Origin of the sequence: Marinobacter sp. DUT-3, assembly GCF_050379435.1 — a bacterium.
Lineage (GTDB): Bacteria > Pseudomonadota > Gammaproteobacteria > Pseudomonadales > Oleiphilaceae > Marinobacter.
In genome coordinates this window covers 287,964-345,634 of record NZ_JBNRMG010000001.1, presented here as the reverse complement: position 1 = coordinate 345,634, position 57,671 = coordinate 287,964, and the positions used below count along the sequence as shown (strand labels likewise).

Annotated in this window: 47 protein-coding genes and 4 tRNA genes (2 of these 51 cut by a window edge); 17 read left to right on the top strand and 34 right to left on the bottom strand. The window is 57.0% G+C overall.

Annotated features, from left to right (window positions below; translation table 11 throughout):
* The 7 genes from ACQUWM_RS01585 to ACQUWM_RS01555 form a co-directional block, all read right to left on the bottom strand.
* On the bottom strand, positions 1-234 hold the 5' end (the start) of the coding sequence (locus tag ACQUWM_RS01585) for an HAD family hydrolase (RefSeq protein ID WP_428920954.1). 405 nt of this gene lie to the left of the window's left edge; only the first 234 of its 639 coding nucleotides appear in the window; the start codon lies at positions 232-234; the stop codon falls past the left edge of the window.
* 29 nt (positions 235-263) lie between these two features.
* On the bottom strand, positions 264-689 hold the full coding sequence (locus tag ACQUWM_RS01580; protein ID WP_428920953.1) for a hypothetical protein: 426 nt from the start codon (positions 687-689) through the stop codon (positions 264-266).
* A gap of 108 nt (positions 690-797) precedes the next feature.
* Positions 798-1,265, bottom strand: coding sequence for a hypothetical protein (locus ACQUWM_RS01575; protein WP_428920952.1), 468 nt, complete (start codon positions 1,263-1,265; stop codon positions 798-800).
* Between the two features lie 483 nt (positions 1,266-1,748).
* Positions 1,749-2,492 carry a hypothetical protein gene (locus ACQUWM_RS01570; RefSeq protein ID WP_428920951.1) on the bottom strand — a complete coding sequence of 248 codons (744 nt, stop codon included), beginning with the start codon at positions 2,490-2,492 and terminating at the stop codon, positions 1,749-1,751.
* Between the two features lie 121 nt (positions 2,493-2,613).
* The gene (locus tag ACQUWM_RS01565) at positions 2,614-3,198 is read right to left on the bottom strand and encodes a hypothetical protein (protein WP_428920950.1); all 585 of its coding nucleotides are present in this window, start codon (positions 3,196-3,198) and stop codon (positions 2,614-2,616) included.
* 133 nt (positions 3,199-3,331) lie between these two features.
* Positions 3,332-3,667: a hypothetical protein gene (locus ACQUWM_RS01560; protein ID WP_428920949.1), complete on the bottom strand. Its 336-nt coding sequence runs from the start codon at positions 3,665-3,667 to the stop codon at positions 3,332-3,334.
* A gap of 500 nt (positions 3,668-4,167) precedes the next feature.
* Entirely contained in the window at positions 4,168-4,626 is a 459-nt protein-coding gene (locus ACQUWM_RS01555) for a hypothetical protein (protein WP_428920948.1), read from the bottom strand.
* A 483-nt stretch (positions 4,627-5,109) separates the two neighbouring features.
* On the opposite strand from ACQUWM_RS01555, the gene ACQUWM_RS01550 reads away from it, so the two are divergent.
* Positions 5,110-6,234 (top strand): ferredoxin reductase, encoded by a 1,125-nt coding sequence (locus tag ACQUWM_RS01550; protein WP_428920947.1) that lies wholly within the window; start codon positions 5,110-5,112, stop codon positions 6,232-6,234.
* Positions 6,235-6,243: 9 nt separating this feature from the next.
* Positions 6,244-7,431: a fatty acid desaturase family protein gene (locus ACQUWM_RS01545; RefSeq protein ID WP_428920946.1), complete on the top strand. Its 1,188-nt coding sequence runs from the start codon at positions 6,244-6,246 to the stop codon at positions 7,429-7,431.
* 41 nt (positions 7,432-7,472) lie between these two features.
* Here ACQUWM_RS01545 and ACQUWM_RS01540 read toward each other — a convergent pair whose 3' ends face one another.
* Genes ACQUWM_RS01540 through zwf form a run of 3 tightly spaced genes read right to left on the bottom strand, consistent with a single transcriptional unit; the run spans position 7,473 to position 10,335 of the window.
* Complete coding sequence (locus ACQUWM_RS01540) at positions 7,473-8,120, bottom strand: bifunctional 4-hydroxy-2-oxoglutarate aldolase/2-dehydro-3-deoxy-phosphogluconate aldolase (protein ID WP_407001185.1); 648 nt, start codon at positions 8,118-8,120, stop codon at positions 7,473-7,475.
* Positions 8,121-8,153: 33 nt separating this feature from the next.
* Positions 8,154-8,873 carry a 6-phosphogluconolactonase gene (gene pgl, locus ACQUWM_RS01535; RefSeq protein WP_428920945.1) on the bottom strand — a complete coding sequence of 240 codons (720 nt, stop codon included), beginning with the start codon at positions 8,871-8,873 and terminating at the stop codon, positions 8,154-8,156.
* Entirely contained in the window at positions 8,860-10,335 is a 1,476-nt protein-coding gene (zwf, locus tag ACQUWM_RS01530; protein ID WP_407001183.1) for a glucose-6-phosphate dehydrogenase, read from the bottom strand. The genes pgl and zwf overlap by 14 nt, the downstream gene beginning before the upstream one ends.
* A 184-nt stretch (positions 10,336-10,519) precedes the next feature.
* On the opposite strand from zwf, the gene ACQUWM_RS01525 reads away from it, so the two are divergent.
* The 3 genes from ACQUWM_RS01525 (at position 10,520) to pulA (ending at position 16,358) form a co-directional block, all read left to right on the top strand.
* Positions 10,520-11,392, top strand: coding sequence for a MurR/RpiR family transcriptional regulator (locus tag ACQUWM_RS01525; RefSeq protein ID WP_407001181.1), 873 nt, complete (start codon positions 10,520-10,522; stop codon positions 11,390-11,392).
* A gap of 275 nt (positions 11,393-11,667) precedes the next feature.
* Complete coding sequence (lamB, locus tag ACQUWM_RS01520) at positions 11,668-12,954, top strand: maltoporin LamB (protein ID WP_407001180.1); 1,287 nt, start codon at positions 11,668-11,670, stop codon at positions 12,952-12,954.
* Positions 12,955-13,202: 248 nt separating this feature from the next.
* The gene (gene pulA / locus ACQUWM_RS01515; protein ID WP_428920944.1) at positions 13,203-16,358 is read left to right on the top strand and encodes a pullulanase-type alpha-1,6-glucosidase; all 3,156 of its coding nucleotides are present in this window, start codon (positions 13,203-13,205) and stop codon (positions 16,356-16,358) included.
* A 41-nt stretch (positions 16,359-16,399) separates the two neighbouring features.
* Here the strand turns inward: pulA and ACQUWM_RS01510 are convergent, their stop codons facing one another.
* The 10 genes from ACQUWM_RS01510 to ACQUWM_RS01465 form a co-directional block, all read right to left on the bottom strand.
* On the bottom strand, positions 16,400-18,253 hold the full coding sequence (locus ACQUWM_RS01510; RefSeq protein ID WP_428920943.1) for a SurA N-terminal domain-containing protein: 1,854 nt from the start codon (positions 18,251-18,253) through the stop codon (positions 16,400-16,402).
* Positions 18,254-18,450: 197 nt separating this feature from the next.
* The gene (locus ACQUWM_RS01505) at positions 18,451-18,723 is read right to left on the bottom strand and encodes an HU family DNA-binding protein (protein ID WP_012135993.1); all 273 of its coding nucleotides are present in this window, start codon (positions 18,721-18,723) and stop codon (positions 18,451-18,453) included.
* Between the two features lie 238 nt (positions 18,724-18,961).
* Positions 18,962-21,379 carry an endopeptidase La gene (gene lon / locus ACQUWM_RS01500; RefSeq protein WP_407001176.1) on the bottom strand — a complete coding sequence of 806 codons (2,418 nt, stop codon included), beginning with the start codon at positions 21,377-21,379 and terminating at the stop codon, positions 18,962-18,964.
* Between the two features lie 169 nt (positions 21,380-21,548).
* Positions 21,549-22,832 (bottom strand): ATP-dependent Clp protease ATP-binding subunit ClpX, encoded by a 1,284-nt coding sequence (clpX, locus tag ACQUWM_RS01495; RefSeq protein WP_407001175.1) that lies wholly within the window; start codon positions 22,830-22,832, stop codon positions 21,549-21,551.
* Positions 22,833-22,908: 76 nt separating this feature from the next.
* Complete coding sequence (gene clpP, locus ACQUWM_RS01490) at positions 22,909-23,544, bottom strand: ATP-dependent Clp endopeptidase proteolytic subunit ClpP (RefSeq protein ID WP_406984890.1); 636 nt, start codon at positions 23,542-23,544, stop codon at positions 22,909-22,911.
* A 169-nt stretch (positions 23,545-23,713) separates the two neighbouring features.
* Positions 23,714-25,021 carry a trigger factor gene (gene tig / locus ACQUWM_RS01485; RefSeq protein ID WP_407001174.1) on the bottom strand — a complete coding sequence of 436 codons (1,308 nt, stop codon included), beginning with the start codon at positions 25,019-25,021 and terminating at the stop codon, positions 23,714-23,716.
* A gap of 223 nt (positions 25,022-25,244) precedes the next feature.
* A tRNA-Leu gene (locus ACQUWM_RS01480) sits at positions 25,245-25,329 on the bottom strand.
* A gap of 78 nt (positions 25,330-25,407) precedes the next feature.
* A tRNA-His gene (locus ACQUWM_RS01475) sits at positions 25,408-25,483 on the bottom strand.
* Between the two features lie 88 nt (positions 25,484-25,571).
* A tRNA-Arg gene (locus ACQUWM_RS01470) sits at positions 25,572-25,648 on the bottom strand.
* 33 nt (positions 25,649-25,681) lie between these two features.
* Positions 25,682-25,758 (bottom strand) — tRNA-Pro (locus ACQUWM_RS01465).
* A gap of 230 nt (positions 25,759-25,988) precedes the next feature.
* On the opposite strand from ACQUWM_RS01465, the gene folD reads away from it, so the two are divergent.
* Entirely contained in the window at positions 25,989-26,846 is an 858-nt protein-coding gene (gene folD, locus ACQUWM_RS01460) for a bifunctional methylenetetrahydrofolate dehydrogenase/methenyltetrahydrofolate cyclohydrolase FolD (RefSeq protein ID WP_428920942.1), read from the top strand.
* A 106-nt stretch (positions 26,847-26,952) separates the two neighbouring features.
* Here the strand turns inward: folD and ACQUWM_RS01455 are convergent, their stop codons facing one another.
* The 3 genes from ACQUWM_RS01455 to ACQUWM_RS01445 form a co-directional block, all read right to left on the bottom strand.
* Positions 26,953-29,133 (bottom strand): malate synthase G, encoded by a 2,181-nt coding sequence (locus tag ACQUWM_RS01455; protein ID WP_428920941.1) that lies wholly within the window; start codon positions 29,131-29,133, stop codon positions 26,953-26,955.
* Between the two features lie 95 nt (positions 29,134-29,228).
* Complete coding sequence (gene cysS, locus ACQUWM_RS01450) at positions 29,229-30,611, bottom strand: cysteine--tRNA ligase (protein WP_407001171.1); 1,383 nt, start codon at positions 30,609-30,611, stop codon at positions 29,229-29,231.
* Positions 30,608-32,287 (bottom strand): glutamine--tRNA ligase/YqeY domain fusion protein, encoded by a 1,680-nt coding sequence (locus tag ACQUWM_RS01445; protein ID WP_428920940.1) that lies wholly within the window; start codon positions 32,285-32,287, stop codon positions 30,608-30,610. Before ACQUWM_RS01445 ends, cysS begins: the two co-directional genes overlap by 4 nt.
* 138 nt (positions 32,288-32,425) lie before the next feature.
* Between ACQUWM_RS01445 and ACQUWM_RS01440 the strand changes: the two genes are divergently transcribed.
* Both ACQUWM_RS01440 and ACQUWM_RS01435 read left to right on the top strand, forming a co-directional pair.
* A complete protein-coding gene (locus ACQUWM_RS01440) occupies positions 32,426-32,935 on the top strand; it encodes a peptidylprolyl isomerase (RefSeq protein ID WP_407001169.1) in 510 nt (169 codons plus the stop codon).
* Positions 32,932-33,657 (top strand): UDP-2,3-diacylglucosamine diphosphatase, encoded by a 726-nt coding sequence (locus ACQUWM_RS01435; protein ID WP_407001168.1) that lies wholly within the window; start codon positions 32,932-32,934, stop codon positions 33,655-33,657. The genes ACQUWM_RS01440 and ACQUWM_RS01435 overlap by 4 nt, the downstream gene beginning before the upstream one ends.
* Positions 33,658-33,666: 9 nt before the next feature.
* Here ACQUWM_RS01435 and ACQUWM_RS01430 read toward each other — a convergent pair whose 3' ends face one another.
* Positions 33,667-34,473 carry a hypothetical protein gene (locus tag ACQUWM_RS01430; protein WP_428921417.1) on the bottom strand — a complete coding sequence of 269 codons (807 nt, stop codon included), beginning with the start codon at positions 34,471-34,473 and terminating at the stop codon, positions 33,667-33,669.
* Between the two features lie 185 nt (positions 34,474-34,658).
* Here ACQUWM_RS01430 and ACQUWM_RS01425 point away from each other — a divergent pair, with 185 nt between their 5' ends.
* The 4 genes from ACQUWM_RS01425 (at position 34,659) to ACQUWM_RS01410 (ending at position 43,532) form a co-directional block, all read left to right on the top strand.
* Positions 34,659-36,518: an LTA synthase family protein gene (locus ACQUWM_RS01425; RefSeq protein ID WP_428920939.1), complete on the top strand. Its 1,860-nt coding sequence runs from the start codon at positions 34,659-34,661 to the stop codon at positions 36,516-36,518.
* Between the two features lie 45 nt (positions 36,519-36,563).
* Entirely contained in the window at positions 36,564-38,372 is a 1,809-nt protein-coding gene (locus ACQUWM_RS01420; protein ID WP_428920938.1) for a glycerophosphodiester phosphodiesterase family protein, read from the top strand.
* 99 nt (positions 38,373-38,471) lie between these two features.
* Complete coding sequence (locus ACQUWM_RS01415) at positions 38,472-40,805, top strand: glucose/quinate/shikimate family membrane-bound PQQ-dependent dehydrogenase (RefSeq protein ID WP_428920937.1); 2,334 nt, start codon at positions 38,472-38,474, stop codon at positions 40,803-40,805.
* A gap of 54 nt (positions 40,806-40,859) precedes the next feature.
* A complete protein-coding gene (locus tag ACQUWM_RS01410; protein ID WP_407001163.1) occupies positions 40,860-43,532 on the top strand; it encodes a mechanosensitive ion channel domain-containing protein in 2,673 nt (890 codons plus the stop codon).
* Positions 43,533-43,556: 24 nt separating this feature from the next.
* Here ACQUWM_RS01410 and ACQUWM_RS01405 read toward each other — a convergent pair whose 3' ends face one another.
* The 3 genes from ACQUWM_RS01405 to ACQUWM_RS01395 form a co-directional block, all read right to left on the bottom strand.
* Positions 43,557-44,174, bottom strand: a complete 618-nt coding sequence (locus tag ACQUWM_RS01405; protein ID WP_407001162.1) for a TPM domain-containing protein — start codon at positions 44,172-44,174, stop codon at positions 43,557-43,559.
* 64 nt (positions 44,175-44,238) lie between these two features.
* Positions 44,239-44,988 (bottom strand): TPM domain-containing protein, encoded by a 750-nt coding sequence (locus ACQUWM_RS01400; RefSeq protein WP_428920936.1) that lies wholly within the window; start codon positions 44,986-44,988, stop codon positions 44,239-44,241.
* Positions 44,988-45,605 (bottom strand): LemA family protein, encoded by a 618-nt coding sequence (locus tag ACQUWM_RS01395; protein WP_428920935.1) that lies wholly within the window; start codon positions 45,603-45,605, stop codon positions 44,988-44,990. The genes ACQUWM_RS01400 and ACQUWM_RS01395 overlap by 1 nt, the downstream gene beginning before the upstream one ends.
* Positions 45,606-45,752: 147 nt before the next feature.
* On the opposite strand from ACQUWM_RS01395, the gene ACQUWM_RS01390 reads away from it, so the two are divergent.
* Together ACQUWM_RS01390 and ACQUWM_RS01385 are read left to right on the top strand one after the other, a co-directional pair.
* Entirely contained in the window at positions 45,753-46,814 is a 1,062-nt protein-coding gene (locus tag ACQUWM_RS01390) for a PA0069 family radical SAM protein (RefSeq protein ID WP_428920934.1), read from the top strand.
* A gap of 74 nt (positions 46,815-46,888) precedes the next feature.
* Positions 46,889-47,329 carry a hypothetical protein gene (locus tag ACQUWM_RS01385; RefSeq protein WP_428920933.1) on the top strand — a complete coding sequence of 147 codons (441 nt, stop codon included), beginning with the start codon at positions 46,889-46,891 and terminating at the stop codon, positions 47,327-47,329.
* Between the two features lie 11 nt (positions 47,330-47,340).
* On the opposite strand, the gene ACQUWM_RS01380 is transcribed toward ACQUWM_RS01385, so the two are convergent.
* Genes ACQUWM_RS01380 through ACQUWM_RS01370 form a run of 3 tightly spaced genes read right to left on the bottom strand, consistent with a single transcriptional unit; the run spans position 47,341 to position 50,413 of the window.
* Complete coding sequence (locus ACQUWM_RS01380) at positions 47,341-48,132, bottom strand: TSUP family transporter (RefSeq protein ID WP_428920932.1); 792 nt, start codon at positions 48,130-48,132, stop codon at positions 47,341-47,343.
* 47 nt (positions 48,133-48,179) lie between these two features.
* Complete coding sequence (locus ACQUWM_RS01375) at positions 48,180-49,754, bottom strand: PQQ-dependent sugar dehydrogenase (RefSeq protein WP_428920931.1); 1,575 nt, start codon at positions 49,752-49,754, stop codon at positions 48,180-48,182.
* A 38-nt stretch (positions 49,755-49,792) separates the two neighbouring features.
* Entirely contained in the window at positions 49,793-50,413 is a 621-nt protein-coding gene (locus ACQUWM_RS01370) for a TetR/AcrR family transcriptional regulator (RefSeq protein ID WP_428920930.1), read from the bottom strand.
* 223 nt (positions 50,414-50,636) lie between these two features.
* On the opposite strand from ACQUWM_RS01370, the gene ACQUWM_RS01365 reads away from it, so the two are divergent.
* Positions 50,637-51,743 carry a class I SAM-dependent methyltransferase gene (locus tag ACQUWM_RS01365; protein WP_428920929.1) on the top strand — a complete coding sequence of 369 codons (1,107 nt, stop codon included), beginning with the start codon at positions 50,637-50,639 and terminating at the stop codon, positions 51,741-51,743.
* A gap of 34 nt (positions 51,744-51,777) precedes the next feature.
* Here the strand turns inward: ACQUWM_RS01365 and ACQUWM_RS01360 are convergent, their stop codons facing one another.
* The 3 genes from ACQUWM_RS01360 to ACQUWM_RS01350 all read right to left on the bottom strand — a co-directional run bounded on the left by ACQUWM_RS01360 (position 51,778) and on the right by ACQUWM_RS01350 (position 55,054).
* Positions 51,778-52,884 carry a hypothetical protein gene (locus tag ACQUWM_RS01360; protein ID WP_428920928.1) on the bottom strand — a complete coding sequence of 369 codons (1,107 nt, stop codon included), beginning with the start codon at positions 52,882-52,884 and terminating at the stop codon, positions 51,778-51,780.
* A gap of 58 nt (positions 52,885-52,942) precedes the next feature.
* Complete coding sequence (locus ACQUWM_RS01355) at positions 52,943-54,172, bottom strand: nucleoside recognition domain-containing protein (RefSeq protein WP_428920927.1); 1,230 nt, start codon at positions 54,170-54,172, stop codon at positions 52,943-52,945.
* 111 nt (positions 54,173-54,283) lie between these two features.
* Complete coding sequence (locus ACQUWM_RS01350; RefSeq protein WP_407001152.1) at positions 54,284-55,054, bottom strand: ferredoxin--NADP reductase; 771 nt, start codon at positions 55,052-55,054, stop codon at positions 54,284-54,286.
* 143 nt (positions 55,055-55,197) lie between these two features.
* Between ACQUWM_RS01350 and ACQUWM_RS01345 the strand changes: the two genes are divergently transcribed.
* A complete protein-coding gene (locus ACQUWM_RS01345; RefSeq protein ID WP_407001151.1) occupies positions 55,198-56,079 on the top strand; it encodes a LysR family transcriptional regulator in 882 nt (293 codons plus the stop codon).
* A 7-nt stretch (positions 56,080-56,086) separates the two neighbouring features.
* On the opposite strand, the gene ACQUWM_RS01340 is transcribed toward ACQUWM_RS01345, so the two are convergent.
* Positions 56,087-56,695: a tRNA-(ms[2]io[6]A)-hydroxylase gene (locus tag ACQUWM_RS01340; protein WP_428920926.1), complete on the bottom strand. Its 609-nt coding sequence runs from the start codon at positions 56,693-56,695 to the stop codon at positions 56,087-56,089.
* Between the two features lie 258 nt (positions 56,696-56,953).
* Between ACQUWM_RS01340 and ACQUWM_RS01335 the strand changes: the two genes are divergently transcribed.
* Positions 56,954-57,671, top strand: the 5' end (the start) of a protein-coding gene (locus ACQUWM_RS01335) for a bifunctional aconitate hydratase 2/2-methylisocitrate dehydratase (protein ID WP_428921416.1). It continues 1,877 nt past the right edge of the window; only the first 718 of its 2,595 coding nucleotides appear in the window; it begins with the start codon at positions 56,954-56,956; the stop codon falls past the right edge of the window.

Below are 57,671 nucleotides of genomic sequence, written 5' to 3'. Positions count from 1 at the left end.
TCTGCTCACAAACTGCTCTTTAACTTCTGCGGTGATCCTCTCGCTGTCACTTTGAAGGCCCAGTCCATCAATCACCTCGGCGAGAATCCCAGAATCAGTCACATGGTTATAGCAGCCCCAGTCAGGCCCTATCGTAACTCCCAGCACATCCTCGATAGCTGCTTGAAAGCACTCAGTATCGAAGCCGTAGGACTCAACCAATGTTCCGTCTATGTCAAACAAGACCAGATGCACAAACTCTTCCTTGGTTTATAACGCCGCGTTCACCGACTTGTCCGGTGCAACGCATGGTTATATTTGTCGCTGAGTTTGAAGATTGCAGCCCCAACTAAAAACGAGAACAACGCCCACCCGGCGACGAGCAGCGAAATTCCTATGGCTTCCGCAAGACGTATAGCGCTGCCGCTAGCAATGCTTAAGGCTGCACAACAAGCCATAACCAGAATAATCTCCTGGTGTGTCAATCTGGCTTTGGGATGCCCTACAAAAACGTAGCGCGCAACAGAAAGAGAAAATGAAGTAATCATTGCGCAGATAGCCGTTACTAGAGTCAAAAGCTCAAAGACACCTAGACATCCGAATTTTGGGTCGCACGACTGAGCGAAATGCAGATGGCCCGCGTTCCATAGAGTAATAGGGATAAAAACAGAAAGAAACGTGATAGCTGAAACTTTAAGAATCTCTCGCATGTATCCCCCAAAATATAACGCCAGCGCACAACGGCGCACTTGTAATGGAGGCGCAGCCGCAATGAAAAGGGCGTCCGGCGGCCACCGGCCGCGTATTGATGCGCCTTGTTAAGAATTTGATGCTCTGGCCGAGCGGACTTTGTTGTAGGGAGTTTTTCTCTCCCGCAACAGAAATGCTTCTAATCCGTAAGCTAAATATGCGTAGTCTTGGTGAAAACCCAGGGTAACCACCTGAGACACTCCGCGGTCAGCCCATTTTTTCTTGGGAACGTACTGCCTATCTTTTACTGGAACGCCCCTTTGACCTTCTGCCATCCGAAAATATTGACTAGTCCTCGAACCAAGGCCATAGCCAGTATATTTGCCACCGCCTAGAGATGCGCCAACCCCAATGTAAAGGACCTCGTCGTGCTCTCCCAGCAACAGGTATACACCTTGCCTATTGTGTCCGGGCAATGTTCCGACCAAATCCCACGGGCTATTCCATCTTGGCACTTCCACTTCCGAGGAAGGCCAATGGCGACGGAAGAATTCGTCAGAAACAGCTTTGATGTCATCGAGGGTAACTGTTGGCACGGTTCTACCTATTCTTAACGCCTGAATTAAGCCGCGCCGCGAAGCGGCGTCGGTTTGAATGAATTGTTAGGTTGCACGTGCGATGGGCCCGCACCGGTCGCACGTGAGTACGTCCGCAGCAAGGTTGCCACGACGGATGTAGAACCAAAAGTCTGGGAGTATGTTCTGATCATCAGGTTGCACACTTGCATGATCTACCGTGAGATGCCCGCATGAACTGCATGGTTTGATAGTGTAGTCAGCGGCACCGAGGTGCATGGACTGATAGTCGCCGAATGAAATTCCATGCTTTTCAGCTAAGACCTTTAGGTCACCAACAAAGGTATCGAACCGGCGATCGTCGCTGCTCTCAGACTGAAAGTGTAGCTCTATTTGTATGGCGTACGTGTTCATTCGACTGTGCAACCTAACGCCGCTCATAACGCGCGGCTTTGGAATGGAGCCGAGGGCGCAATGAAAAGGGCGCCGCCGTGCCTGCATTGGTTATACGTTTTGCATACTGGATTGAGATGCCGCGTCTTTCACCAAATATGCGTATGAAATAAGGTAACTCACCAGTATTCTATACTGGTCGTGAAAAGTCTTAAGGATCGGGTGGTTATTCGCAGGTACTTCCAGTATGAAAACTTTGTTTTCAACAATGAACTGCGACACAAACTCTTCATGGAGTTTCCTATCGTTCCCAATTCCAGACTGCTTAATTACCCTGCCTGTGAACTCCGTAGCGTCAGGCACCAGGCCCTGATCATGGGCTATTGCGTGCCGCATCTTCTCAACTAAATGCACGGCAACACGCAAATTAATACCGAACTTGTTTTTAGCCTCCCTAGTTTTAACGTCAGGAAAGCTATCTGAGAAGTAACTAAGCATTGGACTCAAAGTTCGGGAACACTTCCCTGTCGCTTCAAAGTACGACGACGTCAAAAATTTCTCGAACTTTTCGTAGGCACTCATAAGTAGCCAGCAGTACTGACTATTTTTATGCCAATAGGTTAAGAGCTTCAATTCCTCGATGGTTGCTGTCCGAAACGCATATTTTTCAAGCTTCCCAGTGAAAGGATTGTCGAATCCAAAAGCCTCTCTACTGACGATCTCCTCAGGTTCCTGTGAATCACTGTATAGTTCAAGAACTTCAAACTCCCTTTTAAAGGCATGATTAACAACCTGTTTTAATTGATTTAGGTCAGCCAAGTCTTCCAAAAGTTTTTGGTATTGGTTGTCAATCACACTACTCTGCATGCATTCTCCGTAACGTATAAAACGCCAATGTTCAGCGGCCGGTTTGGAGGCGCAACCGCGCCGTAAAACCGGTCCGGTGGAGGCCCGTCAGGGCCGGAACGAACTGCAACTACTGGTTATATTTCTTGAGTCGTTGCACGAACTTTCGCCCTATACCACAACGACTCACACTACCATCAGTGACAGGAAGGCTAGACTCACCGTTTTCTTCGGCAAGTTTCAACCGTATGCCAAACAACAGCGACCTCGACGTTCTGAGCAATTCCAATAGGGTTTGGCTTTCAATTTGGTGTTTAGGCACCGGATTTTGACCAGTAATGGTGGCCTTATCAATATGCGCAATTACTAGATTTCGGTAATCCTGAACGTTGATTTTACTCTTTAACATCAGGATGTTATCTCGGAATTCCTGTAATTCTCGATCAACGTAATTTTCGTAGGTAGAAACCAGGTTATACAAGCTAAGATATTCGTAGGTGTTCCCGGAAACCTTAAAGTCCTTACCATCGAATAGCAGTCGTGCAGTCGAAATGACGATGTCATTGTGTACGGAGAGCTGAATTATTTTAGCAGCGTCCAACGATAAACTGCTGATCGCCTTCACTCCCTCATCATTACAGTAGACCTCATCGTAAAAGTGGACCGTAGTAATTAAACGGTCCAGTTCGACGATGAATCTATCTATATCGAGCATCACACGCTCCGATTGGGCGAAATATAACGCGAAGCTTAGCGGCGCCCTTGTAATGGAGGCGAAGCCGCAATGAAAAGGGCGTCCGGCGGCCGTAGGCCGCGTACTACAGCGACTTGTTATGTGAATCCCGAGGCTACTTTTGACCCGTAATCGCGTAGTAGGCCAAGCCCACGAAGACCACTAACAAAACCATTGCAAAAAAACCGATCAAAAGTGAGAAGCAGACCCTGTGAAGTTTCAACCACAAAATGAGCTGCTGATCATCAATTTTTGACCACTTGGCTGACCGCAACGCGAACGACTGGAACTTGAGCGACTTTTTAACATTATGTTCAAGAAGGCTAGGTGCAAAAAGCTCAGCGTGCATCTCAGGGTATCTCTCTTTTAGCCGTTTCTTGATCAAGAATGCTAAAACCACACCTGTCGCCCAAACAAATATAAAAAAAGAAACGCCGATCGTACCTACCACGCATACTCCCGATTACGCCACATAACGCGGAGGTAACCGGCACCGGAGCGAAGCGCAGGGAACCAGAACCCGCCAGGGTTATGGTGTCCGGTTGACCGTATGGTTAAGGGCCGGTTACCCGTTTGTCTGTTTTGGCACCCAATGATGAATGCCTGCTCCCTGATACCTTGCACCAACCTGACCGATGGCGCCAGGAACCAGGGCACCGAGTGAGCGGTTGTGGGCAAATGGATGCGCTGAATTGCCCCGCGACCAGAACACCAGAGTTTTTACCAACGCTACCGCCAGACTGTGCAACCAAACCGGACAGCATAATTTGACAGCCTTGGCTGACACCGACTTTTTCAGCATGGGTACCGGCTGTAGGCCAAGGCCATGCAACCAATGCCCCGGCCAAACACCCAATCGATGAACACCACAGCCAAGGCCTTTAACGCCCGGCTCACGCGCCGGTTTGGAGCCACAAAGTGGCGGAAAATCGGTCGCTGTGAAGCCGTTGGTTATGAAGCTCTCAACCGATGCAATAGGGTCTCGAGCAGAATACACAGCCAGGCCAAACTGAACTCCAGCTCTCGATGCTCCGCAACCATATGGCTCAGCTTTGAAAACTTGTTCACTTCAGTACTAAGTTTGTTAACTCGAGACTCAATATTCACAGGCTCAACAGTGTGTGCCATCTTGTTCCTTATTTGGTTTAGTTCTTTTAGCCAATGCCACACACAGTCATCGAGGCCATCCGAATTCAGAGCCCAAGCAAAGCGGAGCTTCTCAGCGAACATCATTCGCTCCCCTACCTTGATACCAAGCGGGTTGTTTTCCCTCAAGGACTCGGCCAAGACGTCACTCAACACTTCCTCAATGAGCAAGTGTCCCTTTAGGATCACTAACTCATGCCCACCGTCGATAGGCAGTAGCCTGAGGAAGCGCGTCAGCCTTTTCGCCTTTTCAGTCTCACTCATTCATAGTGCTCGATGATGAATTCATAACATTTGTATATGAGTCTGAATGATCACTTTTCCACTGACTCATATCTCAATTCAACAATCTTCCAAAACTAGGCAAAAAATCCTGTCAGGTCAATAAGTTCTGGCTGTTTTCCTGACCGCCGTCCCAAACAAAAATGATCACAAAGACCACTATCCACTTTTTCAACCACCCTTCCATACTCCTGATTTAGAAAGGAAACTTACAGGTATCTACAAACGCACCCAGATCATGGTCGCAATGATCATTTTCCAGTTGTCAGCCCCCTCCCCGCCAACCAACCGCTGAAAACTTTCAGCGCCAGAATGCCACCGGTAGCTTCGGCTGATAGCTAATCAGGCCATATGGCATTGGTGGACTCTATAGAGGTGGAGGGCTCTTAACCCGTGTACTAGCTTGAAGTAGGTCATGCAGTACACAACTTCGGCTTCAATGCATTTTTTCAGAGTATCGTAGTTATGGTAAGTCCAGCTCAACAGACTCCCGACCCGGAAACCACGTGGCGACAAAAACTGTCAGACGTTCTGGATATGTTCGCCTTTCCTTTGCGCACCTCCCATTACGTCGAACTGGTCAACCCGCTCTGGAGCACCCACCAGATGCAGGCGCAGGTCGTCGATGTATGGGACGAGACCAAGGATGCTCGCACCATTACCCTGCGCCCTGGCGTGAACTGGCGATTGAACCGGCCCGGACAGCATGTTCGCATCGGTATTCCTGTTGAGGGCCGACACTATACCCGCACCTACACGATATCCTCTCCGCCGGAGCGTAATGACGACTGCTTTACGATCACCGTGAAGATTATCGAGGGAGGGCGCGTATCCAGACATATCGTCCGCAATATCAAAGTCGGTGACTACCTGCCCATAGGTCTGCCCCAGGGCGACTTCTATCTGCCAGATGCCTCTCCGATCCAGCCCCTGTTTATTACAGCCGGTAGCGGGATCACGCCAGCCATGAGCATGATACGAAGTCTGGTTGCGCAGGAGCGGTTGCCGGACACGGTGCACATACATTACGCACCTCACGAGTTCGATGTGATCTTCAGTAAAGAGCTGCGACAACTCGCGGCGGATAAGGCGCAGTACCACCTCCACGAGGTGCACACCCAGGAACTTGGTGAACAGAAACAGACCAGGGGCTATTTCAGTGAGGAGCAGTTGGAATCGCTCTGCCCTGACTGGAAAGAGCGGGATTGCTACGCCTGTGGCCCCCCGGGGCTACTCGCCGCTCTGGAAGACCTGTATGAGCAGGCTGGACTCAGGCGCCGACTGCATATTGAGCGCTTCCTGGCGGATTTTGCCGAGGTACCGAAAGACGCCGTTGGCGGCAAGGTCCGCTTTGCCCTGAGTAACCTTGATGTAGACGCCGACAGCGAAACCAATCTGTTACGGATTGCCGAAGACGCTGGTATGAATCCGCCCCATGGCTGCCGCATGGGTATCTGCCATACCTGCAACACCAGGCTGGTCTCGGGTTGTGTGCGTGATTTACGTACCGGCGAGGTGTTGAACGAAGCCGGCGCCATTGTGCAGACCTGTGTGTGCGCCGCTGCTGGCGACTGTGAATTGGATCTTTAGGAGTACACGATGGCTACCAAGAAACCCCTGCCGGTGGATCTTACCGACGAGCAGATTGACGAATTCGGCCGTGAAATGGAGGCGATTTATGACGACATCATGAAGAGTCGAGGTGAGAGTGATCGCCAATACCTCCTGGGGCTGATCCGGACGCAGAGAAGCATGGCCCTGATTGGCCGTTTGTTTATGTATGCGGGTCTGTTCTTCCTGCCTGCCTGGTCCCATGCGCTGGCCGGCTGGACCGCGACATTACTGATCATGGGACTGGGTACGTTCATGCTTGGCATTGCCAAGATTCTGGAAAACATGGAAATTGCCCATAACGTCCTGCATGCGCAGTGGGACTGGATGAAGGATCCCGATATCCAGTCCAATACCTGGGAATGGGACACCATGAGCCCGTCGGATCGCTGGATGCATTCCCACAACGTGGTACACCACACCTGGACCAATGTCCTGGAGAAGGATCTCGATGTCGGATACGGCATTATGCGGGTGACGCCTTTGCAGGAGTGGCATCCCAAATACCTGCCCCAGCCTGTTTATTTCATCCTGCTGATGCTGTTCTTTGAGGAAGGCGTAGCACTGCATGAACAGGCCCTGGTGGATGTGATTGAAGGTCGCAAGAAGGCATCAGAGCTCAAGCCACTGGCGAGCCGTATCGGTCGGAAGATCTGGGGTCAGGTTCGTAAGGACTACATTATGTGGCCGGGACTGGCGGCATTGATCGCCGTGCCGATTTCCCTGTATGTGCCGGCCTCCCCTTTCCTGGTGTTCGGGCTGGTGGCCGGAGCGAACTTCATTGCCAACATCATGCGCAATATCTGGGCGTTCATGATCATTTTCTGCGGCCATTTTCCCGAAGGCGTGTATAACTTCACCCCCGATCAGGTGGAGGGGGAATCCCGTGGCCAATGGTATCTTCGTCAACTCCTCGGCTCCGCCAATATTACCGGAGGCAGTCTGTTCCATGTGCTCTCCGGTAACCTGAGCCACCAGATTGAACACCATCTGTTCCCTGACATGTGCAGCAATCGATATCCGGAAGCCTCCCAGCGGGTGCGGGCGGTGGCTGCCCGCTATGGCTTGCCATACAACCGGGCATCCCTGTGGCGGCAGTTTGGCACTACCTGGCTGAAAAACTTACGGCTGGCATTTCCAGGGGGCAGACCACAACCGGAAGTCGCCCGCGCCTGACGCGAGCCCCCGGTGAGCTGTGAACCCTGCCGCCGGAAAACTCAGAGGTCCTCCAGACTCCCACGGGCAACCTCTGTGATTGTTGCCCAATCCTTGGAAGCAATCGCGTCACCCGGGGTCAGCCAGCTTCCACCGACTGCCTGGACGTTGCCCAGGGCCAGGTAATCCCTGGCGGTGTCGCGACGGATACCGCCTGTCGGGCAGAAGGTGACGTCCGGGAATGGGCCGCTGAAGGCTTTCAGGGCTGGAATGCCACCGGCGACTTCGGCCGGGAAGAATTTGAATTCCCGATAGCCAAGGTTATACCCCACCATCAGTTCGGAGATGGTGGAGATTCCCGGCAACAGCGGGGCTTCGGAGGTCAGGCCGAACTCCAGGATGGCTTCGGTAACGCCCGGGGTGATCACAAACTGGGCACCGGCCGCCTCTACCTGACGGTATTGGGCGATGCTGGTAACGGTTCCGGCGCCAACCCAGGCGTCAGGAATGGCTTTGCGGACCCGCTCTATGGCTTTGACGCCGTGCTCGGTGCGCAGGGTAATTTCCAGCACGTTGATGCCGCCGTCCACCAATGCCTGGCACAGCGGCACTGCGTCATCAAGATCATGAATGGCGATCACCGGGACCAGCGGTGAAGACTCCAGCACGGCCCTGACTCGCTCACGGTGGAAATCGGATAGTTGATTCATGGGTCTACTCCATATTGAAATTCGAGGGCGGGCTCAGGGGCTCCAGAACACTTGCAAACCGGGCTTCAGGAAGCCGCGAATGGGCATGGCCATGACGTCATCCGGGGTGTCCAGCGCCTTCTCCAGGGTATCCAGCTTATCCGTGCCTTTAAGATGTAAGGCGATAAACCGGGCATCGCGCAAGGCCGGCCAGGTCAAGGTGATTCGTTTTTGCGGTTGTGACGGTGGCGTCATGGCGGCAACGATATCCCGGCATTCCGGGTCCATTGCGTGGGGCAGTTCTGCTGCATCCGGGAACAGGGAGGCGGTATGACCATCGTTACCCATGCCCAGAATCACCACATCCAGCGGCAGTGACAACCCGGCGAGTTCGGCTTTGACGGCGTCCAGCCCCTCTGCCGGCGTTGCACCGGACTGCTTCAGGGACAGGAAACGGGCCTCGGCAGCATTGTTCTGCAGCAGGGTTTCCTTCACCAGTCGGGTGTTGCTGGCCGGATCGGTTTCCTCAACCCAGCGCTCATCCGCCAGCAAGACATCCACCCGCCCCCAATCCAGCTCCTTGCGGGACAAGGCTGTGAAAAACGGCATGGGCGTTGATCCGCCGGACACCACCAGGGACGCTCGCTCGGCCTCCGCCAGACGTTTCTTGAGGAAACCCGACACCGTCTCTGCCAGTTCAAGGGCTACTTGTTCCGGAGTTTCTCCAAACCGGGGCTCAACACCCCGGGGGAACTGAATATCAGGCGTCTTCATACCAGCTCCTTCCATCCCTGGTGATCATGGCGATGGAGGCAACCGGCCCCCAGGTGCCTGCCGCGTAGCGCTTGGGCGGTTCGCCACTGTCATTCCAGTTGCCAATCACGCGGTCGACCCAACGCCAGGCATGCTCGACTTCATCACGGCGAACAAACAGGTACTGGTTCCCTTTCATCACCTCCCACAACAGGCGCTCATAGGCATCCGGGATGCGATCGGTATGGAAGGTTTCAGAGAAGGTCAGCTCCAGCGGCCCCTGACGCAGCCTCATGCCTTTGTCCAGGCCCTGGTCCTTGGTCAGGATTTTCAGGGACATGCCTTCATCCGGCTGCAGGCGAATAATCAGCTTGTTGTTCGCCAGGTGCTTCTGATCCGGATCGAAGATGTAGTGAGGGGCCGGCTTGAAGTGAATAATGATCTGCGAAAGCTTTTCCGGCAGGCGCTTACCTGTCCGAATATAAAAAGGCACGCCAGACCAGCGCCAGTTCTCGATCTCCGCCTTCAGCGCCACGAAGGTCTCCGTGGGGCTGCCCTTGTTGGCGCCCTCTTCCTCAAGGTATCCGGGCACCGGTTGGCCATTGCTGGTGCCTGCGGTGTACTGGCCGCGCACCACATGGCTATCCATCAACTCCGGCGTGATTTCCCTCAACGCCTTGAGCACCTTGACCTTTTCATCACGAATGCTGTCCGCGGAAAGGTCCGATGGCGGGTCCATGGCAATCAGGCAGAGCAACTGCAGCAGGTGATTCTGGATCATGTCCCGAATCTGGCCAGCCTTGTCGAAGTAGCCCCAGCGGCCCTCAATACCAACGCTCTCGGCCACTGTGATCTCAACATGGGAAATGTGGTTCTGATCCCACTGGGAGGCGAACAGGTTGTTGGCGAACCTCAGTGCGATCAGGTTCTGGACCGTTTCCTTACCCAGATAATGGTCGATGCGGAATAGCTGATCTTCACGGTAAACCTCACCCAGCTCATCGTTGATAACCTTGGATGACGCCAGGTCGTGACCGATCGGTTTCTCGACTACTACGCGGGTCTGATCCGTGCAGCAGTTGGCACTTCTCAGGTTGCGCGCGATGACACCGTACATCGACGGTGGCGTCGCCATATAAACAATGAGATTACCTTCAGGTGTCCCGCGCCACTCGTTCAGTGCGTCATACCCATCCGGATCGGTAAAGTCCAGGTACAGGTACTCCACCCGTTGCAGGAAAGATTCGACCAGGGCTTCGTCAAATTCGTGGGGTTTAACATGTTCCCTGAGCTTGTCCTGGAGCAACTTTCGTGCGCCTGCCGTATCGACCTTATTGCGGGCGATCGCCAGAATCCGACTCCCCGGATCCAGCAAACCAGAGCGCTCCAGCTGATACAGTGCGGGAAAAAGCTTACGCTGCGCCAGGTCACCCAGCGCTCCAAACATCATCAGGTCACAACGGGTACTGTTGTTATCGGCCATTGGTTCCGTCTCTCATTCCAAACCACAATGTAGTAATATTAAACAAATAATGACATCGAAATCCGGTCATTCCAAGAAAAAAATCCATATTTTGATATTTTTACTACCGCATAATCGCTGAAAACACGGTATAATCAGCGCAAAATATCACCACGAACGCCGATGATTCAGGGAGTACCCTTTAATGGCTGCGAACCAGGCGAACCGCGACGATAATCTGATTGAAGACATCCAGGCGCGACTGGACAGTCTAAACAAGTCCGAACGCAAGGTGGCCGAGGCCATCCTACGCGATCCCACCGCCGCAACCCGCTACAGCATTGCCGCGCTTGCCCGAGCAGCCGATGTCAGCGAACCCACCGTTAACCGGTTCTGCCGCGGCTTCTCCGCAACCGGCTTTCCGGACTTCAAGATCCGGCTGGCCCAGAGCATCGCCACCGGCACCCCCTATATCGGCCAGAATGTCGAACCAGACGACACCGTGGCCGAGTTTGCGGACAAGATCGTGCTGAGCACCATCGCGAGTCTCGACAAGGCGCGCCAGGCGCTGGACCCCAAAGCCCTGGCAACCGCGATTGATTACCTGATTCAGGCGAAACAGATCAACTTCTTCGGTATGGGTGGCTCCGCACCCGTAGCCCTGGACGCCCAGCACAAGTTTTTCCGCTTCAACATTCCGGTCATGTCTTACGACGATGCACTCATGCAACGCATGGTCGCTGCCGGTTCAGCCACCGGTGACGTGATCGTAATGATCTCCTACACTGGCCGCACCAAAGAAACCGTGGACATTGCACGAATCGCCAGGGAAAACGGGGCAACCGTTATCGGCATCACCAATCCGGACTCTCCCCTCGGCGATGTCTGCACCGTCGTACTCGAGGTAACCGCCCCGGAAGACACCGAGGTTTACATGCCAATGTCCTCAAGGATCATTCATCTGACCGTGATCGACATCCTGGCAACCGGCGTCACACTCAAACGCGGCGCGGACTTTCTTGGCCACCTGAAGAAAATCAAGGAAAGCCTGAAGCCAACACGCTTCCCATCGGAGTAACCCTGCCAATAAGGTAGCAGAGCGATTGGTTGAGGGGCTCATCCTTCTACGCCCCTCCTCCCCCTGAAAACTACCCCCCCTTTTTCTCCGGCATGGAGGATGCACCCACCGCTATGTTGCAGGACTATGAAATCCGGTTTCCCAATGTCCGATTGGCAGAAGCTGCAATCGAGGGAACCGGAAGTCAGATCCGGACACGGCAGCTCACAGTATGCGTCAACCGGAGATTCCGCTTCCCTGACATTCAAAAAAGACAAAAAGCACAGGACCCTATGATGCAAAACAATAAGCGCTTCCTTGCACAAAAACTCCCCCTGGCTGCGGCAGTGACGGCAGCCATCATGGCGACACCCGCCGTAGCGGTGGATTTTCACGGCTATGCACGGGCCGGCGGCTCTACCAACCTCGGCAGCGGCGGTGAACAGACCTGCTTCGGCAACGGCGCTACAGGCCATTATGTCGGACGTCTGGCCGATGAGTGCGACACCTATGCAGAAATCAGCCTGGGCGACGAGCTTTACAACGAGGACGGCCGATCGTTTCGGTTCGAGTCCATGGTGTCGTATGGCGCGAGCGACCAGGGCAATGACTTTCAGAGCTTTTCAAGAAGCGACGTTGGTGGCGGCTATGACGGCGGCGACATCGCCTTGCGCCAGCTCTACATCGCCGGTGACAACGTCATTGAATCCCTGCCCGGCTCTACCCTTTGGGCAGGCAAACGTTACTACCAGCGGCTGGATGTCCACCACCTGGATCTGTACTACCTGAACAACTCCGGTTACGGCGCCGGCGTTGAAAACATTTCCGCCGGGCCTGGCAAACTGTCCGTAGCGTACGTCAATCACGACAATCCCGACGGCGACACTGCCGAGATCGTCCAGAACAACAAGTTCGATCTTCGATATGCCCTCCCACTGGGTGACAGCACTCTCACGCTGGCCGGCGTTTACGCCATGGCGGACCTGACCGAACAGCAGGAAGATCTTGGCATTGAAGACGAGGACGGCTACCACTTCCTCGCCGAACTCGCATCAGGCTTCATGGGCGGCTTCAACAAATTCGTTGTCCAGTATGGCGCCGACTCCATGGGCTTTACCGGCTTTGAAGCCGGCGGTCCCGGCCGTGTCGACAACGGCAACGTGGCAGGCTACCTGGAAAGCAGCTGGCGCATTCTGGACCACGGCGTGGTCAAGCTGGGTGATAAGTGGGAAATGGGTTACTCCGCCCTGTACCAGCAAGGCAAGCCCTTTGACTCAGCCCAGGATGATGCCGAACGCATCAGCGTGGTGGTTCGCCCGACCTATAACTGGAGTCCGATCAGCAGCACCGCGATCGAAGTAGGCTACGACGACGTCACGTTCAACGGCGTGGATGCCGAATCCCAGGATCTGCAGAAAATTGCCATCGCCCAGCAATGGCAGGCAGGCCCCGGTTACTGGGCTCGCCCGGTCATCCGCACCTATGCAGCCGCCTTCTTCGGTGATCAGGCTGAAGGCGCGCGCGGTGGCGAGGGTATCGACGGTGATATCCAGATCGGCGCCCAGATCGAAGCCTGGTGGTAAGGCTCTAAACTCCACACTCTCTCGTTGGACCTCCTTGGGCCGGCTTATCAGCCGGCCCTTTTTTGTGGACATCTGCCCGTCCCTTTCTCCTCCCCATACGCCGCGCAAGCTACGCCTCCAAAAGTCTGCTTCCGAAGGATGTGCCCTGCCCGGGTTCACGCAACCATGAAACCGTGACGTTTGCGCTCTGGCATTGTCGGTGCGCAAAGCACATTTCAAACAAAAACAATGGAAAAAGGATATTCGTTATGCTTGACCATAAACTGGTTGCAGGCGGCTGGGCCCTGGTGTTTTCACTGGCTCTGGTCGGCTGCAACAACGATAGCAGCAACTCTTCTCCCGACTCCGGCGATAGCGAAGGCGGAAACTCAACTGCTCTGCTGGAACCCGGTGAGAACGAAGCAATTCTCTACTACAAACGTCCTGAAGGTGATTACAGCGGCTGGGGCCTGCACCTGTGGAACGACGCCGCGTCCGGCTGTGACGGCCTGGCCGATGACGTGCCAACGGAATGGAGCGACCCGCACACCTATAGCGGCGTCAATGACACTTACGGGGCCTACTACATCATCCCCATGCGCGATGGCGGAGACTGCATCAACTTCATCATGCACAAGGGTGATGAAAAGGATCTGGGCGATGACAACAAGCGCTGGCACTTTGATGCCCTGGGCAACCGCATCTTTACGCTCAGTGGCAGTGAGTTGTTATCCCCCGACCCGATTGAAGCCGAGGGCCTGACCATCGATGGCGCCAGGGCACACTGGCTGGATGCCAACACCCTGGTGTTTGCGGACACCGGTAGCGCAGCCCAGGCAGAGCTCCGTTACGATGCCAGCGCGGGTATCACCGTCGATGATGCCGACAAGACCCTTCAAAACGGAACCACCATCCAACTGAGCGCCACAACCCTGTCGCCCGAGCTGGAACAGGCCTTCCCCCACCTGGCAGGCTGGCCTGCCTATTCCGTGGATACAGATGCGCAAACCCGGACGGAGGCCTTGCGCAGCCAACTGGTAGCCGGCGCCTATAACAGTGACGATGAACTGGTATCCGCCACGCGCGTGCAAATTCCCGGTGTACTGGATGATCTGTACGCCTACGATGGCTCCCTGGGCGCGACGGTTAACGGCGCCGACACCGACTTTGCCGTGTGGGCGCCAACGGCACAAAGCATGCGCTTGCACGTATTCAACGCCGACGGCAGCATGGTCAGCGGCTACCCTGTCGACATGACACGCAACAATGGTGTCTGGGAGCACACCGGCAACACCGCGGAGGTTGATCGCAAGTTCTACCAGTACGAGGTGACGGTATACCATCCGCGCACCGATGCCATCGAAACCACGATGACCTCGGACCCTTACGCCCTCAGCCTGTCAGAAAATGGCGTGTATGCGCAGGTGGTCAACCTGGATGACAGCGATCTGAAACCGGCCAACTGGGACAGCCTGAGCACACCGCCCATGCAAGCCCCGGAAGACGTCGTGGTGTACGAAACCCATATTCGGGATTTCAGCGCCACGGATGAAACGGTGGCCGCAGCCAACCGTGGCAAGTACGCGGCGTTCACGGAAACCGCCAGCGATAGCATTGCTCACCTTGAAGCCATGGCGAATGCGGGCATCACCCACCTCCACCTGTTGCCGGCGTTTGATATCGCCACGGTCAACGAAAACCCGGCGGAGGTCGTCAACCTGGACGATGATTTCAGCAAGCTCTGCGACCTGTCGGATGAGGCAGCGGAAAACTACGCCGGCCACTGCAACAGCGGAAACACCGTCCGCACGGTACTGGAGTCATTCGACCCGACAACCGGTGATGCCCAGGCGCTGTACGGAACGTTCCGCGGCCTGGACAGCTTCAACTGGGGCTACGACCCGGTCCATTACACTGTTCCGGAGGGCAGCTATGCCTCGGATGCCGACGGCGTAACCCGGATTCTGGAGTTCCGCCAGATGGTACAGGCGGCGACCGAGCTTGGCTTGAATGTGGTTCTGGACGTGGTTTACAACCACACCAATGCGTCCGGACTGGCGGAAAAGTCGGTACTGGACAAGCTGGTGCCCGGCTACTACCACCGCCAGAACCCCCGAACCGGCATGGTTGAGCAGTCCACCTGCTGTGAAAATACCGCATCCGAGCACCGGATGATGGAAAAACTGATGGTTGACTCCCTGGTGACCTGGACTTCCGAGTACAGCATCTCCGGCTTCCGATTCGACCTGATGGGTCACCACATGTTGTCCAATATGGAGAAAGCGCTGAATGCAGTGAAAGCGGTTGATCCGGATACTTACTTCTACGGCGAGGCCTGGAACTTTGGCGAGGTGGCCAATAACACTCGCGGCGTCAATGCCATCCAGCCCAACATGGCGGGTACCGGTATCGGCTCATTCAATGATCGATTGCGCGATGCTGTGCGTGGAGGCGGCCCGTTCGACGGCGGTGATGCCCTGCGGGCCAATCAGGGCTTTGCCAACGGACTGTTCAGCATTCCCAACGATCGCAACAGCGGAAGTGACGCGGAGAAGGAGCGTCTGCTGCAGATCAGCGACTGGATTCGTATCGGCATTGCCGGCAGCCTGAGCAACTACCCTCTGGTGACGGCGGACGGGGCCACCAGAACTGGCGCGGAGATCGACTACAACGGCCAGAACGCCGGTTACACCGCCGACCCTCAGGAAATCATCAACTACGTATCCAAGCACGACAACCAGACACTCTGGGACAACAACCAGTACAAGGCCGATTTTGCCACCACACGCCAGGAGCGCGCCCAGATGCAGGTGGTCGGTCTGTCGGTGCCCATTCTCAGCCAGGGTATTCCGTTCATCCATATGGGCTCGGAGCTGCTGCGCTCCAAATCCATGGAGCGGGACAGCTACGATTCCGGAGACTGGTTCAACGAGGTGGACTTCAGCTACCAGGAAACCGCCTGGAATCGCGGCCTGCCCCGGCAGGACAAGGATGGCACCAACTGGGAACTGATTACCGAGATCATCGGCCAGTTTGCGACCGGCCCCACACCGGGCGAAATCAGCTACACCCGTGAACAGGTGGAGAAACTGCTGTCGGTGCGCAGCCAGAGCGAGCTATTCCGGCTGCAAACGGCTGAACAGGTCAGCGAGCGCCTGAGCTTCCACAACACCGGGGCTGATCAGCTACCCGGCGTGATTCTGTTCAGCCTGGACGACGGCCCGGATAACGGGCTGGCCGACCTGGACAGCGATGTCGACCAGATTGTGGTGGTTATCAACGGCACCGGATCAGAGCAATCCCTGGACACCGGCCTGAGTGGCACCTTCACAGTGATGACTGACACGTCACCGACGGCAAGCGCCGCGGCAGCGAGCGGCACCTTCACAGTGCCCGGGCTGTCCGTCGCCGTATTCAGCAGATAGTTACGCTATCAAGGCACCCGTTTGACGGGTGCCTTTTTCGTTTACTGGCGCTCGACTTCAGCGCTCTCCCGGAGGTATTGCTGATAAGCCCGGTATTCTCGCTGGCCTTCCAGTGACGCCAGGAAGTTACGAAGCTGGCTGAACTCCTCCCCTTCCCGGCTCGCGTCCCTTTCATTCACCGCTTCAAGGGCAATAATGGCGATGCCGTCATCCGACAGGACCGAGCCAAAGACCGCTTGGTCGCCTTCCGGACGTTCGAGAGAAAAGACGCCGGACATGATCGCGCCCCCAAGCATGGGGTTGTTTCGCGGCTGATCTTCATAAGACTGCCAGTCACCCACACCCATCTCTTCGGGCTTCTTGCCAGACTCCAGCTCGGCAATCAGGGTATCCGCACGCTCTCTCAGTGCTTCCCGGGTCTTCTGTTCGAGCAGCGCCATACGAATCTCGTCACGCACGGCTTCCAGAGGTTGCTCCTCGGCTTCGTAATAAGTCTTCACGCGGGCAACCACCGACACATTGTCACCAACTCCAATCAGTTCGGTGTTGAAACGATCCTTCAGGACATCGTCGGAAAACAGTTGGCGAACCAGGCCGGCGTGGTCAAAGGGCGCGTCGCCGCCATCCCGGGTAACACCTTCCGTTTCGCGGATCTCCAGCCCCAGCTCCTGCGCCGGCGCGTTGAGATCGTCGGCCGCATAGGCAGAGTCGGCCAGCTGGGTGCGGACCTCGGCAAAGCGATCCTGGGCCTGGCTCTGTGCCAGCTCACGGCGCAACTCAGCTTCCATTTCCTCAAGTGGCGGCACCTCGGAGCTACGAACATCCAGCAGCTTGATCAGGTGCACCCCGAAGCTGGTTTCCACCGGCTCGGAGATCTCCCCCTTTTCCAGGGCAAACAGCGCTTCCTCAAAAGCCTCGTCATAGATGCCGCGTTCCGCAAAACCCAGATCGCCACCCTGTTCCGCCGACAGGGTGTCAACAGAGAACTCTTCGGCCAGATCGGCAAAGTCTTCGCCGGACTCCAGGCGCTCCTGAATCTCAGACATCGTCTCAGACGCGCTCTCGCCGTCCTCGATCAGGATATGGGCTGCGCGACGCTCCTCGCTTGCCAATTCTGATGCCTGTTGCTTGTAGTAGGCCTCAAGGTCCTCGTCGCTGACCTCAACGGTTTCTGCCAGGGCTTCCAGGGAAAGCGCGATGTATTCAGCGTCCACCCGCTCCGGCAGGCGATATTGATCGATATTGTCCTGGTAATAGGCTTCGATCTCGGCATCGCTCACTTCTACGCCGTCACGAACGGTCTCGGCAGACACCGTCAGCATCCGGAAATCACGGGTCTGATTCTGAATACGCAGCAACTGCGCAACATTTTCATCGGTTACCACCCCGCTCTGGGCGATCCCGGCACGAATCTGGTTGACCACGTACTGCTTGCGCATGGCTTCACGGAACTCACCCACGCCCATGCCCATATTGCGAACGGCAGCCACGAAACGGTCACGGTTGAACGTGCCATCGACCTGGAACTGCGGCATCTGGGTAATCAGGGAATCAATGTCCTCGTCCGACAGCGCCAGCCCCTGGGCATTGGCGTCCTGAATCAGCACTTGCTGCTGAATCAGCGACTCGAGCACATCGCGGCGAATCCGGTCTTCATCAAGCAGGGAAGGATCGGGATTCTCCATCTCGGACAGACGACGCTGACCTTCCATTTGCACAACACGCAGGAACTCGCGCTCGGTGATGTCTTCTCCGTTTACGGTAGCCACTTCGGGCTCGCCGGAAAATCCACCAACGATTGCATCCATCCCCCAGATGGAGAGTGAAACGATCAAAAGACCGATGATGATTTTGGCAATGGTGCCCTGGGCATTTTCCCGAATATCTTGAAGCATGTTTCTCCCGGATCCCTGATCAAAGTCGAGCTGATTCTTGTCGTGAGATGACGAAATTTAAGAGGCTTAACGTAAAAAGGCGCATCCTGTCCGGAATGCGCCTTGAATTCATCTGGAGCTGGCTGGCGTCGGAGTTGACCCCGGGCCAACCGCTCCGGCAGCACCCGCATGACCGGCGCCGCCAGAGAAAGAACCGTTTACTTAACGGAGTCTTTCAGGGCCTTACCTGCCTTGAACCCAGGCACTTTGGAGGCCGGAATCTTGATCTCGGCACCAGTCTGCGGGTTGCGACCAGTACGGGCAGCACGCTCTTTTACGGAGAAGGTACCAAAACCGATCAGAGTTACCTGATCGCCTTTTTTCAGGGCACCGGTGATGGAGTTGGTCATTGCATCCAGAGCACGGCCAGCGGCGGCTTTGGAGATATCTGCGGACTCTGCAATTGCATCGATTAGTTCGGACTTGTTCACACTAAACCCCTTCGATTTCAGGTTGAAGATGTTATAGGTTGGTTTGTTTTTTCTCGGACGTTCTCGACTATCGCATAAGCGGTCAGAGAATTCCATTCTTCAGTTTTCTTATTCCTTTCGGTTGTTAACCGGTGTTCGGAATAGGCACTTACTGCGCGGGAGCCCTTGGTATTGGCTGCTTCACGGCGAAACAGTTATACCAATGGGCTCTCCGGCGTGTCAACAACTCATCAAGGGTTTAATGTGTATTTATGCGCTCAGCAGTATCGGAATCATCGTCCCTCGGTTTCCCGGATCCGGTTTCGGGAGACGAATCCGCAGCTCTCGCCTCTGGCGAATAAGCCAGCGCGACATCCAGAACCTCATCAATCCATTTCGCCGGAATGATCTCCAGTGATTCCTTGATATTGTCCGGTATCTCTTTGAGATCACGAACATTTTCATCCGGGATAACCACGGTCTTGATACCGCCCCGATGGGCCGCCAGCAGCTTCTCCTTGAGGCCGCCAATGGGCAGGACGCGGCCACGCAGGGTGATTTCACCCGTCATCGCAACATCGGCACGCACCGGAATTTTGGTGAGTGAAGAAACCAGTGCTGTACACATGCCAATACCGGCGCTGGGACCATCTTTTGGTGTCGCGCCCTCGGGAACGTGCACGTGCAAATCGTGCTTTTCGTGAAAATCATCCGCGATCCCCAGTCCGGGCGCCCGGCTTCTGACCACCGTCAGCGCCGTCTGGATGGACTCCTGCATGACGTCACCCAGGGAACCGGTTTTCACCACGCGCCCCTTACCCTTGGTCAGGGCACACTCAATAGTCAGCAATTCACCGCCAACCTGAGTCCACGCCAGGCCAGTCACCTGACCGATCTGGTTGGTTTCTTCCGCCAGCCCGTACTTGAACCGTTTGACACCGGAATAGTCTTCCAACACCTCCGGAGAGAGCGTCACAGAGACCTTCTCGCCACTTTCCACGTGTTCACGCACAACCTTGCGGCAGATCTTCGCAATCTCACGCTCCAGGCCGCGTACACCGGCTTCCCGGGTGTAATAGCGGATCAGGTCCCGCAGGGTCTCCTCGGGAATCGTGAGCTCATCCTTGCGCAGACCGTTGGCCTTGATCTGCTTGGGCAGCAGGTAGCGCAGGGCGATATTGACCTTTTCGTCCTCGGTGTAACCCGGGATGCGAATGATCTCCATGCGATCCAGCAGCGCGGACGGAATATCCATGGAGTTGGACGTACACACGAACATGACATCCGAAAGGTCGTAGTCCACTTCCAGGTAATGGTCGTTAAAGGTGTGGTTCTGCTCCGGGTCCAGCACCTCCAGCAGTGCCGACGCGGGATCGCCGCGATGGTCCATACCCATCTTGTCGATCTCGTCAAACAGGAAGAGCGGGTTCTTCACCCCGACCTTGGACAGCTTCTGGAGCAGCTTGCCTGGCAAAGCGCCAATGTACGTCTTGCGGTGACCACGGATTTCCGCCTCGTCACGCACACCACCCAGCGCCATGCGGGTGTACTTACGGTTAGTCGCACGGGCAATGGACTGGCCCAACGAGGTTTTACCTACACCGGGAGGGCCAACCAGACACAGCACGGGGCCCTTCACCTTCTTCACCCGGCTTTGTACCGCGAGGTATTCCAGAATGCGCTTCTTGACCTCATCCAGACCGTAGTGGTCCCTGTCGAGGATCTCGCGAGCCTTCTCGATATCATGACGAACGCGGCTGCGCTTCTTCCAGGGCACCGCCAGCATCCAGTCGATGTAACCGCGCACCACCGTGGCCTCGGCCGACATCGGTGACATCATCTTGAGTTTGTTCAACTCGACTTCCGTCTTCTTGCGGGCCTCTTCCGGCAGGCCGGCTTCCTCAAGCTTCTGCTCAAGCTCTTCGAAGTCGTTGTTACCCTCGCCCAGGTTACCCATTTCCTTCTGGATAGCCTTCATTTGTTCATTGAGGTAATACTCGCGCTGGCTACGCTCCATCTGCTTTTTGACGCGGCCACGGATACGCTTTTCAACCTCGATCAGGTCGATCTCGCCGTCCAGCTTGCCCAGCAACAGGTCAACGCGCTTGCTCACATCAAGAGCTTCCAGCAGCTCCTGCTTTTCCGGGATGCGCATTTCCAGGTGAGCCGCCATGGTGTCTGCCAGGCGCTCGACATCGGTGATCCCGGTCAACGCGTTGGAGACCTCGGAAGGCACCTTCTTGGACAGTTTGACGTACTTTTCAAACTCATCCATCAGGGTTTTGACCAGAACGTCTTCTTCACGCTCCGGCAGCGTATCTTCATCCATCATGAGCGCCTTGCCGGACAGGTAATCGCCCTCGACAATGCCGCTCAGTGTCGCCCGGGCATTACCTTCAACCAGGACTTTCACCGTCCCGTCCGGAAGGCGCAGCATCTGCAATACAGTCGCCAGTGTGCCCATATCGAACACATCTTCGGGGCCCGGCTCATCGGTAGAGGCATCCCGTTGTGCGACCAGCAGGATCTCCTTGCTGCCCTCCATTGCGGCTTCCAGCGCCTGGATGGATTTTTCGCGTCCCACAAACAGCGGAACGACCATGTGCGGAAACACCACCACATCACGCAGGGGAAGCAGCGGGTATTCGTGCACAGACTCTTCGGGTATCCGGGTCATAAGGAATCCTCTGACGATGTTTCTTTCAGCATATCACCCATGATTGGGGCATCGGCAAAAATTGCAATGTTTTTACGAAACGAAACAGGGCGGGAAAAGCGGGTTACAGAAGAATAAAAAGGGGCGAAATCGCCCCTTTTTATTGCTGACGGGAATCCCCGGGACTGAATCAGTCCTCGGGAACCGCCTTGGCGTGGTCACTGCCAGCGTAGATCTTGAACGGCTCGGAATCGCCGCTGATCACGCTCTCGTCGATAACCACTTTGGTGACATCATGCTCGGATGGAATCTGGTACATGGTTTCCAGCAGGGTCGCCTCCATGATGGAGCGCAATCCCCGGGCACCGGTTTTCCGCACCATGGCCTTGCGGGCAACCGCCCTCAGCGCATCCTCACGGAAATCCAGCTCCACGCCTTCCATGTCGAACAGCTTCTGGTACTGCTTGGTCAGCGCGTTCTTCGGCTCTGTCAGAATCTCGACCAGCGCCTCTTCATCCAGCTCCGTCAACGTTGCCACAACCGGCAAACGGCCAACGAATTCCGGAATCAGGCCGTACTTCACCAGATCTTCCGTTTCGACATCCTTGATGATGTCGCCGGTGTTCTTGGTGTCGTCCGGACCTTTGACCGTCGCAGAGAAACCAATGCTGCTGCGCTCGGAACGCTCCTGAATCACCTTGTCCAGACCGGCAAACGCACCACCACAGATAAACAGCATGTTACCGGTGTCCACCTGCAGGAACTCCTGCTGGGGATGCTTCCGACCACCCTGGGGCGGCACCGAGGCAACCGTGCCTTCTATCAGTTTCAGCAGCGCCTGCTGCACGCCCTCACCGGAAACGTCCCGGGTAATGGACGGGTTGTCAGACTTGCGTGAAATCTTGTCGATTTCATCAATGTACACAATGCCGCGCTGGGCCTTGTCTACGTCATAATCGCACTTCTGCAGCAGCTTCTGGATGATGTTCTCAACGTCTTCACCCACGTAACCGGCTTCGGTCAAAGTAGTAGCGTCCGCAATGGTGAACGGTACGTTCAGCATGCGCGCCAGGGTCTCGGCAAGAAGGGTCTTACCGCTACCGGTCGGGCCAATCAGCAGAATGTTACTCTTGCCCAGCTCCACCTCAGCCTTGCCTTCGCCATAGCGCAGACGCTTGTAGTGGTTATAGACAGCGACCGAAAGCACAACCTTGGCACGATCCTGTCCGATGACATATTCATTCAGAGTGTCGCGGATCTCAGCAGGTGTCGGAAGACGATCACTGGCTTCTTCCTGCGTATTCTCCTGAATTTCTTCGCGGATAATGTCATTGCACAGGTCAACGCACTCGTCGCAGATGAACACCGAGGGCCCTGCAATGAGCTTACGGACTTCATGCTGGCTCTTTCCACAAAACGAGCAGTAGAGCAACTTGCCGTTATCGTCGCCCTTGCCGTTTCTTTCATCTGCCATTGAAATACCTCTGATCTTGGTTTGCCGGCGTTACTGGCTAATACGCCGGCCAAGGATGATGCGATTACCTTCAGTATTATTTATTCGGCACGCGCTTATCAAGTATAGAATCAATCAGGCCATAGTCTTTCGCCTGTTGAGGATCCATAAAGTTGTCCCGATCGGTGTCCTTGGCAATAGTATCGAGGTCCTGCCCCGTATGGTGCGCAAGGATGGAATTCAGGGTGTGGCGGATCTTCAGGATCTCACGGGTGTGGATCTCGATATCGGTTGCCTGGCCCTGATAGCCGCCCAGCGGCTGATGAATCATCACCCGGGAATTCGGCAAACACGCACGCTTGCCCTCGGCGCCACCAGCCAACAGGAATGCCCCCATACTGGCGGCCTGCCCTACGCACAGCGTGGCCACGTCCGGCTTGATAAACTGCATGGTGTCGTAGATGGACATACCCGCGGTCACTGAACCACCGGGACTGTTGATATACAGATGGATGTCCTTGTCCGGGTTTTCAGATTCCAGGAACAGCAGCTGCGCCACGATCAGGTTGGCCATGTGGTCCTCGACCGGACCCACCATGAAGATTACCCGCTCCTTGAGCAACCGGGAGTAGATATCAAAGGAACGCTCACCGCGAGCGGTTTGCTCAATAACGATCGGAACCAGACCGGAACTGGTTACCATTGCGGGACCATCAATAGGTTTTTGCGTCATGATGCGCCTGAACTCCTTCTGGACAATGAGGTCGTGGCCTCTGGCCACTGCGTTATCAGTGTTCTACACCCTATACTCTGCCAGCACCGGGCCAAGATGAAAACAGCCGGACATGCCGGCTGTTTTCCCTTTTCGGCCAACGGGACTCCAATTCAGGGTCCCGAAGCAATCAGCCCTGCTGAGGCTGACCTGCCTGAACGGCTTCTTCGTACTTGACCTTCTTTTCCTTGACCTTGGCCTGCTCGAGCACATGGTCCACAACCAGGTCTTCCAATACGGAAGACTCGATCTGGGACTTCTGCTCAGGGTTGCTGTTGAAATGGGCAACCACTTCTTCCGGCTGTTCATACGTTGACGCGATTTCCTGAATCTTCTCGTCAACCTTGGCCGGATCGGCTTTCAGGTCGTTCTTCTTGACCACTTCCTGGAACAGCAGGCCGGTCTTCACGCGACGCTTGGCCTGCTCTTCAAAGATTTCCTTGGGCAGCTGCTGGAAATCAACCTGGCCACCGAAACGCTGAACCGCATCCTGGCGCAGGCGATCAATTTCCTGGTCAACCAGGGCAGCCGGAATATCCAGCTCGGTGGTTTCCAGAAGGCCATCGACCACGTCGTTCTTGACCTTGTTTGAAACAGCCTGCTTGAGCTCACGCTCCATGTTCTTCTTCACTTCCTCACGGAAAGTGGCTTCGTCTTCAGCCTCAATGCCAAACTTCTTGAAGAATTCTTCATTCAGTTCCGGCAGCTGCGGCTCTTCAACTTTGTGAATCTTGATTTCAAACTTGGCCGGCTTACCCGCCAGATCTTCATTCTGGTAGTCCTCCGGGAAGGTTACCTCGATTTCCAGGTCCTCACCGGTCTTGCCGCCGACAATGCCCTTCTCGAAACCCGGGATCATCTGGCCGGAACCCAGGGTCAGACGGTGCCCTTCAGCCGCACCACCTTCGAATTCCTCACCATCGATGAAGCCTTTGAAGTCGATGGTCACAATATCCTTGTTCTTGGACTTGCGCTTCACTTCCTTCATGGTGGCCTGCTGACGACGCAGGTTATCGATCATGTTGTCGATATCCTTGTCGGTAATTTCGGAGGTCAGCTTCTCAACGGAGATCTTGCTCAGATCGCCCAGTTCGATTTCCGGCAGAACTTCAAACGTGGCAACGAATTCCAGATCCTTGCCCTCTTCCATCACGGTCGGCTCAAGGTTCGGCCAGCCCGCCGGATTGATGTCCTGCTCCTGCAGTGCCTTGATGTAGGTATCACGCATAACCTCGCCAACAACTTCCTGGCGAACACTGGCACCGAAACGACGCTTGACCACGCTCATGGGCACCTTACCCGGACGGAAACCGTTCAGGCGTACAGTACGGGCAGTTTCCTGCAGGCGTTTCTGGACCGCCTGATCAATTTCCTGGGCGGGCACACCAATCGTCATGCGACGCTCGATGTTGGAGGTCGTTTCAACAGACACTTGCATGGAAGATCCTCAAATTACAGGTTCAGTATGTGAATGAAATTAAACCTAAAAGTCCGTCCCCGGGCGGTTTCCCGCAAAAGGACCGAAAATTAAAAGCCGGTAGTTTATCACGGTTTGCCCCGCCGAGAGAATCACCTGTCACAGGCACTTTCAGCAGTCGCGTCGACATTCTGACTTTGTAACGACAAAGGTGGGGACGAAATACAAAAAAGAAAGGGGGGGGTGGTGCGAGAGGAGAGACTCGAACTCTCACGGGTTGCCCCACTGGAACCTAAATCCAGCGCGTCTACCAGTTCCGCCACTCTCGCACAACAGAATGCAGAATTACCGACGACTACCGTCATCATGAAACTCAACAAACGCGGAAATCAACTCTGAAGGAAAAGTGGGGTGGACGAAGGGGTTCGAACCCTCGACCGCAGGAGTCACAATCCTGAGCTCTACCAACTGAGCTACGTCCACCACATTGGATCATGCCTTTCGGCACTCACATCTTCACATCAACTTTGCTGGTTCGGCGACCCCGGTGCGGACCAAGCCGACGACTTTATGGCGCGCCCGGCAGGACTCGAACCTGCGACCACCCGCTTAGAAGGCGGGTGCTCTATCCAGCTGAGCTACGGGCGCTTGACCGTTCGCCCACCTGAATATCCAGAAAAGTGGTCGGGGTAGAGAGATTCGAACTCCCGACATCCTGCTCCCAAAGCAGGCGCGCTACCAGACTGCGCTATACCCCGTCTGAACTGAACAACAAGTGCCTCAGCAAAGTTGGCGCGCATATTACCGGCGCCGACCCTTGCCGTCAACACGGATTTGGAAATTGTTTGAAGCGGCAACGAATTAAATGACCGATGCGCCCAGAATAAGTTCCCTGCCCTCCCCCTCAGGCATGCGGCCAATTGGAGTTCTGGCGGAAGCATGAGACAATGCGCAGCCTTCATTTTTGCCCAACCGACAAGACAGAGACATGAGCGCCAAACTGATCAATGGAAAAGAGATTGCCGCCAAGGTTCGCCAGCAGGTTGCCGCCGGCGTGGAAACCCGCAAACAGCAAGGACTGAGAGCCCCCGGGCTTGCAGTGGTTCTGGTCGGCAACGACGCCGCCTCGCAGGTATATGTCGGCAACAAGCGCAAGGCATGCGACGAGGCGGGCATCCTCTCCCTATCCTATGACCTTCCGGAAGACACCTCCCAGGAAACCCTGGAAGCGCTGGTAGATGAGCTCAACGACAACCCGGCCGTAGACGGCATTCTCGTACAGCTGCCGCTGCCAGCCCATCTTGACGCTGACCCGATTCTGCTCAAGATTCGCCCCGACAAGGACGTGGACGGCTTCCACCCCTACAACATTGGCCGCCTGGTACAGCGCAAACCGGCTCTCCGCCCCTGCACACCGGCGGGAGTCATTACCCTGCTGGACAGCATCGACACACCCTACAAGGGCCAGCACGCGGTCATTGTCGGCGCATCCAACATTGTCGGCCGCCCCATGACCATGGAACTGCTGCTAAAAGGCGCCACCACTACAATCTGCCACCGCTTCACCCCAAGCCTGGAGAAGTTTGTCGGCGAAGCCGATATCCTGATTGCCGCCGTGGGCAAACCCGGCCTTATCAAAGGCGAATGGGTGAAACCCGGGGCCACGGTGATTGATGTGGGCATCAATCGCATGGAGGACGGCAAGTTGCGGGGTGATGTGGATTTTGAGGTCGCAGCAGAACGTGCCGCCTATATTACGCCGGTGCCCGGCGGTGTAGGACCGATGACCATTGCGACGCTGCTGGAGAATACCCTGTACGCGGCGAATGAGCTGCATAAGGACTAAGCCTGCGGTTCTGTCGGATTACGCTTCGCTAATCCGACCAAGACCTGAAGGTTACTTCCACAAAAAAGCCCCGCTCGAAAGCGGGGCTTTTTTTATACGGCTAAACTTACTGGCCGTACTTGGCCTTCGCCTTCAGGCGGTAAGCGTGCAGAAGCGGCTCGGTGTAGCCATTCGGCTGCTCGCGGCCTTTCAGAACCAGATCCAGCGCTGCCTGGAAGGCAATGCTGTCATCAAAGTTTCCGGCCATCGGGCGGTACGACGGGTCAGCAGCGTTCTGCTTGTCGACTACGGCCGCCATGCGCTTCATGGTTTCCATGATCTGCTCTTCCGAGCAAATACCGTGGTACAGCCAGTTGGACAGCAACTGGGAAGCAATCCGCAGGGTAGCGCGGTCTTCCATCAGACCCACATCATTGATGTCCGGCACCTTGGAGCAACCAACGCCGTGGTCGATCCAGCGCACAACGTAACCAAGGATGCCCTGGGCGTTGTTGTCCAGTTCCTGCTGAACATCTTCAGCAGACAGCGACTTCGGATCGTCCATGACCGGCACGGTCAGGATGTCGTCCAGGTTGGCGCGGGTGCGGCTCTCCAGCTCTTTCTGGATGTCCGCCACCGATACCTGATGGTAATGGGTCGCGTGCAGGGTAGCAGCGGTCGGTGACGGTACCCAGGCGGTGTTGGCGCCAGCCTTCGGATGACCGATCTTGGCTTCCAGCATGCCGGCCATCAGATCCGGCATGGCCCACATGCCCTTACCAATCTGTGCCACACCACGGAAACCGGTTTCCAGACCGATGTCCACGTTCCACTGCTCGTACGCGTTGATCCAGGTTGCCAGCTTCATTGGCCCCTTACGGATAAACGGACCCAGCTCCATGGAGGTGTGGATTTCGTCACCAGTACGATCCAGGAAGCCGGTGTTGATGAAGACCGCACGCTCTTTGGCAGCATGGATACAGGCTTTCAGGTTGACAGTGGTACGACGCTCTTCGTCCATGATGCCGACTTTCAGGGTGAAGCGCGGCAGACCAAGTGCATCTTCAACACGACCGAAGAATTCGTTGGTGAACGCCACTTCTTCCGGACCGTGCATCTTCGGCTTCACGATGTACATGGAACCGGTAGTGCTGTTCTGGAACTTGCCGTTGCCCTTCAGATCGTGAATGGCGATCAGGGACGTGATCAGACCATCCATCAGGCCTTCCGGAATCTCGTTGCCGTCGTTCAGCAGAACGGCCGGGTTGGTCATCAGGTGACCCACGTTACGGATGAACATCAGGCTGCGACCCTTCAGGCTCAGCTCGCCGCCGTCAGGTGCAGTGTAATCGCGATCAGCGTTCATCTTACGGGTCAACTGCTCGCCGCCCTTCTCGAAGGTTTCCTGCAGGTCGCCCTTCATCAGGCCGAGCCAGTTGCGGTAAGCCAGGGCCTTGTCGTCCGCATCAACGGCAGCAACAGAATCTTCGCAGTCCATGATGGTGGTCAGCGCGGACTCCATCAGCACGTCTTTCACGTTGGCGCCGTCGTCTTTACCGATCGGGTGGCTGGCGTCAATCTGGATTTCAAAGTGCATGCCGTTCTTGACCAGCAGCACACCGGTGGGCGCATCAGCGGCGCCGGTGTAGCCAACAAAACCGGCTTCGTCTTTCAGACCAGTGGTTTCGCCGTTCTGCAGCTTGACCACCAGCTTGCCAGCCTCAACCAGATACTTGGCGGCATCCTTGTGGCTGCCGGAAGCCAGCGGAGCAGAGCTGTCCAGCAGGTTGCGGGCAAACTCGATAACCTTGGCGCCGCGGACCGGGTTGTAGCCGCGACCCTTGTCAGCGCCACCTTCTTCGGAGATGGCATCGGTGCCATACAGCGCGTCGTACAGGCTGCCCCAGCGAGCATTGGCCGCGTTCAGGGCAAAGCGGGCGTTCATGATCGGAACCACCAGCTGCGGACCAGCCATGGTGGCGACTTCCGGATCCACATTGGAAGTGGAAATCTTGAACTCGCCCGGCTCGTCAACCAGGTAGCCGATGTCCTTCAGGAAAGATTTGTACTCGGCCATGTCCAGCTTCTGACCCTTGTGGTCACGGTTCCAGCTGTCCATCTTTTCCTGAATGGCATCGCGCTTGGCCAGCAGTTCGCGGTTACGCGGCGCCAGCTCGTTCACGATCTTGTCGAATTCAGCCCAGAATTTGTCTGCATCAACTCCGGTTCCCGGAATCGCTTCGTTGTTCACGAAATCATACAGATTCTTCGCGACCTGAATGCCGCCGACTTGTACGCGTTCTGTCATCGTTGTATGCCTCAGTGGGTTAATTTCCCGACTCCCTCTGACAGGGGAGTTGTTTCTAAGTGAGCGCCGGATTGTACGGGAAAATCCGTACAAGGTCAGCCCCGGCGCCAGGTCGTTCCTTCGCGAGAATCGTCAAGAATGATGCCTTTCTCCGCCAGTTCGTCGCGGATACGATCACCTTCGGCGAAGTTTTTTGCCTTGCGAGCCTCCGCCCGGGCCTGAATCATGGCCTCGATCTCCCCGGCGGTCAGCTCTCCACCGGTGTCCGCCTGGAAGAAGGCTTCCGGGTCCTGCTGCAAGAGCCCCAGCACGCCGCCGAGACGGACCAGCACGGCCGCCGCCTGTCTGGCCTCCTCTTCCTCACCTTCTCGACGGTGCTGATTGATTTCATTGGCCACGGCATGGAGCACGGCTATGGCTCCGGCGGTGTTGAAATCATCATCCATAACTTCTTCGAAACGCTTGTCGTGCTCGTTTTCCGCCACATCCTTGGCCGGAACGATCCCACGCAGGGCATGGTAAAGCTTCGTAAGAGTGCGACCGGCCTCCGCCAGACTCTCTTCCGAGTAATCCACCTGACTGCGGTAGTGGCTGGACACCAGGAAGTAACGCACGATCTCCGGCGGGTACTTCTCCAGTATCTCGCGGATGGTGAAGAAGTTGCCCAGGGATTTGGACATCTTCTCCTTGTTCACCCGGATGGCACCCGCGTGCATCCAGGTGTTCACGAAGGTATGGCCGTTAGCGCATTCTGACTGGGCGATTTCGTTCTCATGGTGCGGGAACAGCAGATCGGGCCCACCACCGTGGATATCGAAGGTTTCACCCAGGCAGCAGTTGGACATCGCCGAACACTCGATGTGCCAGCCCGGCCGGCCATCCCCCCAGGGAGACTCCCAGCTTACCTCGCCCGGCTTCGCGGCTTTCCACAAGGCGAAATCCGCCGGGCTGCGCTTGGCTTCCTGCACATCCACCCGGGCACCGGCCACCAGGTCTTCCAGCTTTTTCTTGCTGAGCTTGCCGTAGTCTTTGTATGACTCGACAGCAAAGTAAACATCGCCATTATCCGCCGCATAGGCGTGGCCACTGGCGACCAGCTTGTGGATCATCGCAATGATCTCATCGATGTAAGCCGTGGCGCGGGGCTCTTCCGTCGGCGAGAGTACCCCCAGGCGGGCCTCGTCCTCGTGCATCGCCGCGATCATGCGTTCGGTCAGGTCGGTATAAACCTCACCGTTCTCATCCGCCCGGCGCAGGATCTTGTCATCAATATCAGTAATGTTGCGCACGTAGTGCACGTCATAACCACGATGGCGCAAGTAACGGGTGATCACATCGAAAGCCACCAGCACCCGGGCGTGGCCCAGGTGGCAGTAGTCGTACACGGTCATGCCGCACACATACATGCGCACCTTGCCCGGCTCGATGGGTTTGAACTCTTCCTTTTGCTGCGTGAGCGTGTTGTGTATACGAATCACTTGCCCCCCTTACCCCAGGAATCACGAAGCGTTACGGTGCGGTTGAACACCGGACGACCGGCGCTTTCGGTTTGCTCCTTGTCACAGAAGAAATAACCTTCACGCTCAAACTGGTACGGCAGATCCGTAAGAGGCTCCGCCAACCCTTTCTCGGCGCGGGCACCGCGCAGGCGCACCAGGGATTCCGGGTTGATATGATCGACGAAATCACCGTCCTTGTCGCTGTCCGGAGATTCGTGGTTGAACAACCGGTCGTACTGGTTAATGTCGACTTCGACACTGTCCGTGGCAGACACCCAGTGAACCACCCCGTTCGGCTTGTAGCCTTCCGGATTCACGCCCAGGGTGTTCGGATCGTATTCGCACTTGAGTTCGACGATCTCACCGCTGTCATCCCGGATAACCTCACGGCAGGTCATGACATAACCGCCACGCAGGCGGACCGCCTGATCCGGCGCCAGACGCTTCCACTTGCGGGGCGGTTCCTCGACGAAGTCCTCGCGATCAATATAGAGCGTCTGGCTCCAGGTCACTTCCCGCTCCCCCATGTCCGGGTTTTGCGGATGAACCGGCAACACCAGGGTTTCAGTCTTGTCCGCCGGATAGTTGGTCAGGGTAACCTTCAACGGTCGCATCACACACATAGCGCGAGGCGCACGGGTGTTGAGATCCTCACGGATGGCGTGTTCCAGCATGCCCACATCCACGGTGCCGCCCGCCTTATTGACGCCGATCATGTCGCAGAAGGTGCGGATGGATTCCGGCGTGTAGCCGCGGCGGCGCATACCGGAAATGGTGGGCATGCGCGGGTCGTTCCAGCTGTCCACAAAGCCTTCATCCACCAGGCGCTTGAGCTTGCGCTTGGAGGTGATGGTGTAATTCAGGTTCAGCCGTGCGAACTCAATCTGCCGGGGCTGGCACGGAGCGGAAATGTTCTCCAGCACCCAGTCGTAGAGCGGCCGATGATCCTCGAACTCCAGTGTGCACAGGGAATGGGTGACCCCCTCCATGGCATCGGAAATCGGGTGGGTGAAGTCGTACATCGGGTAGATGCACCACTTGTCACCGGTCTGGTGATGGTCCGCGTAGCGGATGCGGTACAGAATCGGATCCCTCAGGTTGATGTTGGGAGACGCCATATCAATCTTGGCCCGCAGCACCAGCTCACCATTCTGGTATTTGCCATCGCGCATATCGCGGAACAGCTGCAAACTCTCGTCGATCGGACGGTCGCGGTAGGGACTGTCTCTGCCCGGAGTCTTCAGGGAACCCCGGAATTCCGCCATCTGGTCCGCCGTCAGCGCGCACACGTACGCCTTGCCCTTGGTAATCAACTCTTCGGCAAAGTTATAGATGGTATCGAAGTAATCAGAGGCATAACGGACCTCGCCGCCCCAGGTGTAGCCCAGCCACTCCACATCCTGCTTGATGGCATCAATGTACTCCTGGGATTCCTTCTCGGGATTGGTGTCATCAAAACGCAGGTTGCACTCACCACCAAAGGTGTCGGCAATACCAAAGTTCAGGCAAATGGACTTGGCATGCCCGACGTGCAGGTAGCCGTTGGGCTCCGGCGGGAACCGCGTCACCACCTGGCCGGTGTGCTCGCCTTTGGCAATCGCGTCTTCGATCAGGCTCTGGATAAAGTTATGGGCTTTCTTCGACTCGGCGCTCATAGGTTCTCTAGTTAAAAGGGAGTGGATCTGAAACCGCGTATTATACTCACAAATACTGCCCTAACTCATGCACACGCAGAAACTCTTCAGTACAATGTGTCCTCTATCGATATTCAACCTTCTGAACAGGAAACCCTGATGATTCTGCTGAAAACCTCCCACGGTGACATCACACTGGAACTGGACTACGAAAAAGCCCCGGAAACCGCCAAGAATTTCGAGCAGTATGTGCGTGACGGCTTCTATGACGGACTGATTTTTCATCGTGTTATCAGCAACTTCATGGTTCAGGGCGGCGGATTCGAGCCGGGCATGACACCACGCAAAACCCGGGAGCCGATCCAGAATGAGGCCGACAACGGGCTCAGCAACATGCAGGGCACCGTGGCCATGGCCCGCACCATGGACCCACACTCCGCGACGGCCCAGTTCTTTATTAACGTGGAAAACAACGGCTTTCTGGACCACACCGCAAAGAATGCAGAAGGCTGGGGCTACTGCGTGTTCGGCAAGGTCGTTGACGGCATGGACACGGTGAACGCCATCCGCGCCGTACGCACCACCATGCGTGCCGGCCATCAGGACGTTCCCGCCGAAGACGTGGTGATCGAAAAGGCGGAGGTAGTCGAAGACGGAGGCGCGGCGTGACCACGCTGTTCATTTCCGACCTTCACCTGGAGGAGTCCAGGCCGGACATCACCAATGCATTTCTCGGGTTTCTGGAAAATCGTGCCCGGGGTGTGGAACAACTCTACATTCTGGGGGATTTCTTTGAGGCCTGGATCGGGGACGATGAACGCACCCCGCTGCAGGAACAGATTGCCCAGGCGCTGAAAGCCCTCAGCGACAGCGGCACCGCCATTTTCCTGATGCACGGCAACCGTGACTTCCTGATTGGTGAGGACTTTTGCGCTCGCGCCGGGGCCACACTGCTGGACGACCCCACTGTGGTCGATCTATATGGCACCCCCACCCTGCTGATGCACGGTGACAGCCTGTGCACTGCCGACGTGGAATACCAGAAGTTCCGCGAGAACATGCGCAACCCGCAATGGCAGCAGATGATCCTCCAGCGCCCCCTGGAAGACCGCCAGCAGATGGCCCGTCAGTTACGGGAGATCAGCATGGCGAAAAACCAGGGCAAGGAAGAGTTCATCATGGACGTCACCCCGGAAGAGGTGGTCAAGGTGATGGAAGAGCACGGTGTGCAACGACTGATCCATGGCCACACCCATCGCCCTGCGGAGCATCAGCTGGAAGCCAATGGCAAGCCGGCCAAACGCATTGTGCTGGGCGACTGGGATAGGCATGTCTGGTGGCTCAGCGTTGAGCCCGGAAAGGAACCCGTACTGGACAAGCAGCCGCTCTGAGAAAGGCGGTCATAGCACGGACTCAGGCGGCTCCCGGTAGGTGTCGAGCCGCTTGAGCCAGCCAGGTAGCCAGCGCTCTTTCTCGATGGGATCGCTGGCATTGTTGGCCCGCCGGGTCAGCACTGTCGCGGCCGCGCTCCGGAATTGCTCCAGCACCGTACCGTCATCCGCTCCGGACATCGCCCGTAACACCTGTAGCAACCCCCACCCTTCTCCACGATAGGCTTCGGCAGCGGACAGCCCTTCCCCTTTGAAATTCACGTAATCCAGCAGGGCATAGGCACCACCCGGCGTGGAAATCAAAGCCGCAAGACGCTCACGGATCTGTGACCGCTCCCCCTCTGGCGCCGTCGCAACAACAGCCTTCAAAGAAGAGCGGGCCCGCTGCAGGATAAACTCCGCCTGGAGCCCCTTGGTTTCGGCCAGGAACCGACGCAACGCTTCAACCCCGGGGCTGTCCGCCACTTTCTGGAATGCGACCCGGTCCGGCCAGGGCGCTGCTTGTTCGAGCCACTCAGGCACAGGCACTGAGCGCTCTTTCATAAAGGAGACCAGCGCTGGAAAGCTCTCGACAAATCGTTCGTCGACCCCCTCCGGATACCAGATGAAATGCCCAATGCCGAGCGAAGGAAATGCCTCGCCCTCGTTCCAGTGCACAAGGCACTCCTGCCGGCCGGCGCATTCATTCTGGAACACCCGCTGGCCGATCCACGCCAGCTCAGCTTCGGTAAGGGACAGATCCAGCGCGCCCTGCCCTCGGGTGGTCTCGTCGACCAGCAACAAAATCGCGAACCCCAATAACAGGCCAACCACCATCGTGCGCAAAACCCGCCCCCTCCTTTCCTGACAAACAGTCGCTACCGCCCACACTTAAACACCGAAAACGATGTCCCCAAGATTAATTCTGCGACACGGAGCCGCCTCAGCTCAGTCAAAGAGTTGAAGCCCGAGAACACTCAAGCATACTGTATGGAAACACTTTGCACAGGAAAGCCAACCCCATGAGATTTTTAAAGGTCCTCACGGATCGTCGCTTTCTGTTGACGGTATTGCTGGCCTTCGGCTGGCTTCTACTGGTGCGAGCCGGTCTGATTCTCCAGAGCGGTGTCTGGCCCAGTCCCGTCGGTACCCTGGCCGGCGACCTGGCTGGCGCCTTCATACTCGGGGTGTTGCTGACTCTTACCAAGGGGCCGTTCCGTGCCCTGTTGGTGATCCTGCTGGGTTGCGCTGCCTACATTGCAGGCATGCATCTGACCACACACGGCACGCTGTTTCAGCTGGCTTTCGCCGGCAAGGGTATGAACCCGACCTTTATCAGTGGCAGCCTGATCAACGTCTACCTGTTTCTTTTGCCCGCCTATATTGCCTTTGCCTGGGTCCTTCACCGTATCCACCGTGCGCTGGTGCCCGTGCCGCCGGAGAGTAGCACGCCACTGATCACAGCGGCTGCCGCCGTTATACTGGTGTATAGCCTGTCTTTCCCCAGTCTGACCACGCCAGCCAACAATGTGGTCGCCAGCCTATTTGCCCAGATTCCCGGAGCCATCATCAATCCCCTGGGCATCGTGATAGGTGACGAAGCCGTAGAAGCAGACGAAAGCCTGGAAGTACGTACCAACTTTTTTCACCAGCAGGTCACATCGCGCCCCAACGACAGGCATCCGAACGTGCTGCTGATCATGATTGAAGGCCTGTCCGGCGGTTACTTCCCCAGTGTCAGCCAATATCATGAACTGGAGCCCGCTGTCCGGCTTGAACATCTGGAGGGCGTCCTGAAAAACCGGGGCTTCCGGCTCTATCGCAATACGCTCAGTATGGAGCGTCAGACAGACCGGGGAACCTTCACCATCATCTGCGGGCGTTACCCGGATTTTCGCCGGGCATCCACCAAAATGCTGGACGTGGCCGAGGAGCGCGTCAGTCCCGACTGCCTGCCAGGCAAACTGAAGGCCCAGGGTTATCACACGGCCTATTGGCAAGCCGCACCGATAACCTATATGAAAAAAGACGAGTTCATGCCCAGGGCGGGGTTCATGGACGTAACCGGCGCCGAACGTTTTGACAACGGGGATGACATGGAGGGCTGGGGGCCGCCGGACCCGGAGTACTTCGCCGATGTTGCCGATCGCCTCCAGGCACTGGATCAGGAAACCTCGCCGTGGTTTGTCACCCTGCTAAACGTAGGCACCCACCATCCGTTCAACATTGGTGAGGCAGCCGAGGAAAAAATGGAGACGGATCGGGCCGCGGCCGGTGAAGAATCCGATGAAAACAAGATCGTGAAGCCGCAGGAAGCGCGCCGGGACGCAATGAAAGTGATGGAAAAGACCCTGGGGAACTTCCTGGAGCAACTCGAGGCCGCCGGCATCCTGGACAACACCCTGGTGATCCTGACCTCAGACGAATCAGGGGGCTTCGTGCGCACCGACCACGAAACCCTGCCCCTCAACAGTAACCTGGGAGCGCTGGCAGTCCGCCCCCCTGAACAAAAGGATCTGTCCCGCTACGCCAACAAGAATGCCATTACCGCTCAACTGGACATCCCCATGACCATCCTGGATGTCACCGGCTTTGGTGAGCATGCAGGCGGTATGATTGGCCGCAGCCTGCTGGTGTCCAACGATCGCAAGCGCCGGGATATCCTGCTGGCTGACACTTACACCGGGTTCAAGTATTTCCTTCGTGAAAGCGGGCAATTGCTGGCATGTACCGAAATGCTGACGCGCTGCACGTCCTGGTCTTTCGATCCAAAACGTATGTTTGGCACCTTCCAGGAATCCGACGAGCCACCGTTCCTGTCACTGGAGGACCGGCTGGCACTGTTTGAGAATGCAACCGTGCCGGAGCCGACGGAGAACTAGCCTCATACACCGGCAACACATTCAGCGTCCTGAAGTCCGGGAACCATGAAAACACTCATCACCAGCACACTGAATATCCTGCACACCCGACGCCGTGCCCTGCTCACCCTTCACCTGTTCTTTTCAGGTCTGGCCATGGCGGTGCTCACCCCGGCGATCACCTGGGCACTGGCCTCCCTTAGGCCAGTCACTGGTCGGGCCGCGATCAGCACGGGGGGTATTCTCGAATTTCTGATCTCGCCGGGGGGATTGGTCTGGGTAGTGGTGACCCTGAACCTCACCGTCCTGATGATCCTGTTGCAGCAGGCTGGCATGACCCTGATCGCCGCATCGCCTCCATGCCGGCATTACCGTACCGCCCTGAACGCGCTCTGGGGGACCGCGCGTAAATGCCTCGCGCTATTCCAGTTAACTGTGATCCAGGTGCTTACCCACCTGTTGATCGCACTGCCCTTTCTGACCGCCATCGCACTTGCCTGGGCATGGCTGCTGGCGTCGTACGATCCCTACCTGCTACGACTGGAGAAACCACCGGAACTCTGGTGGTTTGCTGCGGGCGCCGCCCTCTCCCTGATCGGCCTGGCTATCTGCAACGGTACGCTTTACCTGCGCTGGATCCTGGCGGTCCCTTGCCTGATGCTGCAGAGCCAACGCCCCCTGGATGCCCTGAAAGAGAGCACCCGACTGACCCGGGGCCACCGCGGACACGCCACCGGCGTACTGATCTCCGGCCTGACCATGGTGATCCTGCTGCCGATCCTGGTCACTCTCGGGTTTGATCATATCGCCACCGCGCTGTTCGCAACCCTGCCCGACCGAACAGATATACTGGTGCCCGCTGTCCTCATTTTTATTGCCGGCTACATCCTGATCGGTATTGCAGTGACCTTCTTTGCTGCAGCTGCCTATGGTGCCTTCATTGTCAGCCTTTACAACCGGGCAAGCGGTAACAGCCTGCCCGCACCGGAACCCTCGCTTCGCTACCCGATGCCGGACAACGCAGGCCCCAAGGCCTGGATTGCGGAAGCCCTGGTGGTCATTCTGGCACTATCCCAGGCCTGGTTTGTGGTGGACTCCCTGGGCCAGCGGGAACAGGTCACCATTACCGCCCATCGTGGCAGCGCCTTCCAGGCGCCCGAAAATACGCTCAGCGCTATTGAGCAGGCCATCAGGGACGGAGCTGACTATATTGAAATCGACGTACAAATCACCGCGGACGGCGTACCCGTGCTCTGGCACGACTCTGATATGAAGCGCGTATTCGGTTTGAAGGAGCGAATCAGTGAGGTAACGTACGATGACATCCGCAACCGGGATGCCGGCAGCTGGTTTGACGATGCCTTCAGGAATGAACGTGTAGCCACCCTTGCCCAGGCGATTGAGTCAGTTCGTGGCCGTGCCGGGCTATTCGTGGACCTAAAACCCGATCGCAACACCCCCAACCTCACTCGCGCCGTCGTCGAGCTATTGCAGAACAAAGACTTTGTGGAAGGCACGGTGGTTGCCGCCGCAGACTGGGCAACCCTGCAGGAAGTCAGACAGCTGGAGCCTGAACTGAAAACAGCCCTGCTGGCCCAGTTTGTGATCGGCCCCTTGTGGGAAGACAACTACGACATCCTGGGGTTGCGAATGAATCGTGCAACCCCGGCCGCCGTGGCGAGGGCTCACCGGGACCGCAATGAGCTTCACGTATGGACAGTGAACCAGCCGGTGGCGATGTCGCGGTTTGTGGATATGGGGGTTGATAACATCATCACCGACAGGCCCGACGTGCTGGCAAGGCTGCTTCAGGAGCGAGACACCCTTTCCGATGCGGAGCTGCTCGCCACCAAGCTGCGCAACTGGTTGCGGTAAGTGCTTGGAGATATTCATACAAATCGGACTTGACCGGGCCTGTGCCGCCCCCTTTACTCAAAGACAAACGAACGTCCGAGAAAAGGAGTTTTCAGCCTCATGCTTTTACTGACCGTTATCCTATTCCTTTTTGGACTGCCCCTGCTTATAGGCGGCGTCTGGCTGATTTCCCTGGGTGGCAGCTGGTACTACACGCTGGCCGGTGCAACACTGATCGTAATCGCCGTGTTGCTAAAATCCCGCCGCGCCTTCGCCCAGATACTCTATGCCCTTCTGCTGGTTGCCACCGCCGTCTGGGCATACTGGGAAGCAGGATTTGACTGGTGGCCACTGGCTTCAAGGCTCGGGGTGCTCCTGGTACTCGCAATCCCATTGCTTTTCCCGGTGGCCGGGCAACGACATGGCGCGGCTACCCTTGCCCTGGCGTGGGTGGTGGTCGGGCTATTCACCGTGGCCAGTATTCCCTATGACGCCCACCGTATCGAAGGTGAGCTCAACGCCGAATCCGTGATCAGCAATCCTCGCCTTGGCGAAGTGCCCGAAGGCGACTGGCTCAGCTATGGCCGCAGCAACCTGGGGCAGCGTTACTCCCCCGTGGACCAGATCACACCCGACAACGTCGCAAACCTGGAACAGGCCTGGGAATACCAGACCGGCGATCGCAAGGGGCCGGACGATGTCACTGAAACCACCTATCAGGCGACGCCCCTGAAAGTTGGCAATACGCTTTACCTGTGCACCCCCCACAACTGGCTGGTCGCACTGGATGCGGACGACGGCACAGAGCGCTGGGTCTACGATGCCAAGGTGCCACCGGAAAGCCAGCGTCAGCACCAGACCTGCCGGGGCGTCTCCTATCTGCCACCGGCAGAGGGACTGACCGACCTTCTCTCCGTGGAAGATGCTCAGGGGCCCGCCGAGGACCTGCAAAGCGTTGCCTGCGATGCGCAGCTATTCCTGCCTACCTCCGATGCCCGGCTGCTGGCACTGGATCCGGCAACCGGCGCCCGTTGCAGTCATTTCGCAGACAATGGGGAGCTGGACCTGATGCACAACATGCCCTATCGCCAGGATGGCTATTACTACTCCACGTCACCCCCCGTCGTGGCCAACGGCGTGGTTGTCGTGGCCGGTTCAGTTAACGACAACTATGACATTAACTCGCCATCGGGCGTTATCCGCGCCTATGACGCCAAAACCGGCAAACTGGTGTGGAACTGGGATCCGGCCAACCCGGATCAGACCCAACCCATCGCAGCCGAAGACACCTATTCCACCAGTTCACCCAACAGCTGGTCGATAGCCAGTGCTGACGAAGAGCTGGGCATGGTGTATTTCCCCATGGGAAACCGGACTCCGGACCAACTGGGCATGTACCGCACGCCAGAGGAAGAAACCTACGCGTCCTCGGTTGTGGCCCTGAGCCTTGAAACCGGCGAGGTGCAATGGGTACAACAATTTGTGCACCACGATCTCTGGGATATGGATACCCCTGCGCAACCGAGCCTGGTGGATATCGAAACCAGGAATGGGGTGCAGCCAGGGCTGGTGGTACCCACCAAACAGGGAGATGTCTATGTACTCAACCGCGAAACCGGCGACGCTCTGATACCCATCACTGAACAGGAAGCGCCGCAAGGTACTATCGAGGGAGATTATGCGGCTCCCACGCAGCCGGTATCTGCGCTTAATTTCCGGCCGCCGCCCCTGAAAGCGTCCGACATGTGGGGAGCCACCGCCATCGACCAGATGATCTGCCGCATCAAGTTCCGATCCCTGCGCTACGAAGGCCAGTACACACCGCCATCGGAACAGGGCACCATCGTGTACCCGGGCAACTTCGGGGTGTTTAACTGGGGTGGTGTGGCCGTGGATCCCGAGCGCCAGGTCATGTTCGGGATGCCACTGTACATGGCGTTCACATCCAGACTGGTACCCAAGACCCAGGAGGATCTGGGGCCGACCAATACCGGCGAGCAGGGCCTGAACGAGAATGCCGGCGCGGAATACGCCGTGGAACTTCAGCCACTGATGTCACCCATGGGAATCCCCTGTCAGCGACCACCCTGGGGATATGTCGCGGGCGCTGACCTCCGAACCGGCGACATTGCCTGGAAACACAAGAACGGCACCGTCGAAGACATGGCGCCGATTCCCCTGCCCCTGAAACTGGGCGTGCCCGGTATCGGCGGGCCGGTGATCACCAAAGGTGGCGTGGTCTTCCTGGCAGCAACGGTGGATAATTACATTCGCGCCTACAACCTGACCAACGGCGAGGAGCTCTGGCGCGCACGGTTACCCGCTGGTGGCCAGGCCACACCCATGACCTACCTGAACAGCAAAGGTGAACAGATGGTGGTTCAGGTAGCTGGTGGCCACGGTTCCATCGGCACCACCATCGGCGACTATGTAGTGGCCTACAAGCTCAAGTGACCCTGGCATGAGGGCGACATAACCATCAACTTACAGTCCGAGGATAATTCATCGATGAAAGGTCATCGCCAGCCAGTCAGCGCATCGTTATTGAAACAATGGCTGACCTGGCTGGTTCTGTTGTGCTCGCTGGCCATGCCAGCGTACGGCCAGGATGAGACAGCGACAGAGAAAGAATCCGAAACCAAAGCCGCGGTGCCAGCCGTACAGCCGAAGCTTGAGGCGGAAGCAGAGAAGTCCCCGGAAATTGAGCTACAGGATGCGATGAATGCGGATATACGCGAGCAGATCCGCACTCTCGACTCCTCCCTCAACCAGCGCCTCACCGATCTCGAGTCCAGTGTCGAACGCCTGGAATACGCCGAATCCATCCTCAAGCGGCTGAACGATGAGTACGATAGCTTTGAACTGAGGCTTGAAAAAGCCGGGCTCAACCTGACCGGTGACTACGCCGGTCTTTTGAAACAACGACTGGAACGGCTTCAGAGACAGAGTATTGCCAGTAATCTCATCGAAGGCATTGAAGACAAGCTATCCACCGCCCGCGAAGAGCAACTCAGGCTGGAGGAGTTTGAGGCGATCGTAGACCCGGAAGACAGCGCCCGAGACCAGCTGCGCAGTGAGCGCGCCGGACTGATTCGTCAGCTCCACGAGGCGGTAACGCAACACATCGACGTTCTGAACGAGTACTACAGCACGGTAAGCGCCCTGCAGGAACAGGTACTCGACTATCAGACACTGCTGCAACAGCGCCTGTTCTGGTTACCCAACGCATCACCGGTTGACCTGGATACCTTTGCGAATCTGTTTGAGTCCGCCAGTTGGCTTGCCGCGGAGCTCCGGCTGGAGCCCCTGGGAGAGGCAGTCAAAGACTCCCTGAACGAACGCAGTTTCCGAATCGCATTGCTGTTCGTGCTGTTGGTTATGCTGCTGATCAAACGCCGGGCCATACAGAAACATCTTGTGGCCAATAGCAAGTATGTCGGTAACGTTGGGCGTGACCGGATCGCCTATACCTTGTTGGCGCTGGTTAACAGTGTGTTGCTGACGCTGCCCGTCGTTCTCGTCCTGGCGGCCGGCGCATTGCTGCTGATGGAAGGCAACGAATTTTTTTCAGCGCTGTCCGACGGATTTACAGCAGCAGCCTTTATTGCCTTTCTGTTGAACCTGATACACAAGGTCGCCCGAAAGAACGGCCTTGGGGACAACCACTTCCACTGGAATGCACAATCTCTCAGCGCTATCCGCAAGGAAATCCCGATCCTGCTGGCTGTGCTGATCCCCATTACAATACTGACTCCCATTACAGCCACAACCACCGGGGCCGAGTTTAACGGCAGCCTCGGTCGGCTCCTGTTCATTGTGGTATCGGTCACACTGGCAATCTTCGCCCAGCGCATCATGAGCGCGGTGCGTGCGGAAAAAGCGGATGGCCGGTTCCTGATGGCCCTGCATTTCCTGGCGGTGGCCACACCGCTGGTCCTCGCCCTGGCATCCCTTCTGGGCTACCACTACACAGCGCTGGAACTGGAACGCAACCTGTTTATCAGCATCTGCTGGCTCGCCTTCAACGCGCTACTGTTCTACCTTGGCTTGCGCGCCCTGTCGGTGCGGGAGCGCCGCCTGACACTGGAACGCCTGCGGGAGCAGCGCGCTGCCGAACGCAAAATGGCAGAAGCCAGAGAAGCAGCCGAATCCTCTGGTGAAGGCGTACCGCCCGCGCTGGAGATGCCGGAAATGGATCTCAGGGACATCAACCAGCAAAGTACCTCGCTGTTGAAGATCCTTGTTGCTGTGGTGGCCATTTTCGGTCTCTGGTTACTCTGGGCAAGCGTTATTCCCGCGCTGCAACTGTTTGACAACATTACGCTCTGGACCATTGCCACCGATCTGGAAGGCGGGGATCCCCTGCCGATTACGCTGGGAGACCTGATGCTGGCACTGCTGGTGGCTGTGGGCACTGTGCTCGCGGTGAAGAACCTGCCCGGCACCCTGGAAGTCATGGTACTGAGCAGAATGAACCTGGAACCGGGGTCCGGTTATGCGATTACCACCATCACGACCTACCTCATCGTGTTTATCGGGGTTGTGTTTTGCCTCGGCGTGGTGGGTGTTCAATGGTCGAAACTGCAATGGCTGGTAGCGGCTCTGGGCGTCGGGCTCGGATTCGGGCTGCAGGAGATTGTTGCCAACTTCGTCTCGGGCATCATCCTGCTCTTTGAACGTCCGATCCGGGTAGGCGACACCGTGACGATTGACGGCATCACCGGGACTGTATCGAGGATTCGCATACGCGCAACCACCCTGGTGGACTGGGACCGCAAGGAACAAATCATTCCCAACAAGACCTTTGTCACTCAGGATCTGACCAACTGGACGCTGTCAGACCCCATCACCAGGGTTATTCTCCGCGTTGGAGTGGCCTACGGCTCCGATGTCGATACCGTGCAGCAGATCCTTGCAGACGTCGCCCATGACAACGAGCGCGTGGTGGATGATCCGGCACCCGCCGTGTTCTGTGTGGGGCTGGGAGACAGCAGCATTGATTTCGAAGTGCGGGTGTTCGTCAAGGACCTGCTCGATATCATGCCGTTGTCCCACGAAATTCACGCTTCAGTCACCAGAGCGTTGCGCGAAGCGGGCATCGAAATTCCTTTCCCGCAACGCGACCTCCACGTGCGCACCATACCGGACATCCAGGGACTGGCTGGTTCCGAACAACAGTGACGGCAGCCCGCCACCTGCCCCGGGTTATTCCAGGATGATCAGGTGGTTGGGCAGCTCGTTTTTCTCGCGGGTGGCGGGAACCTTGGCCTTGAGGTGGGTGCCACAGGCCTGGATGCAATCAACAAAGCCTTCCAGGGTCCGGCCCTGACGGACCTTGCTGGTGAAATCGGCCACAATGCCTTCCCATACCTGGTTATCGATCTGGCCGGAAATACCCTGATCCACCAGGATTTCCACATAATGCTCGGCTTCCGATACGAAAATCAGCATGCCGGTACCGCCTACGGTGTGATGCAGATCCTGCTCCAGAAACTGACGCCGGGCCATATTGGACGCGCGCCAGAACCGCACGGTCCTCGGAACCAGCCGATGACTTGCACCCGAGAACCTGAACAGCAGGCAGAGGACGATGAACGTGCTCCATTGAGCCATCACCAATCCGCTCACACCAAACCAGCCGGTGAAAAAATTAACGGCTCCAGGCACTAGCAGCGCCAGGATCCCCGCCCAGAGTAACGGGATATAGGCGTAGTCATCGGAGCTGGCGGCCAGAACCGTCACCAGTTCCGCGTCTGTCTCCTGCTCCACATCGGCTATCGCCGTGGCTACCTGTTTCTGCTCGCTTTTGCTCAATAGTGTCATGGTTGTATCGTACTCATAGAATCAATGGGAGGGGTTCTTCCGGGCCGGCCCGGCGAAGGTGGCGCTACCATCCACCGGAGGCACCGCCACCTCCAAAACCGCCACCGCCACCACTGAAGCCGCCGCCACCAAAGCCACCGCCGCTACGGCCACCCATCATGCTGCCGGCAACCAGGCCACCAAGGAGTGCACTGCGACCGCGGCCACTGCCCATACCGCCAAAAAACGAGAAGGCGACAATAATGAAAAACAGGATGGCCAGGGCGGGATGCGGCCGGTCTTCACGACTGGCCGGCTGGGACTGGGGCACGGCCAGAGGTTCTCCCCCGAGTACCTGAATCATCGCTTCGGCGCCATTCACAATGCCGGTGGGGAAATCACCGGCACGGAAAGCGGGCGTAATAACCTGGTTGATGATGGTGGATGACGTTGCATCGGTCAGCCGACCTTCCAGACCGTACCCGACCTCGATACGGATTCTGCGTTCATCCTCGGCCACAATCAGCAGGGCGCCGTTGTCTTCACCCTCCTGGCCAATGCCCCAATGGCGGCCAAGCTGATACCCATACTCTTCAATCGGCTGCCCCTGCAGGTTTGGCAGGGTGACCACCACAACCTGTTCACTGGTGGCCTGCTCATGGGCTTCCAGCATCTGGTTCAGCCGTGTTTCCGCCTTGCCGGGCAACATATCGGCGTTATCCACCACCCGCCCCGTCAATTCCGGAAACTCGGGACCGGACTGCGCCAGGGCATGGAACGGCAACAGCGCGACCAGCAGGGCGAACACCAGCATCCGATGACTGCGCATAGCCATCAGAATTCCACCTGTGGTGCATCCTCGGCATCGGGAGCCGTCGCTTCAAAGTTGGCCCGCAGCTCCAAATCACTGTACAGGAAGCTGTGCCATAGCCGGCCGGGGAAAGTGCGAATTTCAGTGTTGTATCGCTCAACGGCCTGAATGAAATCGCGGCGCGCCACGGCGATGCGGTTTTCCGTGCCTTCAAGTTGGGACTGCAATGTCAGGAAATTCTGGCTGGATTTCAGGTCCGGATAGCGTTCCGACACCGCCATCAGCCTGCTCAGGGCACTGCTCAATTCACCTTGTGCCTGTTGAAACTGCTGCAACCGCTTCGGATCGTTGAGAATGCTTTCATCCACCTGAATTGACGTCGCCCGGGACCGCGCTTCAATGACCGCCGTCAGCGTCTCCCGCTCCTGGGTGGCAAACCCCTTCACGGTTTCCACCAGATTGGGGACCAGGTCGGCCCGCCGCTGATACTGATTTTCAACCTGGGACCAGGCGGCTTTCACCTGTTCGTCGTAGGTGGGAATGTTGTTGATGCCGCAACCTGTCAGCAGGAGCGCCAACAGGGCAAGAACTGTAAGCCGCAGGCCATTGCGGTACTGCGTGATGGCAGGACTGTTCACCATGATGTATCCGTTCCTTGAGCGTCTGTAAATCCAGAATGAGTAACGATAAGACGTTAACACAGTTGCCTTTGATATGGGGTCGACACCTTCAAAAACAAGGCGTACGATAACCACTACTGTATATATAAACAGCATTAGAGGTTGACCATGAAGACCCGCGGCACCGCCCTGAACCCGCACAACCGGTTCCAGCCCATTGCTACTGATCGGCAGACAAACGACGACTGGTACCAGGACCCGGACGACGAACTGAACCCGGACTCACTGGCCACCGAGGTGACCGATGAACAGGTGCGGACCATCATCAGCCGCAATCAGTCCCCTGACCTGCCGTTTGACCAGTCCATCAACCCTTACCGCGGGTGTGAGCACGCATGCATTTACTGCTTTGCCAGGCCGACCCATGCCTACTGGGACCTGTCCCCCGGGCTGGATTTCGAGACCCGGCTGATCGCCAAACCTAATGCCGCCCGACGGCTCCGCGCAGAACTCGACAAACCCGGGTACCCAGTTTCCACCATTGCCCTCGGCGTGAATACTGACGCCTACCAGCCCATCGAAAAACAGCGGCGGATCACCCGGGAAATTCTCGAAGTACTGGCTGAATATCGCCACCCCGTGTCGATTATTACCAAGGGCGCGTTGATTCTCCGCGATCTGGACCTGCTGTCAGATCTTGCCTCGCAGGGGCTCTGCTCGGTGCGGGTCAGTCTCACCACGCTGGACAACGGGCTGAAACGAACAATGGAACCCCGCACCGCCGCTCCCGCCACACGGCTGAAGATCATCCGCGAGCTGTCGGCCGCTGGTGTGCCAACGGGTATCCTCATTGCCCCCGTCATTCCGTTCATCAACGATCACGAACTGGAAGCCATACTGGAGGCGGCCTTCGGGTCGGGAGCCCGCCAGGCAGGCTGGATTATGCTCCGGCTCCCCCTGGAGCTGGATGAGTTATTCCAGGACTGGCTGCAGAGACATTTCCCACAGCGTGCGGATCACGTCATGAACCGTATCCGTGATTTACGGGGTGGCAAGAGTTACGACGCCCGCTACGGCAAGCGCATGACGGGCACCGGCCCGTACGCTGACTTGATCCGCCAGCGCTTCAACAAAAAGGTCCGGAGTCTGGGCATCGATCGATATCACGCCACCCCACTACGCACCGACCTGTTTCGTCGCCCGGGCGGGGAACAAATGAACCTGATCTGAAGCAGGCTGTCATGCCATTTATAATGAACAAGTGAGATGGTCAGTGAAAGGACGCGCAATATAGAGGGAAACCCATGAAACCCTTTCTGATACTGGGCCTTGCCATTGCAGTGACTGGCTGTCAGTCACTGCCCTCAAGCGACGAAGGCAGGGCCAAAGGCGTGGTGTTTGTGAAAGGCCAGCATTGCCTGACCGAATACATTGAAGACCTGAAACGCGTGCATTATGGCCCCTGCCTGACGGTTACCTCCGTCGATAGTAAGCCACCCGACCTGCGGTCAGACGGTTTTATCGAACTGCCGGTAAGCACCCGGACGACACTGGGCGTCTACTGTGTGTACCGTAGTCAGAACGACACCCTTAAGGAAAACGGCCGAATCCATACCACTGTCGTTTTACCGGATGATCAGTTTACTCAGGCAGGTAACCGCTGGTACCTCCATGCCCACACGGACGTCCTGCACGGAAAGGGCTGCAAGCCGACCTTGTCCAGGTCATCGCAAGGGCGAATGTAACACCCAGCGCGTTACAGCAGGACACTGACCATGCCCAGAGTACTGACCACCAGCAATACCGTCCCCAGGACCCGGAAGAATATTGGCGTCTCCGCCCGCAACATCCTGTCATGGACTTTCAGCCCGATAACATGGCCAACCGCCGCGGCGGGCAACAACCAGAGGTGGTGAATCAACTGCAGGTCCACACCGGCATAAACAAACGCCGCCATCTTGATGGTGACCAGGATAAACCACAGGGCAAAGAGCGTGTCCCTCAGCTTTTCTTTCGGCAGGTGCTGGGCAGCAACGGCAATAATCAACGGTGCCCCGATCAGCGATGTGCCACTAATATAGCCACCCGCCATCAGGAAGACCGTATCCACAGTCCGGCTACCGCTGCGAAAAGGCTTGTTGAGAATGTAGGAGACCGAGTACAACGCAACGATCACGAAGATGATGGCACTGAGGATATGGGAAGGCATGGTAATCAGCCCCACCACCCCAATGAGCTTGGGCACGATCATGATCGCCAGTATCTTCCATAGGTACTGCCAATCCACCGTGCCCTCTGCAGCCGCGCCGGTACCGTCGCCGCGCTTTTCCCTGCCCGCCTTGCGGTTGTTCATCCAGATGGTCAGAGAGGAAAAGAACAGCAGGTGAACCGAGATGATCGGCAGGAACACTAGGGGCTCGTCGAGCACCAGCAACAGAAAGGGCAAGGACAGTACCGCACCACCAAATCCCAGGCCGGAGCGGACAAAGCCGCTCCAGACAAAGATCAGGGCAATGAGGGCGTATTGGTAGAGTGCTAGATCAGACATGGGTTCCTGACATACAACAGTCTAGACGGTGGCTAAAGCGGCGTACCTTACCATGGCGTTACCCGTATTACCCTCCCCTCCGGACTGTCTGTCAGCAGGAACACCGCCCCTTCCGGACCGGTTCGCACATCCCGGATGCGTTCATCCAGTTCACCAAACAGGGTTTCCATATCCACGGCGCCATCGTTGCTGAGAACGACGCGATGCACACGTCTTGCTGCGAGGGCGCCAACCAGCAGGCTGCCCTGCCATTCGGGGAACAGGTCACCGTCGTACAGGGTCATGCCCGAGGGCGCGATAGACGGCGTCCAGTGCAGTGCGGGAGAGGCCATGCCGTCATACTCGGTAAACGGCGACACCCTTGCCCCCGTGTAATCCAGCCCCAGCGTAGCCACGGGCCAGCCATAGTTAGTGCCACCTTCGATAACATTGATCTCATCACCACCCCGGGGGCCATGTTCATGGGTGATCAGGCGATTGTTGCCCCAGTCATACACAGCACCCTGCACGTTGCGATGCCCATAACTGAATATTTCCGGCAGTGCCTCGGCTTCAGCATTAAATGGGTTATCTTCCGGAGCTGACCCATCACGGTTAATCCTGATAATGGTCCCGATGTGGCTCGTCAGTTTCTGGGCTTCCTCACGATAGTCAAAACCGTCTCCCAACGTCAGGATGAGGGTGGCATCCGGAAGCCACGCCATACGCCCGCCGTAATGGGCATCCCCTGTTTTCGCTGGCAGGCTGCGGAACACCTCCCGGACATCGTCCAGCCCGTTCGGGACCAGCCGGCCGCGGGCAACGCAGGTGTGATTGGCGCTCCAGGTGCCACAGGCGTAGGCCAGATAAATGTGTCGACTCTGCTCAAAGTCCGGAGCAACCAGCACATCAAACAATCCCGCCTGGCCGGAGGCGAAGACCTTCGGTACACCCGCAAGCGGTTCAGATACCTGCTGCCCATCAGCGGAAAGCAACCGCAAACGTCCGGGCCGCTCTGTCACCAGGGCCCGGCCATCTGGCAGGAAAGCCAGGGACCATGGGTGCTCCAGCCCTGAAGCAAACGTTTCCAGCCGGTAACCCGAGGACGCATCTGCCAGAGCAGATTCCTGCGGCGCCATCCATCCCAGGGTGATGATCGCGGCGCCAATGGCGAGATGACGGGGAAGGCCCGCGCGCCGCCGGGAAAAGTGCGCAAACAACCAACCCGCCAGCGCCGCTGTCGCCAGCATGGCCACCATCCCGCCGGCACCCCGTGTAGCCGCTATCAGGGTGGGCATGGGGGCCAGGAAATCCACCAGCTTGAACGTTACCCAAAGCCCGACGGCGGCGCCCAATGACAGAAAAGGCGCACGCCCGCGCAGTTCCAGCTGCCTGATCATCAGACTTGCCACCAGTTGGGACGCCAGGAAACTCACACCAAACACCACCGCGTAGACCGGGGCAAAGTTCACCAGATCCTCAAGGCTCGTTTGCAAGCGCGTCCCGAGGCCGATCTCAATGCCCAGATTCCGCAGCGCCAGCAGGTTAAATTGAGTCTGGACGAGACTGCCAGCCAGTACACCCAGTATCAGAGCAATCAAAAAGGCGCCCAGCACCCGAAACCAACCGACACGCTTTTCCATTTTCGTATCATTCCTTCAACCGGATGAATAACGTCCCGTTACCGCGAAGCACCAGGCTCGAACAACAGCTTGAGGTAACTGCGAAGCAGCATGAGCTGGCTTGGCAAAATGCTGCGTTCTCCAGTAGCCTTTCCCAAAACAAGGCCGCCCTCAATGACCGTTGAAACCATGTCTGCCAGCGCATCCGGGTCGATGGCATCCCGGGGTTGGTAATGTTCGTAGATCGAGTCCAGCAATGTGCGAAACCGCACGCGCCAACTCAGGACAATACGTCGATTCAGTTCCCGCACATCACGATCAAACAGGCTTTCCTGGTAACAGTAGGTCGCCACCAGGCAGCCCGGGTGTGCCTGTGGCAAATCCTCCATGATCTCCGCCAATAATTTGAGCCCTACCAGGAATCCCTGCAACGGGTCCTCAGTCAATTCCCGGCCACGGGCAAACACGTCGTCCAGCAGAGAATCCTCACGCGCCATATAGCGCAACAACAATGCTCGGGCCAACGCGTTCTTGTTGGAAAAATGGTACAGGAAGCCACTTTTGGTTATGCCTGCCTCGGCAATCACCTCTTCAATCGACGTTGCACCAAAGCCCTTCCGGAGTACCGATTTTTCAGTGATGTCCAACAACCGCTCACGGGTAGCCTGTCCCTTTTCCATCTGCCACCTCCGGTGAACCATACCCTGAGTATGGTTTTCCTTGCGGGAACTTTGACCGCCAGTGCCTACGGAAGCACCGAAAACACCGTATCCCCTTGTTTTAAAAAGACTCAACTCTTTTAAGTAAAACCGTACCACGTGCTCTCTGGTCGTGATTCGCTTCCTGGCACATGCTGGTTGTGACTGGAAACAACCCGTTAACGACAATAAGGAGGATAGCACTATGACAGGCAACGCAGAGACCATCGCTTATAACGTCACCGAAACGAATCAGGAGGTGGCAGACGCATTTGGCGACCGCATGATGGATACACTGAATTCAGGTGCGTTGGCACTGATGATTTCGATCGGCCACCGAACCGGGCTGTTTGACACCATGGCAGGCATGCCACCAGCAACCAGCATCGAAATTGCCGAAAAGGCCAATCTGGATGAGCGTTACGTCCGAGAATGGCTCGGTGCGATGACAGTCGGCAACATTGTGGAGAATAACGCCGAAAGAAAAACCTACTACCTCCCAACGGAACACGCTGCAAGTCTGTGCCGGCAGTCACCGACAGACAACATAGCGGTGTTTGCCCAGTATATCCCTCTGCTTGGCTCGGTGGAGGATGACATTGTTCACTGCTTTCGACACGGTGGCGGAGTTCCATACGAGCGCTTCGAACGGTTCCATGATGTTATGGCCGAGGACAGCGGCCAGTCCGTAGTCCCTGCCCTGGAAACTCACATTCTGCCGCTCGTTCCGGGTCTTGTTGAACGGCTGGAAAGGGGCATTCGTGTCCTTGACGTTGGCTGTGGCAGGGGGCGGGCCCTGAACAAACTGGCAAAATTGTTCCCGCGCAGCCGGTTTACCGGATACGACATTTCCGAAGATGCCATCCGATACGCCGGCCAGGAAGCCAGGGCGCTCGGAAATGATAACGCAACCTTCGAGGTGTTTGACGCCAGCGGCCTTGAACACAGTGGCCAACCTGACCAATACGATCTGATCACCACATTCGATGCCGTACACGACCAGAAGGACCCTCTCGCTGTGTTGCGGGGCATCCGGAAAACTCTGGCTGATGACGGAGTTTATCTCGCCCAGGACATCAAGGGATCAAGCCATCACCACAGTGACCGGAACCATCCGATTGGCCCGTTGCTCTACACCATTTCCTGCATGCATTGCATGACGGTTTCCCTGGCGCAGGATGGAGAGGGCCTGGGAGCCATGTGGGGGAAGGAAAAAGCCCTGGAGTACTTTCATGCGGCAGGCTTCCGGAGCGTCGACGTGCATGAACTGGAACATGATTTCCAGAATTACTGGTATGTATGCCGACCCTGAGCCGCCCCAAGACGGTATGCAGCCCTGCTGGTGATTACTGAAGGCCCGAATCGGGCCTTCGACCGGAAAGCCGGTACAGGGCCGCAAGCAGCCCCCGGAGCAGGACAATCGCGGGCCACACTAACCAGCTGGCGATGTACATGGCGGGAAGCAGAATGATCAACCAGCCAGCGATCTGTATGGCCAGGGGCGACACACCCAACACATCCGCCACCCCCGCGAAAAAATCATTGATCACGCTGGGGTGGCGCACCACCAGGTACCCTGCGCCGATGAGGACCGGCCACTTGGCGTAACGGGCACTACTGAGCAGCAGGCGGCCACTTCCTGTCATGCGGGCGGCCAGTGCCGCCGATCGGGTAGAAAGACTGGCACCCCGGGTGGTTCTGGCCACAGCCCGCCCGGCCCGGAGCACCTTGACCGCGCTGGCGAACACCAGCACATCCACAGACGCCCAACCGATATCGCTGACAGAAATATCCTCCCCGGTTCGGTAATTTGCCTCCAGTTGCCGGACCCCACTGGTAAAGAACCCGGCAATCCCCTCGGTCACCCGCTCCGTCTGGACCCACTGAGTCTCCCCGTTTGGGTCCACCACAAATTGCCCCAAGAAATCGTGCCCCTCATCGCGAATGAAATTCACCGCATACCAGCCCCGTTCCTCTGGCGTCAGCGTCTCACTCTTTTCCGGTTTCCCGGGGGCATCGGTGGGGTTTCCCCGAAGTTCGGCAATATAATCCTTTGCCCGCTGATATTGGCGGGCGGCCTTGTTCATCCATTCAATAGACCGGACCGGTTCACGCAGGAAAAAGTCGATGGGGGGCAAGGCGTGTTCGCCATAGGTGCGCAATACTTCCCGGAATTCCGGCTCGGACGAATACAGAGGGAGAATGGTGCGTGCCATGTCGGGGTATGTCAGCAATGCGGCCTCAGCTTTCAGGAGTAGCAGGGGGTCGTCCCCCAGATCCAGAACAGCCGCCTGAACGTCAATGGGCTCGCTACCGATGCGATCAAAACCCGGCAATGCCTCCTGAGCCTGAATGGAAACAAGCTTCTGTTCAATAGGCACCGGTCGGGATGCGTAACTGGCAAGCACCGCCAACAATAACGCCACGCCCAGAATCGCCATGAATTTCTTCAAATACCCACCTCAGGTCCTTCCCGTTCAGCCCCTGTTTTATCACAGGTCGGGTTAATAACTAACCAAAGAACCAGTAGCACACGCCAATGGCGGTCACCATCCCCGCCAGGTCAGCAAGTAACGCACAGCCAAGGCCGTGGCGGATTTTAGTAACGCCGACCGCACCAAAATACACCGCAAGCACATAGAACGTCGTTTCCGTGCTGCCCTGCATGGTAGCAGCCGCCAGCGCTGGAAAACTGTCGACGCCGAAGTTATCCATGGTTTCGATCATCATCGCCCTGGCACCGCTACCGGAGAGTGGCTTGATGAACGCCGTTGGCAAGGCATCAATGAAACGGGTATCCCAGCCCATCCCTTCTGCCATCCAACGAATGCCATCCAGCCCCGCATCCAGCACACCGCTGGCCCGAAGGACCCCGACGGCAACCAGCATGGCAATCAGATAGGGCAGCAAGGTCACCGTGAACCCCAGACCTTCCCTGGCGCCCTCGATAAAGGCGTCATACACATTCACCTTACGCAGGGCACCGATGGCCAGAAAGGCAATGACAATACTGAACAGGGTAAGATTGCCCACCAGCGTGGAGGTTGCTGCCAGTACCTGGGCTGACATACCCGCTAACGTGGTCAGCAACAGACCCAGGGCCGCAGCCCCCGCCACCAGGTAGCTCAAGACCACCGGGTGCCCGAGCTTCAACCGCTGCATCAGCGAGACACTGAGCAGCCCGACCAGACTGGAGGCGGTGGTCGCCAGCAGGATCGGCAGGAATACCACTGTCGGGTCAGACGCACCCTGCTGGGCGCGATACATGAAAATAGTCACCGGCAACAGCGTCAGGGAGGATGTATTCAGAACCAGAAAGAGAATCTGGGCGTTGCTGGCGGTATCCTTGCTGGGGTTCAGGCTCTGCAGGGAATGCATGGCCTTGATGCCAATGGGCGTGGCGGCGTTGTCCAGTCCCAGGATATTGGCGGCAAAGTTCATGCTGATCAGCCCCATGGCGGGATGACCACTGGGGACTTCCGGCATCAGTCGCCGAAAGAGCGGGTCAAGCAACCTGGCCATCAGCCGGATGAGCCCTGCCTTCTCGGCAATGGCCAGAAACCCCAGCCACAATGTCATGGTCCCGGCCAGCACCAGCACAATCTCGACACTGAGCTCAGCCATGTCGAACAGCGCGGCCACCAGGCGGCTGAATACTTCGGAGTCCCCTACTCCCAACCATTGCCAAAGCGCCGCGGCAAACGCGGCGATAAAAAAGCTTAGCCAGATGCCATTAAGCATGTGTGTCCGGGCTACCTCAGGTCTGCTTGGGTACTGGCGCAACAAAAAACCCCGAAGCTCTCACCCCGGGGTCTTTGTGTGGCCGGCCTGGCCAGCAGTATAGGCGGGCTGTTACTGCTCCACAAACGCCCGCTCAATCACGTAGTGACCCAGATCGCCGCCACGGGCCTCCTTGAAGCCCATGTTATTGAGGATACTGCAGGTATCCTTGAGCATGCTGGGGCTGCCGCAGATCATGAAACGGTCATTCTCCAGATCGAAATCCGGCAAGCCCAGCTCGCGGGTAATCTTGCCGTTTTCCATGGCGTCAGTCAGGCGGCCCTGGTTACGGAACTCCTCGCGAGTAACAGTTGGATAGTACAGCAGCTTGCCGTCCACCATTTCGCCGAAGAATTCGTTTTCCGGCAGCGCTTCGATTTCCTGCTGGTAGGCCAGCTCAGAGACATAGCGCACGCCGTGGGTCACGATCACCTTGTCATAGGCTTCATAGACTTCCGGGTCCTTGATGATGCTCATGAATGGCGCCAGACCGGTACCGGTGCTGATCAGCCACAGGTTCTTGCCGGGCAGCAGGTTATCCATGATCAGGGTGCCGGTCGGCTTGCGGCTGACCAGAATCTCGTCCCCCACCTGGATTTTCTGCAGACGTGAGGTCAGAGGACCGTCCTGAACCTTGATGGAGAAGAATTCCAGCTCTTCCTCGTAGTTCGCGCTGGCAATACTGTAGGCGCGCATCAGGGGCTTGCCGTCGGTTTCCAGACCAATCATGGTGAAATGACCGTTCTTGAAACGAAACCCGGGATCACGGCTGGTGGTGAAACTGAACAGGGTGTCGTTCCAGTGGCGTACGCTGGTGACTTTCTCTTTGATCAGGTTGCTCATGATTAACTCTCGCCTGTTCTGTTTGCTCGAACGCAATAAGTTGAAGATCCGAATTGAATAAATTCTAACCCGCAGCTAACCTATCGACAAAATGGGATATTTTCATAACCTTATTCGGTCTAATCGATTACGGTGGTTTGTCGATGAAATACAGTTTCCGCCAGCTGGAAGTTTTCCTTGCCGCTGCGCATTTTCAGAACATCACCCGTGCGGCGGAATCCCTCGCGATGTCGCAATCGGCTGCGAGCAGCGCCCTGAAAGAGCTAGAGAACCAGTTCGATATCCAGCTCTTTGACCGGGTCGGTAAACGCCTGCAGCTGAATGAACTCGGCCGCCTTTATCGCCCGAAGGTGGAGGCATTGCTCGCCCAGGCCAGCGAGCTGGAGCAGGCATTCAGCAAACACTCGGAAGTCGGCGCCCTGAAAGTCGGGGCCACGCTCACTATTGGTAACTATCTGGCCGTCGGGGTGATGGCCCAATACATGAATACCCCTACGCACCCCCGGGTTTCCCTCGAGGTGGCCAATACCCGCACCATCGCCAGACGGGTCAGTGACTTTGAACTGGATATCGGGCTGATTGAGGGGGAACTACAGGCACCGGAGCTGGAAGTCATTCCCTGGCGGGAGGACGAGCTGGTGGTGTTCTGCTCCCCCGACCACCCGCTCGCCCGGAAGAAGAACCTGGATGACGACGACCTTCGCAACGCCACCTGGGTCATGCGGGAACAGGGTTCAGGCACCCGCCAAAGCTTCGAGAGAGGCATGCACGGCCTGCTGCCGGATCTGAATATTCTGCTGGAACTGGAACACACCGAAGCCATCAAGCGGGCGGTGGAAGCCGGGCTGGGCATTGGCTGCCTGTCACAAGTCTGTCTGGCAGACGCCTTTCGCCGGGGCAGCCTGGTGCCGTTGACAGTCCCGGAGTATCGGCGTTTCGACCGGCAGTTCTACTTTATTCTGCACAAACAGAAATACCGCAGTGCCGGCATCGACGCCTGGATGGAACTGTGCCGGCAGTTGTAACCTGGCATCAGGCCATTACCGGCCCGCTGTGAAACCGGAACTCCTGGTCCGGCTCTTCAATCAGTTTCTGCTCAAGGGCCAGAAACATCGCCACCCGATCACCCACCGGACCACCATTGGCCTGTTCTGCCAGGGTCAGGTAATCCTGGTAATGGCGGGCTTCCGACTTGAGCAAGCTGTTGTAGAAATCCGCCAGTTTGTCATCCAGATGCGGAGCCAGTGCTGCAAAGCGTTCACAGGAGCGGGCCTCGATAATGGCACCAACGATCAGCACATCCACCAGCCGACCGGGGTCTTCGGTCCGCACTTCCTGCCTTAACCCTGCCGCATAGCGGGCCGGGCTCAGGTGGCAGTAATCCACTCCCCGCTTCTTCATGATGGCCAGCACCTGCTCGAAATGACGCAATTCTTCCCGCGCCAGGCGCGACATCCTGTTCAGCAGATCGGTGTTGTCCACGTAGCGATACATCAGGCTTAACGCGGTTGAAGCGGCTTTTTTCTCGCAATGGGCGTGATCAATCAGCATCAGGTCCTGATTGGCCAGGGCGTTCTCAATCCAGCGCTGGGGCGTGCGGCAGGGCAGAAAATCGTGAATTTCTTGCAGGGCTTCGGTCATGGCAAACATCGGGTCAGAATAACGGGGCGGGGAGTATACACCACATAACAGATCACTCCGACCACTGTCCATCTTAACTTTGTAAGGGCTTTCCTATAGAATGCAGCGCCAGATCAAGGAGTCTCTGAATAAATCCTGAAACCCCATCGGCGATTTGAGGCGTTATTCAGAGGCTCCTGCGGCCTTTTCCGCCATAAAACTCCCGCCAGGCAACGATGCCCACGGCGCGGGACATTCCAACTGATGAGGGTCCATATCGTGTTAGAAGCCTATCGTGAACACGTTGCAGAACGCGAAGCTCTGGGTATCCCCCCAAAGCCTCTGAACGCTGAACAGACCGCCGCGCTGGTCGAGCTCCTGAAAAATCCCCCTGCCGGTGAAGAAGAAACTCTCGTTTACCTTCTGGAAAACCGCATTCCGCCGGGTGTCGACGAAGCCGCTTATGTAAAAGCTGCTTTCCTGACCGCCATTGTTAAAGGCGAAGCCAGCTCTCCCCTGCTGGACAAAGAAAAAGCCGTCAAACTGCTGGGCATGATGCAGGGTGGCTACAACATCGCCACTCTGGTTGACCTGCTGGACGATTCCGAACTGGCCGAGCTGGCCGGTGAACAGCTGAAGCGTACCCTGCTGATGTTTGACGCGTTCAACGACGTCAAGGAAAAGATGGACGCCGGCAACGCCGTTGCCAAGGCTGTGGTTGAATCCTGGGCCAACGCCGAGTGGTTCACCAACAAGAAGAAGGTGCCCGAGAGCACCAAGATGGTGGTGTTCAAGGTTACCGGCGAAACCAACACCGACGACCTGTCACCGGCTCCGGATGCCTGGTCCCGTCCGGACATCCCGCTGCACGCCCGCGCTGCCTACAAAATGGAGCGTGATGGCCTGAAGCCTGAAGAGCCCGGCGTCACTGGCCCGATGAGCCAGATCGACGAAATCAAGTCCAAGGGTCTGCCCGTTGCATTCGTGGGTGACGTTG

What these genes read in the sequence shown, in the direction of transcription:
- ACQUWM_RS01545 (WP_428920946.1), top strand. Translation starts at nt 6,244, where the DNA reads ATGGCTACCAAGAAACCCCTGCCGGTGGATCTTACCGACGAGCAGATT.
- zwf (WP_407001183.1), bottom strand. Translation starts at nt 10,335, where the DNA reads ATGGCCGATAACAACAGTACCCGTTGTGACCTGATGATGTTTGGAGCG.
- clpX (WP_407001175.1), bottom strand. Translation starts at nt 22,832, where the DNA reads ATGGCAGATGAAAGAAACGGCAAGGGCGACGATAACGGCAAGTTGCTC.
- ACQUWM_RS01550 (WP_428920947.1), top strand. Translation starts at nt 5,110, where the DNA reads ATGGTAAGTCCAGCTCAACAGACTCCCGACCCGGAAACCACGTGGCGA.
- ACQUWM_RS01405 (WP_407001162.1), bottom strand. Translation starts at nt 44,174, where the DNA reads ATGACACTATTGAGCAAAAGCGAGCAGAAACAGGTAGCCACGGCGATA.
- clpP (WP_406984890.1), bottom strand. Translation starts at nt 23,544, where the DNA reads ATGACGCAAAAACCTATTGATGGTCCCGCAATGGTAACCAGTTCCGGT.
- ACQUWM_RS01350 (WP_407001152.1), bottom strand. Translation starts at nt 55,054, where the DNA reads ATGAGCAACCTGATCAAAGAGAAAGTCACCAGCGTACGCCACTGGAAC.
- ACQUWM_RS01580 (WP_428920953.1), bottom strand. Translation starts at nt 689, where the DNA reads ATGCGAGAGATTCTTAAAGTTTCAGCTATCACGTTTCTTTCTGTTTTT.
- ACQUWM_RS01445 (WP_428920940.1), bottom strand. Translation starts at nt 32,287, where the DNA reads ATGAGCGCCGAGTCGAAGAAAGCCCATAACTTTATCCAGAGCCTGATC.
- ACQUWM_RS01430 (WP_428921417.1), bottom strand. Translation starts at nt 34,473, where the DNA reads ATGGTGGTTGGCCTGTTATTGGGGTTCGCGATTTTGTTGCTGGTCGAC.
- ACQUWM_RS01425 (WP_428920939.1), top strand. Translation starts at nt 34,659, where the DNA reads ATGAGATTTTTAAAGGTCCTCACGGATCGTCGCTTTCTGTTGACGGTA.
- ACQUWM_RS01540 (WP_407001185.1), bottom strand. Translation starts at nt 8,120, where the DNA reads ATGAATCAACTATCCGATTTCCACCGTGAGCGAGTCAGGGCCGTGCTG.
- ACQUWM_RS01340 (WP_428920926.1), bottom strand. Translation starts at nt 56,695, where the DNA reads ATGACCGAAGCCCTGCAAGAAATTCACGATTTTCTGCCCTGCCGCACG.
- ACQUWM_RS01355 (WP_428920927.1), bottom strand. Translation starts at nt 54,172, where the DNA reads ATGCTTAATGGCATCTGGCTAAGCTTTTTTATCGCCGCGTTTGCCGCG.
- ACQUWM_RS01565 (WP_428920950.1), bottom strand. Translation starts at nt 3,198, where the DNA reads ATGCTCGATATAGATAGATTCATCGTCGAACTGGACCGTTTAATTACT.
- pulA (WP_428920944.1), top strand. Translation starts at nt 13,203, where the DNA reads ATGCTTGACCATAAACTGGTTGCAGGCGGCTGGGCCCTGGTGTTTTCA.
- ACQUWM_RS01345 (WP_407001151.1), top strand. Translation starts at nt 55,198, where the DNA reads ATGAAATACAGTTTCCGCCAGCTGGAAGTTTTCCTTGCCGCTGCGCAT.
- ACQUWM_RS01525 (WP_407001181.1), top strand. Translation starts at nt 10,520, where the DNA reads ATGGCTGCGAACCAGGCGAACCGCGACGATAATCTGATTGAAGACATC.
- ACQUWM_RS01555 (WP_428920948.1), bottom strand. Translation starts at nt 4,626, where the DNA reads ATGAGTGAGACTGAAAAGGCGAAAAGGCTGACGCGCTTCCTCAGGCTA.
- ACQUWM_RS01410 (WP_407001163.1), top strand. Translation starts at nt 40,860, where the DNA reads ATGAAAGGTCATCGCCAGCCAGTCAGCGCATCGTTATTGAAACAATGG.
- pgl (WP_428920945.1), bottom strand. Translation starts at nt 8,873, where the DNA reads ATGAAGACGCCTGATATTCAGTTCCCCCGGGGTGTTGAGCCCCGGTTT.
- tig (WP_407001174.1), bottom strand. Translation starts at nt 25,021, where the DNA reads ATGCAAGTGTCTGTTGAAACGACCTCCAACATCGAGCGTCGCATGACG.
- folD (WP_428920942.1), top strand. Translation starts at nt 25,989, where the DNA reads ATGAGCGCCAAACTGATCAATGGAAAAGAGATTGCCGCCAAGGTTCGC.
- ACQUWM_RS01415 (WP_428920937.1), top strand. Translation starts at nt 38,472, where the DNA reads ATGCTTTTACTGACCGTTATCCTATTCCTTTTTGGACTGCCCCTGCTT.
- ACQUWM_RS01370 (WP_428920930.1), bottom strand. Translation starts at nt 50,413, where the DNA reads ATGGAAAAGGGACAGGCTACCCGTGAGCGGTTGTTGGACATCACTGAA.
- ACQUWM_RS01375 (WP_428920931.1), bottom strand. Translation starts at nt 49,754, where the DNA reads ATGGAAAAGCGTGTCGGTTGGTTTCGGGTGCTGGGCGCCTTTTTGATT.
- ACQUWM_RS01385 (WP_428920933.1), top strand. Translation starts at nt 46,889, where the DNA reads ATGAAACCCTTTCTGATACTGGGCCTTGCCATTGCAGTGACTGGCTGT.
- ACQUWM_RS01455 (WP_428920941.1), bottom strand. Translation starts at nt 29,133, where the DNA reads ATGACAGAACGCGTACAAGTCGGCGGCATTCAGGTCGCGAAGAATCTG.
- ACQUWM_RS01420 (WP_428920938.1), top strand. Translation starts at nt 36,564, where the DNA reads ATGAAAACACTCATCACCAGCACACTGAATATCCTGCACACCCGACGC.
- ACQUWM_RS01400 (WP_428920936.1), bottom strand. Translation starts at nt 44,988, where the DNA reads ATGGCTATGCGCAGTCATCGGATGCTGGTGTTCGCCCTGCTGGTCGCG.
- lon (WP_407001176.1), bottom strand. Translation starts at nt 21,379, where the DNA reads ATGACCCGGATACCCGAAGAGTCTGTGCACGAATACCCGCTGCTTCCC.
- ACQUWM_RS01440 (WP_407001169.1), top strand. Translation starts at nt 32,426, where the DNA reads ATGATTCTGCTGAAAACCTCCCACGGTGACATCACACTGGAACTGGAC.
- lamB (WP_407001180.1), top strand. Translation starts at nt 11,668, where the DNA reads ATGCAAAACAATAAGCGCTTCCTTGCACAAAAACTCCCCCTGGCTGCG.
- ACQUWM_RS01390 (WP_428920934.1), top strand. Translation starts at nt 45,753, where the DNA reads ATGAAGACCCGCGGCACCGCCCTGAACCCGCACAACCGGTTCCAGCCC.
- ACQUWM_RS01365 (WP_428920929.1), top strand. Translation starts at nt 50,637, where the DNA reads ATGACAGGCAACGCAGAGACCATCGCTTATAACGTCACCGAAACGAAT.
- ACQUWM_RS01395 (WP_428920935.1), bottom strand. Translation starts at nt 45,605, where the DNA reads ATGGTGAACAGTCCTGCCATCACGCAGTACCGCAATGGCCTGCGGCTT.
- ACQUWM_RS01510 (WP_428920943.1), bottom strand. Translation starts at nt 18,253, where the DNA reads ATGCTTCAAGATATTCGGGAAAATGCCCAGGGCACCATTGCCAAAATC.
- ACQUWM_RS01380 (WP_428920932.1), bottom strand. Translation starts at nt 48,132, where the DNA reads ATGTCTGATCTAGCACTCTACCAATACGCCCTCATTGCCCTGATCTTT.